Source organism: Nonomuraea sp. NPDC004354, from assembly GCF_053602555.1.
In genome coordinates this window covers 1-56901 of sequence record NZ_JBSGDV010000028.1, presented here as the reverse complement: position 1 = coordinate 56901, position 56901 = coordinate 1, and the positions used below count along the sequence as shown (strand labels likewise).

Below are 56901 nucleotides of genomic sequence, written 5' to 3'. Positions count from 1 at the left end.
AGCCTCACCGTCGATCTCCACCCTCACACCAGTGTGCGAGGTCTCCTTCCCGAGTTGGATCGAGGGACATGACGAAAGTAGGGGGTCGTGCGTACCGATCGTCCGATGTGGGCGGACCTGATCGATCCCTAGGTTCGAGGAGGTAGATCCCTGAGATTTCCAGGGGACGGCCGGGGTCCGGCCGGGGGCCGTTCCCCGATGTCGCCAGGGTGATCCGCCGCCACTCTGAGAGAACTCCCTCCACAGACCGGAGCGCACACATGTCCCATGCCATTCTCGACCTGCTCAACCAGGTGATGACCTCGCCATGGTTGTACGTCGCGCTGTTCGCGCTGGCGATGCTCGACGGGTTCTTCCCCGTCGTGCCCGCCGAGACGGCTGTCATCACCGCGGGCGTGTTCGCGGCCTCCACGGGTGACCCGAACCTGTGGCTGGTGATGGTCGTGGCCGCGCTGGGCGCCTTCACCGGTGACCACATCTCCTACTTCATCGGCAGCAAGGCGGGCCGCCGGCTGCGGGGCAAGAAGGCCTTCACGTGGGCCCAGCAGGCACTCGCCGAGCGTGGCGGCCTGCTGCTCGTGGTGGCCCGCTACATCCCCGGCGGCAGGACCGCGGCCACGCTCACCATGGGCGGGGTCGGCTATCCGCGCGGCTCGTTCGCGTTCTTCGACGCGATCGCGGCCGGGTCGTGGGCGGTCTACTCGACGCTGATCGGCTTCTTCGGCGGCATGGCCTTCGAGAACGACCCGATCAAGGGCCTGCTGCTCGGCCTCGGCATCGCGGTGACGATCACCATGGTCGTCGAGCTGGTCCGCTGGCTGCGCAAGCGGCGTTCACCGGGTTCTCACCGGGCGCTCGTCCCTGCCGCGCAGGGCGCCGAAGGAGAGTCCTGACTGTTCGCCCCCCTGTCCCTGAGCGGAGACCTCACGGACACCTCCACATGTCTTCATCCAGGTGAAAGGAGTGCGCATGACTGTGCTGGCCGCGGCCGTGGCCCTGTTCGGCTCGTTGTTCTTCGCACTCGGCGCCGCTCTCCAGCAGTTCGAGGCGGTGGGCTCGGCCAAGCCGGGCCTGCTGGCCCTGCTCAGAAAGCCCCGCTGGCTCGCGGGCGGGGCGTCGATCCTCGTGGGCGGAGGGCTGCACATCGTGGCCCTCGGCCTCGGCCCGCTCACCGTCGTCCAGCCGATGGGCGTGGCCAGCCTCCTGTTCGCCCTGCCGATCGCGGCCGCCCTGCACGGGCGGCGGCCGTCCCGGGGGGAACTGGCCGCGGCGGCCACGGTCGCCATCGGCCTGATCGGGCTGGTCCTGCTGGTCCCCTCGCACGACGGCCCCACGTACCTGAGCCCGCACGGGGCCGCCACGCTGCTCGCGGTCGCGGGCGTCGCGGCGGTGCTGCTGTGGGCGGGCGCGAGGGCCGCCTCCCCTGCGGGACGGGCCGCGCTCCTGGCCACCAGCGCGGGCGTGCTGTACGGCGCGACCGCGACCCTCATGCGCGTCCTGGTCGACGGGGCGTGGAACTGGTGGTACCTGCTGGCGCTGCCGGTTCCCGCCCTGCTCGCCCTGGTGCTCCTGCAGCGGGCCTACGCCGTCGGCCACTTCGGCGTGTCCTTCGCCTCGCTGCAGATCGCCGACCCCCTGACCGCCGTCGCCTTCGGCGCCCTCCTGCTCGGCGAGCCCCTCCCCCAGGGTGTCGCCCCGATCGCGGCCGCCGCGCTCACGGCGGTGGGCACGATCGCGCTCGCTCGCACCACCCCCCTCGAATCACGTTCCTAACTCCCAGGAGTCCCCCACCATGGCCATGCCGCTCGTCTCCACCGAGACCACCCGCCCGGCGCTCGCCTCCGTGCCCGCCAGGCCGCGCCGCGTGCTGATCTCCACCGACACCTATCCGCCCGACGTCAACGGCGCCGCCGTCTTCACCCATCGCCTGGCCACCGGGCTGGCCGAGCGCGGCAACGACGTCCACGTGATCTGCCAGTCGGACGAGGGCCCCGCCAAGGCCTCGGTGGAGGACGGCGTGGTCGTGCACCGGCTGCGCTCGGCGCCGCTGCTGGTCCACCCGACGATGCGGGTGACGGTGCCGACCAGGCTCGACCGCCTGGTGAGGGCCATCGAGCCCGACGTGCTGCACGCCCAGGGGCACTTCGTGGTCGGCAGGGCGGCGATGGCCGCCGCGCGCAGGAACGGCGTGCCCGTCGTGGCGACCAACCACTTCATGCCCGACAACCTCTTCCAGTTCGCGCACATCCCGGCCCGGCTGCGGGAGTCGGCGGGCCGGCTGGCGTGGCGCGACTTCAGCCGGATCTTCTCCCGCGCCGACCACATCACCACCCCGACGCCGCTGGCCGCGGGGCTGCTGACCGACCAGGGCTTCTCGCGCGAGGTGGAGGCGGTCTCCTGCGGGATCGACCTGACCAGGTTCCACCCGCACGCCGAGCCCAAGGCGTGGGCGCGCAAGGCGTTCGGCCTGCCCGACCGCGAGACCGTGCTGTTCGTGGGACGGCTCGACGAGGAGAAGCGCCTGGACGAGCTGGTGCGGGCGCTGCCATACGTCCTGAACGAGACCGACGCGCAGGTGGCGCTGGTGGGCAAGGGCAACCAGCGGGCCGAGCTGGAGCGGCTGGCCGGCAGGATCGGGGTCGGCGACCGGGTGTTCTTCCTCGGGTTCGTGCCCGACGAGACGATGCCGCAGGTGTTCGCCGCCGCCGACGTCTTCGCCATGCCGGGCGTGGCCGAGCTGCAGAGCATCGCCACGCTGGAGGCCATGGCCAGCGGGCTGCCGGTGGTCGCCGCCAACGCGATGGCGCTGCCGCACCTGGTCGAGGACAACGGGTACCTGTTCGAGCCGGGCGACGTGATGGAGCTGGCGGGGCATCTGACCGCGCTGCTGGCCGACGCCGACCTGCGGGCCAGGGCGGGCCGGGCCAGCCGCGAGCTGGCGCTGACCCACGACCACCAGGCGTCGCTGGCCCGCTTCGAGCAGATCTACGCCGAGGTCGCCCGATGATCCTGGTGGCTCCCCTGGTCGCGGCGGTGGTGTGCCTGGCGGCGTTGGCCCACGCGCACCTGGCGCTGCCCGCGCAGCCGCTGGTCAGCGACTACGCGCTGGTGCCCGGCGGGATGCCGCTGGTCGTGGTCGGCATGACGGCCCTGGCCTCCGGCTGCCTGTTCCTCGCCTACGGCCTGGCCGTCAACGACCCCGCCCGCACGGCGGCGACCAGGCTGCTGATGATCGCCGCGGCGGCGGGCCTGATGCTGAGCGCGGTCTTCCCGACCGACCCCGGCGCCGCCAAGTCGCTGTCGGGCGAGCTGCACCGGTGGGCCTCGGCGGTGGTGTTCACCTCCCTGCCGGTCGCCGGCTGGAGCCTGGCCAGGGGGCGCGCCGCGCTCCCCCGGTGGAACCTGGTCAGGTCGCTGGCCGTGACCTCCGTGATCACGCTGGCGGTCTACCTCGCCGCGCACCCGGCGACGCTCACCTCGCCGCTCATCGGCGGCGCCGCGTACTACGGCCTCATGGAGCGCGCGCTGATCGTGGCCGAGATCGTCCTCGTGGTGGCGATGGGCCTGGCCGCCTACCTCGACTTCCGCCTTCCCGCCGCCGTGCCCGTGCCCGGCAGGAAGCCGGGCGCCGTGAAGGCCCCCGAGGCCGGGCCGGCCGCCGTCGACCGCGCCAGAGCCGCGTGAAGGTTCGGCACCCGCCGAACCTTCACCGGCCTACCGTAGAGGCATGTCAGCTCAGGGTCTCGCCGCGTTCGCGGCGCTCATCGCCGACCCGACCAGGGCGGCGTTCTGCCTGGCGCTGCTCGACGGGCGGGCGTGGACCGCGGGCGAGCTCGCCAGGACAGCCAAGGTCGCCCCTTCCACCGCCAGCGAGCATCTCAGCAAGATGGTGCAGGGCGGGCTGCTCGCCGAGGAACGGCAGGGCAGGCACCGCTACGTACGGCTGGCCGACGCCGCCACCGCGCAGCTCGTCGAGGACCTCGCCGCGCGCGTCTCCCCCGCGGCCTCCGGCCCCGCCCCCGCCACGCTCAGGGCGGCCAGCGCGTCGGCCGCGATGGCCAGGGCCCGCACCTGCTACGACCACCTCGCCGGACGGCTCGGCGTCGCCGTCACCGACGCGCTCCTGTCCCGTGGCCTGCTGGAACCCGGTTTCTCGCTGAGCCCGTCGGGGGCCGACTGGTTCGCCGGGCTCGGCATCGCGCTGGAGGCCAGCCGTACGCGGCCGATGGCCAGGCCGTGCCTCGACTGGACCGAGCGCCGCCCGCACCTGGCGGGCACCGCGGGGGCGGCGCTGTGCCACCACGCCTTCGCGGCGGGCTGGGTCACCAGGATCGGCGGCCAGCGGGCGCTCAAGATCACTGACGACGGCCTGGCGAGCCTGTCGGCGCTGCTGGAGATCCCCGCCGGCACGCTTCGGCCGGCGCCGAACTGACCGGGGTCTACGGTCGGTTCCATGTTCATCACCGGTCACGCGGAAGTCCGCGCCGTCCTGTCCGACCCGTCGTACGTGCCGCCACCGGTCGCGGCGGGGGCCGAGCCGGGCACGCTGGGCTGGCTGCGCGCGCGGGTCTCCCGCTTCGCCTCGGGCCCCGCACATGCCGAGCGCCGCGCCCTGGTGGAGGCCCGGCTGGCGGTCCTGGACCCCGCCGCCCTCCGCACCGCCGCCGCCGAGACCACCCGGACGCTGCTCACCGTCCCGGCCGCGGGCCAGGCCACGGATATGGCCGCCGACATGGCCACGTACCAGGCCACCGACATGACCACCGACATGGCCGATCGCGTCCTCGCCCACGGGGTGCCCACCCGGGTGCTCGGCCCCGCCCTGGGCGTCGCCTGCACGGACGCGCTCGTCTCCGATGTCGCCACCGTCGCCGGCGGCTACCTGGCCGGCGTGACGACGCCCGAGATCGACGCGGCCGTGGCCGCCCTCGTCGCCGTCGCCGGCATCCCGGAGATCACCATCCTGCTGCAGGCCCACGGCGCCACCACCGCCCTCCTGCGCAACGCCCTCGCCCGGCCGCCGGAGCCTCTCGCCGCCGACGACCTGCTGCGCGACACCCTCCGCCACGACCCTCCGGTCCGGGCCACCAAACGCGTCGACGCCACGGGCGCCCTCGTGGAGGTCGACCTGACCCCCGACCTCGCCTTCGGCCACGGCCCCCGCCGCTGCCCCGGATCCGGCCACGCCGTGGCCATCGCCACCGGCGTCCTCGAAACGATCATGGAGTTCCGATGACCTTCGCCGACCTGCACCAGCCCGGCAAGCCCCTGGTCCTGCCCAACGCCTGGGACTACGGCTCGGCCGCCTTCATGGCCGCCCGCGGCTTTCCCGCCATCGGCACCACGAGCCTCGGCGTCAGCGCGGTCCACGGCAGGCCAGACGCCGCCGCCGCCACCAAGGCGGAGACCCTCGACCTGGTCGACCTGCTGAAGGACCTGCCCGTCTTCCTCACCGTGGACATCGAGAACGGCTTCAGCGACGACCCCGCCGCCGTCGCCGACCTGGTCGACGTCCTGGCGAGCATGGGCGTGGCGGGCGTCAACCTGGAGGACGGCAGGGCCGACGGCACGCTGCGCCCGATCGGCGAGCAGACCCGCATCCTGGAGGCGGTGGCCGGCCGGGGCGTGTTCGTCAACGCCCGCACCGACACCCTGTGGCTGGCCACCGGCGACGACACCCTCGAGCGGGTGCGCGCCTACGGCGACACGGGTGCCGACGGGATCTTCGTGCCCGGCACGAACGACCTGAGCACCATCGCCGAGATCGTCGAGAGCACGCCGCTGCCGCTCAACGTGCTCCACGGACCGCCCGTCGAGCGGCTCGCCGACGTGGGCGTGGCCAGGATCAGCACGGGCTCCCTGCTCTACCGGGCCGCGCTCAGGGGCGCGCTGGCCGTCCTGGAGGACGACCCGGACCTGCCCACATATGCGGACATCGTGCGGCTGTTGCCCGAGCCGAGATAATCGGGGGCATGCGCTTCGAGATCCTCGGTCCGATCAAGGTGCGCGACGGCGACGGGCAGCCGGTCGCGCTCGGCGGGCCCAGGGTCAGGGCGCTGCTGGTGCTGCTGGCCGTGGAGGCCGGGCGCATCGTCACCCACGAGCAGCTAATCGACGGCCTCTACGGCGCCGAGCCGCCGGAGACGGCGGCCAACGCGCTGCAGTCCCAGATCTCCCGGCTGCGCAGGTCGCTCGGCAAGGATCTGATCGAGTTCTATCCCGCCGGCTACCGGCTCGCGGTCGATCCGGCCGACGTCGACGCGCACCGCTTCGAGCTGCTGGTCGCCGACGGGCGCGCGGCCGTGCGGGAGGGCGACCCCGCGAGAGCGGCCCGGGTGCTCAGGGAGGCGCTCGAGCTGTGGAAGGGCGCGCCGCTGGCCGACGCTCCGTTCGCGGGGACGACCGCCACGCGGCTGGCCGAGCTGCGCCTGTCGGCCGTCGAGGACAGGGTGCAGGCCGAGCTGGAGCTCGGATCGCATCGCGAGGTCGCGGCGGAGCTGGGCGAGCTGGTCGCCGCCCACCCGCTGCGCGAACGCCTGCGCGCCCAGCTGATGCGGGCCCTGTACGGCAGCGGCCGCCAGGCCGAGGCGCTGGCCGTCTACGAGGAGGGCCGCCGGATCCTCGACGACGAGCTCGGCGTCGCGCCGGGCAGCGAGCTGGCCGCCGCCCACCTCGCGGTGCTGCGCGCCGACCCCTCGCTCGGCCCGGCCCCCGGCGCGCCGGAGGCGGGCGTGTCGCGGCGGGGGCTGCGCGCCCAGCTGACCAGCTTCGTGGGCCGCGCCGAGGAGCTCGAGCGGCTTCAGGCGCTGCTGGAGGAGGCCAGGCTCGTCACGTTGATCGGGCCGGGCGGAGCGGGCAAGACCCGGCTGGCCACCGAGGCGGCCGCCACGGCCCCGCGCGACGTGTGCTTCGTGGAGCTGGCCCCGATCTCCGACGCGGCCGACCTGCCGCAAGCCGTCGTGAGCGCGCTCGACCTGCGCGACTCGCTGCACGCCGCCGGCCGCGTCCCCGCCGACGCGGCTACCCGGCTGGTCGCCGCCCTGGCCGAGCGCAGGCTGCTGCTCGTCCTCGACAACTGCGAGCACCTGGTCGGGGCCGCCGCCGCGCTGGCCGACCGGCTGCTGGCCGCCTGCCCCCACCTGCGGCTGCTGGTCACCAGCCGCGAGGCGCTCGGCATCACCGGCGAGTCGATCGTCCCGGTGTCGCCGCTGCCCCTGCCGCCGCCGGGCGCGCCGCGGGCGCTCGACTACCCGGCCGTCCGCCTGTTCACCGACCGGGCCGCCGCGGTCAGGCCGGGCTTCACCGTCGAGGACGAGGACCAGCTCGTCCGCATCTGCCGGGCGCTGGACGGGCTGGCGCTGGCGATCGAGCTGGCCGCCGCCCGGCTGCGGTCGCTGTCGGTGGCCGAGGTGGCCGCGCGGCTCGACGACAGGTTCAGGCTGCTGGCCCGCGGCAGCCGTACGGCGCTGCCCCGGCACCAGACGCTGCGCGCGGTGGTCGCCTGGAGCTGGGACCTCCTCGACGCCGACGAGCAGGCGATGGCCAGGCGGCTGACGGTGTTCGTCGGCGGCGCGACGCTGGAGGCGGCCGAGCGGGTGTGCGGGCTGCCCGAGGAGTTGCTGGCCTCCCTGGTGGAGAAGTCGCTGGTGCAGGTGGAGCACGGCCGCTACCGCATGCTGGAGACGATCAGGGCGTTCTGCGCCGAACGGCTGGCCGAGGCGGGCGAGGTCGAGGCGCTCAGGCGGGCGCACGCCGCCTACTACCTCGAACTGACCGTCACCGCCGACCCGCACCTGCGCAGGGCCGAGCAGCTGGAGTGGCTGGCCCTGCTGGACGAGGAGCGCGACGACCTCCATGCCGCGCTGCGCTGGTCGGTCGAGGTCCGCGACACCGGCACCGCGCTCCGCCTGGTGGGCGGCCTCGCCTGCTACTGGTGGTTCAGGGGCAGGAGGAGCGAGGGCGCGGCCATGGCCGCCGAGGTGCTGACCGTCGTCGACCCCTCCCCCAGCGAGGAGTACGCCATGAGCGTGCTGGTCGCGGCGTGGGATGCCAGGACCAAGGCGGACATCGGAACGCTGAGGTACGACGGGGCCGCGCCGTTCCAGCGGGAGTTCCTCAACGTGATGATGCCGATGCTGCAGGGACCGCCCGCCGACTACGACATGGCCGAGAGGATGACGGCCGAGTTCGTCGCGACGCTGTCTCCGTGGATGCGGGGCCTGAGCCACGCCGGGCTGGCCTACCTGCAGCAGAACCTCGGCCGCCCTGACGAGGCGTGGGCCTGCTTCCAGCGGTCGCTGCGGGCCTTCCGCGCGCTCGGCGAGCGGTGGGGCAGCACTCTGGCGCTGTCCGGCATGGCCGACCTGGCCTTCCAGCAGGGCGACCACGCCGCCTCGGCCGAGCTGGCGGCGCAGGCCGAGGCGCTGGCCGAGGAGCTCGGCGCCGTCGAGGACCTGGCCGACTACGGCTGCCGCAGGGCCGACGCCGTCGTCCACCTGGATCTCGGGGAAGCCGAGTGGCAGTACCTGCGGGTGGCTGAGCTGGCCACGCGCACCGGCGCCCGCGAGACGCTGGCGCGAGCGCATCTCGGCCTCGGCCGGGTGGCCATGATCCGCGGCGACCTGCGGGAGGCCAGGGCGCTGATGGAGCAGGCGCTGGAGGAGTGCCCCACCACCTGGTACAGCGCCGCGGACTCCAGGATGCAGATCATGCTGGGCCTGGGCGCGGTGGCCGCGGCGGCGGGCGAGACCGGCACCGCACGCGCCTGGTACACCCAGGTCCTCGACACCGTCCGCGACACCAACCTGCCGCTGGCCGCCATGGCCGAGGAGGCGCTGTCAGCGCTCGGTGCGTGAGCGGTCAGCGGGCGCGGCGACGCTGCCGCCATGAACACCAAATGGGGAAGCCTCGCCATCGTCTGCCTGGCCCAGCTGCTCCTGGCCATCGACCTCACCGTCCTGCACCTGGCCCTGCCAGGGCTGATCACCGACATGAGGCCGACCGCCGCCCAGCAGCTGTGGATCGGCGACATGTACGGCTTCGCGCTGGCCGGCCTGCTGATCACCATGGGCAACCTGGGCGACCGGATCGGCCGCAAGAAGCTGCTGCTGATCGGCTCCGTCGCCTTCGGCCTCGCCTCCGCGGTCACCGCCTACGCGCCCAACGCCGACCTGCTCATCGCGGCCAGGGCGCTGCTCGGCGTGGCGGGGGCCACCATCATGCCGTCCACGCTGTCGATCATCCGTAACGTGTTCACCGACCCCGCCGAGCGGACCATGGCGGTGGGCATCTGGGGCGGCATGGGCGCGGCGGGCTTCGCGCTCGGCCCGATCGTGGGCGGGCTGCTGCTGACCTCGTTCTGGTGGGGGTCGGTCTTCCTCATCAACCTGCCGGTCATGGCGCTGGTGCTGGTCGGCGGCCTCCTGGTGCTCCCCGAGTCGCGCAACCCCGGGGCCGCCGCGATCGATCCGGCCAGCGCCGTGCTGTCGATCGTGGGCGTGGTGGCGGCCGTGTACACGCTCAAGAGCTGGGTCATCGACGGTTTCGCGGCCAACGTCGCCCTCTCCGCCGCGCTGGCGGTGGCCGGGCTCGCGCTGTTCGGCCGGCGGCAGAGGCGGCTGGCCGTACCGCTGGTGGACCTGCGCCTGTTCCGACACCGGGCGTTCACCGGCGCGGTGGCCGCCAACCTGTTCGCGATCTTCGGAATGATCGCGCTCAACCTGATCTTCGCGCAGTACATGCAGCTCGTGCTGGGCTGGACGCCGCTGCAGGCCGGTCTCGCCTCCCTGCCCGGCGGCCTGTGCGGCGCGGTCGGCGGCGCGCTGGCCGCCAGGCTGGTCACCTGGTGGGGCCGCAACACCGTCGTCGCCGTCGGCCTGCTGTGCTCGGCCGCCTCCTTCGCCGTCTACGGCCAGGCGGACGCCAGCACCACCTTCGGCTACCTGCTGATCGGCATGGTGATCGGCGGCCTGGGCGTCGGGTTCACCTTCGCCGTCACCAACGACACGATCCTGGCCGCCGTGCCGAAGGAGCGGGCGGGCGCGGCGGCGGCGCTCTCGGAGACGGCCTTCGAGCTGGGCGGCTCGCTCGGTATCGCCGTGCTCGGCAGCATCCTGGCCGCCACCTACCGGGCCAACCTGGAGGTGCCCGCGGGACTGCCGCCCCAGGTCGGCGACAGCCTCGGCGGCGCGCTGAGCGTGGCGGGACAGGTGCCGCCCTCGGTCATCACGGCGGCGAAGCTCGCCTTCGTGGAGGCGCTGCAGCTCACCACGCTCGCCACGAGCGCCCTGCTGGTCGTGCTGGCCGTGGCCGCCTACCGCACGCTCCGGGGCATCCCCAAGGTCATCCCGGACGACGTCCTGTCCCACACGTGATCACCAGCAGAGCAACCCCAAGAAACCGTGGAGCGCCCTGTCGACCTCCTGGACCTCCTCTGGATCGAGCCGCCCGGCAAAATCGCCGAGACGGGCGATGTCCACGGATCTGATCTGGTCGATCAGCACCCGCGTGCTCTTGCCGTTCAGGTCGATCTCGGGCCGAAAGATCGCCCGGCCCGCGCTGGTGGATGTTGGGGCGACGAGCAGGGTGGACAACCGCGCAAAAGCATCGGACTGTACGACGACAGCAAATCGTTCACCTCGCTGCTCGTGGCCCACGGCGTCCCGTGGAGCGCGCACCCGGTAGACATCACCACGCATGCGCGTCGCCGAACTCGCGGCGGATGGCCTCGATCTCCGCGAGATCCTCAGGATCGTCCGCCAGCCGCTCGGCGTCGGCGCGGGCCTGTTCCAACCACTGCAGGTGACCGGCCAGCCGAATCGCCTCCCTCACCACGTCCGCCGTTGACCTCCCACCAGAGGTCAACCGTGTGAGGATCCGCTCGGTCTTGGAGTCGATCTCAACGGTCAGCACGCTCATATTGTCACTGTAGAACGCACCCATCCGCAGGAGTTCGACACATTCGCGTAGCTACTTGGGTGCGGAGTGTTATCGCAGGGGGTGGGCGGTGGTGGCCGTCGGGGTGGCGGGCCCGGGGACGGGGCGCAGGCTGGGCAGGCGGAGCAGGACGAGCACGGCGACGACGCCCACCATCAGGGGCGGCACGACGAAGGCCACCGGCGGCCCGAAGCGGTCGACGAGCTGTCCGGCGAGCGAGGCCCCGGTGGCGAGGCCGAGCCCGATCGCACCCGTCAGCCAGGTGAACGCCTCCGTCCGCACCTCGGCGGGAGTCAGCCGCTCGACGATGGTGTAGCCGGTGATGATGACCGGCGCGATCACCAGCCCCGCCAGGCCGGCCGCGGCGAACAGCAGGGGCACGGTGCCGGCGAGCAGGAGGGCGCTGGTCGCCACGGCGAGCAGGCCGAGCCCCCAGACCAGGCGGGCGGGGGCGGAGACGCGCCAGCGGATCGCGCCGTACAGCAGGCCGCCGACGACGCTGGCGCCGGAGAAGGCGGCGTAGACGGGGCCGGCGACGGCGGGCGCGCCCAGCTGGGCGGTGAAGGAGGTGATGCCGACCTGCATGCTGCCGAAGACCGACCCCATGGCCAGGAAGCCGAGCGCGAGCACGGCCACGCCGCGCAGCCTCAGCACGCCCCTGGTCGAGCGGACCCTCACCGGCATCGGCTCGGGGGCGCCGACGCGGGTGACGGCGAAGACGACGGTGCCGGCGAGGATGAGCGCGAGCGAGACCAGCAGCGCCACGGCGGGCGTGAAGCCGGTGGACAGCAGCACCAGGAGCACGGGCGCGAGCGTGAAGGTCAGCTCGTCGGTGATCGACTCGACGGCGAAGGCGGCGCCGAGCCGGCCGGAGCCGCCGAGCAGGTGCGACCAGCGGGCCCGCACCATGGCGCCGATCTGCGGCACGGTGGCGCCGGCGAGCGCGGCGGTGAGCACCAGGAGCGGCGCGCCCGCGCCGGTGGCGGCCAGCGCGACGAGCGCGCCGACGGCGAGGGCGTGCGCGGCCACCTGAGGGAGCAGCACGCGCGGCTGGCCGTACCGGTCGGCGAGGCGGCCCGTCTGCGGTCCGGCGAGGGCCTGCGCGATCGCGGCGGCGGCCGAGGCGGCGCCCGCCGCGCCGTACGAGCCGGTGGACCACCGCACCAGCAGCAGGATGCCGATCTGCAGCATCGCGTACGGCAGGCGAGCCACGAGCGCGGGCACGAGGAACCGCCATGCTCCCGGGGTGGCGAGCACGGTCAGGTAGGACTTCACAAGGTCTCCGTCCAGGTCATGACGGAGAACCCCCTGCGAGGCACACCGCCGTGGTGGGCTTCGACCGGGGTAGATACCGCTCGCTGCGGCCGCCGTGCGGTCTGCCAATGAACAACGCGACAAAGCGTCATTTTATGTCACATCATCGATACATGGTCCTCGAAGAGCGCCCCGGCGGCAGCCTGGGCTCACGGCTGGTGCCCTTCCTGGCACGCCTGTTCGTCTACCCGCTGCTGGCCTGGACCCCGTTCGCCCTGATGCGGTTCGCCGCGGTGATCGACCTGATGGCCGTGGTGCTCAGGCCGCCGCGCGGCACCAGGACGGCGAGGGTGCGCGGGCTGGGGTGCGCGGCGGAGTGGGTGCGGGCGAAGGGCGTCGACCACCGCTCCCGCCGCGTGATCCTCTACTTCCACGGCGGCGGCTTCGTGCTGTGCGGGCTGCGCACCCACCGGCGGCTGGTCGCCAGGCTCTCCCTGGCGGCGGGAGCACCCGTGCTGTCGGTCGCCTACCGCAAGCCGCCCGGCGTGCCGTTCACCGAGACGGTCGAGGACTGCGTGGCGGCCTACCGGTGGCTGCTGGCCAGGGGCTATGCCGCCGATGACATCGTGGTCGCGGGCGACTCGGCCGGAGGGTACCTCAGCTTCCTCACGCCGCTGCGCGCGGTGGCCGAGGGGCTGCCCCGTCCTGGCGGCATCGTGGCGCTGTCGCCGTTCATCGACCTCGACCACGCGGCCAGGCTCGGCACGGACCCCTACCTGCCGGTCTCCAGGCTGCCCGCGCTCAGCCACCTGCTGTGGCCGGGCATCGTGCCGACCGACCCGCTCTGGGGTCCGGCCCACGCCGACCTGTCGGTGCTGCCGCCCGTCCTCATCCAGGCCGGATCGAGGGAGGTGCTGCGCGCCGACGCCGAGCTGATGGCCGCCGCCCTGGACCGCGCGGGCGTGCCGTGCCGCCTGCAGATCTGGCAGGGCCAGGTGCACGCCTTCCAGGTCTTCGCCGACCTGGCGCGGGAGGGCGTGGCCGCGATCGCCGAGGCGGGCGCCTTCGTCCGGGCGGTCGGGCCGGATCACGGGATCAGAGGTGCTCGCGCATGAACTCCGCCGTCGCCTCGACGGCCTGGGTGACGTACGGCTCGCCGTCGTAGAGGTCGATGTGGCGCCTGGCGTCCAGCCAGACGATCCGCTTGGGCTGCCCCATCCGCTTGTAGGCCTCCTCGGCGCCCTCGGGCGAGCAGAACCTGTCGATGACACCGTGCACGATCAGGCCGGGCCGGGGCGACAGGAAGTCGGCGCCCATCATGTTGTCCATGGTGACCAGCTCGCGGATGCTGGCCGCGGTCACCCGGTTGCGCCAGGTCGGTGAGGCGGTGGCGCCGTAGTAGGCGTACGGCTCGTCGCCCGGCATGGCCGCCTCCCCCTCCTCGGCCACGGCGGGCAGGTACTCGGTCTCGCCGCCCCGGTCCTGCCGTTCGAGCACCTGGGTGAGGCCGGGAAGGACCGATTCGAAGTGCCTGCCGTAGGGGTTGTTGTAGGCGCCCGCGATGCCGGCGAACGCCTTCACCCTCGGGTCGAAGGCGGCGAACCTGAGGGCGTAGCCGCCGCCGAGGCAGATCCCGACCGCCCCGATCCGCTCGGGGTCGACCTCGGGCCTGCTCCGCAGCAGCGACACGGCGGCCCTGAGGTCGGCCAGCTTGCCCTGCCAGTCCTCGTGCTGCCGTGGCAGGCCGCCCGACTCGCCCCAGTTGCGGTGGTCGAAGGCCAGCGTGACGTGGCCGTGGGCGGCCAGCCGCTCCGCGTACCGGCCGGTGACCTGGTCGCGCACCCCGGTGAAGGGGCCGGTGAGGACGAGGGCGGGGTGCGGCCCCTCGCCCTCCGGGATGCGCATGTCGCCGACGAGCGTGATGCCGTCGACCTCGAACTCGACTCTCATGCGTTCAGTCTGGCCCGCCGGGGCGACCTCGCGGGCCGCACCGCCGGACTCGGCCGGGGCCTTCCGGACAGGCCCCGCCGAAGCCCGGGACCGGCGCGCCGTCACGGGGCGCCGGCCGGGGTCCACACGATCGCCGAGAGAGGGGCGTCCGGGGTCAGGAGTCGAAGCCGAGGCCCATCCTGTCGAGCGTCCGCAGCCACAGGTTGCGCCGCCCCTGGTGCAGGTCCGCCTGGGCGATCGACCACCGGGTGAACTGGATCACCCCCGACCGCACGGGCTCGGGAGGGAACGGGACCGGCTTCTCCCGCACCATCGCCAGCTCGGTCCGCTCGGTGCGCTCGCCTGACAGCAGGTCGAGCATCACGTTGGCGCCGAACCTGGTCGCGCCCACGCCCATGCCGGTGTAGCCGACCGCGTAGGCGAGACGGCCGCCGTGCGCCTGGCCGTAGAAGGCGCTGAAGCGGCTGCAGGTGTCGATCACGCCGCCCCACCGGTGGGTGAAGCGGAGCTCCGACAGCTGCGGGAAGGTCGCGTAGAAGTGCCCTGCCAGCTTGACGAAGGTCTCGTCGCGCTGCTCGTACTCGGGCTTGATCTGGCCGCCGTTGTAGTAGACGGCGTCGTAGCCGCCCCACAGGATCCGGTTGTCGTCGGTGAGCCGGTAGTAGTGGAACTGGTTGGCCGAGTCGCCGACGCCCTGCCGGTTGTGCCATCCGACGGAGGCGAGCTGGGCCTCCGACATGGGCTCGGTCATGAGGGCGTAGTCGTAGACCGGTACGAGGAAGTGCTTGAGCCGCTTCAGCAGGGGCGGGAAGACGCCCGTGCCGAGCGCGACCCTGCCGGCCTTCGCGGTGCCGTACGGCGTGCGCAGCTCCATCGTGACGCCGTCGTCGGCGAGCGACCTGACGGGGGTGCGCTCGTAGATGCGCACGCCCGCCTCCAGGCAGGCCTTGCGCAGGCCCCAGGCCAGCCGGGCGGGGTCGACCATGGCGCAGCCCTGGCGCTCCCACAGCCCTCCCAGGTAGGTGGGGGAGTTCACCTCCGCCCTGATCTGCTGCTGGTCCATCAGGACGTAGTCGAGCCCGAGCTCCTCGATGAGGTCGAGGTGTCCTGCCAGGTCGTCGAGCTGCCACGGTTCGGTGGCGACGTGCAGCTCGCCGGTGCGCTCGAAGGAGCAGTCGATGTCGTAGCGCTCGAGCGTGCGCTCGATCTCGTCGAGGTTCTCGACGCCCATGCGCTCGAGGCGGTCGATGTCCTGCGGCCACCGGTCGAGGCCGTTGGGCAGTCCGTGCGTCAGCGTCGCCATGCAGAACCCACCGTTGCGGCCGCTGGCCGCCCAGCCGATCCTGCGGCCCTCCAGCAGGACCACGTCCTGGCCCGGGTCCCTCTCCTTGGCCATCAGGGCGGTCCACAGCCCCGAGAAGCCGCCGCCGACCACGACGAGGTCGGCCTTGGTGGTGCCGATGAGCCGTTTCAGCGGCTCGGGTCTGGCCGGGGTGTCCAGCCAGTACGGCTTGCGCTCCGCGTCAGCAAGAGCCTTCAGCGGATCCACAAATCTCACATCCCTACGTGAGTGTTACTACAGCACATGAATTGATTGCCCGATCAGTCAGTTGATCGCGCGCGGGTTCCCCCCGCCTGAATCCGATCTCGCCTCCCTGTTCCTTGCCAAGGTCTCGCCCGCGTGCCACCGTACGGCGCGCACGGGCAGGTCCGCCCGCGACCCGCGAAAGCGGGCGCGGTCCCGCAGGACGGCGGGGGCCGATCCCCCACCGCCTGAGGCGCATTATGCCGAAACCCCCGCCACAGCGGGGGTTCACGGACTTCCTAGACGCGGCGGCGCGCGGTCACCGAGTTGACGACGGCGATCACGACGCCCACCGCGAAGATGAGCGTACCCAGGATATTCACCTGGGGCGGGACACCGATGCGGGTGGCCCCCCAGATCCACAGCGGGAAGGTCTGCATGGCGCCGCTGGTGAACTGGGTGATGACGAAGTCGTCGATGGACAGCGCGAAGGCCAGCAGCGCGCCGGCGACCACACCGGGCAGGATCATCGGGAAGGTGATCCGCCAGAACGTGGTCCACGACGAGGCGCCCAGGTCCCTGGCGGCCTCCTCGATGGACGGGTCGAGCCCGACCACGCGGGCGCGCACGGTGATGGCCACGAACGACACCGAGAACAGCACGTGGGCGATGAGCGCGGTGGTGAAGCCCATGTCCACGCCGGTGCTGACGAACAGCGACAGCAGCGCGGCGCCCATGACCAGCTCGGGCGAGGAGATCGCGGCGAACATCACCAGGTTCATCGGGCCCTGCCCCTTGAACCGGTAGCGGCCCAGCGCGAGCCCGATCATCGTGCCGAGCACCGTGGTGATCAGCACCGAGAGCACCGCGAGCTGGAGCGAGTTGAACACCGCGTCGGTCAGGTCGGGATACTCGTCGAGCCGTCCCCACCACTTGAGCGTGAAGCCCTGCCAGGAGACGTTCGACTTGCTCTGCGTGTCGTTGAAGCCGAAGGCGATCATGACGGCGATCGGCAGGAACAGCCACGCGATGATGACCCACACGTAGCCGAACAGCAGCCGGTCGGCGAGTTTGCGCGTTCTCATCGTGCCGCCGCCTCCAGCACGTTCTCGGTGCCCAGCGCCTTGGCGTAGGCGAAGATGCCCACGAGCATGGCCGCCATCAGCGTGAACGACAGCGCCGAGGCGGTCGGGTAGTTGTTGTTGACCAGGTACTGGGTCTGGATGATGTTGCCGATCATCGTGTTGGCCGGGCCGCCCAGGATGCCCGCGTTCACGTAGTCGGCCGTCATCGGGACGAAGGTCATCAGCACGCCCGCGAACACCCCTGGCAGCGACAGCGGCAGCACGATCTTGCGGAACGCGGCGGTCCTGGTCGCGTAGAGGTCCTGGGCCGCTTCCACGACCCGGGGGTCCACCCGCTCCAGCGCCACGTAGATCGGAAGGATCATGAAGGGCAGGTAGTTGTAGACCAGTCCGCCGATCACCGCGGCCGACGTCTGCAGCACGTGGAAGTCCTGGGGCAACCAGCCCAGGGCCTTCAGCGGCTGCAGCACGATGCCCTCGTCGGCCAGCAGGAACTTCCACGACACCGTCCGCAGCACGAACGAGACGAAGAACGGCAGCAGCACCAGCAGCAGGTACGTCGACTTCCTGGACCCGCCCTTGAAGGCGATCCAGTAGGCGACGGGATAGGCCATGGCGATGGCGATCGCCGTCCCGGCCAGGCCGTAGCCGACCGAGCGCAGGAACTGTGTCTTGAACTGCACCAGGCTGTCGACGTAGGTGGCGAAGTGGAAGGTCTGTGCGAACCCGTCGACCACGTTGCCCTCCTGGGTGGACACCGAGGCCATGAAGACCATCGGCACCACCAGGAAGATCGCCAGCCACAGCCCGCCCGGCAGGATCAGCAGGTAGGGGGTGAGCCGCCTCATCGTGCTAGCCCTGGGTGATGGGCTGGAAGATGCTCTCGAAGAGCTGCTCGGTCTTGCTGTCCAGCAGCAGGTAGGAGCGCATCTTGGCCAGATCCGCCTCCGACGGGTAGATCAGCGGGCTCTCCGCGACCTGCTGGAGCGCCTGCTTGTCCTCGCCCGTGGCCTTGGCGGCGTCGGCGAGCACGATGTCCTTGGTCGCGGGCACCGGCGTGATGTAGTTGATGTACTCCACGAGCATCGCGGCGATCTTGGGCTGGTAGACGTAGTCCATCAGCGTGAGCGCGTCGACCGGGTTCTGGGCGGTCTTCGGGATGCACATGTTGTCGGTCCAGATCGTGGCGCCCTCCTGCGGCACCACGAACTTGAGGTTCTTGCCCTCGGCGACCTGCTGGAAGATGTCGCCCGACCAGGCCATCGTGATCCAGATGTCACCGCGGACGAGCGCCTCGATGTAGTCGTTCTCGTAGTACTTGCGCACCAGGCCCTGGTCGCGCTGCTCCTGGAGCTTGGCCGCGGCCTTGCGCCAGTCGGCCTCCTTCGACTTGTCAGGGTCGATGCCGAGCGCGAACATCCCGAAGTTGGCGATCTCCTGCGAGTCGAGCATCATGCCGACCTTGCCCTTGTACTTCGGGTTCCAGAGGTCGTTCATGCTGGTGACCTCGTCGACGTACTCGGGGTTGTAGGCGATGCCCGTGACGCCGACCGTCCACGGGATCGTGTAGGTGTTGTTCGGGTCCCAGAGCGGGTTCTTCACCTTCTGCGCCGCGTTGGCGGCGAAGTTGGGAAGCTTGGAGTGGTCCAGTGGAGCCAGGTAGCCCAGGTTCATCGCCTTGGCCAGCTGGTTGCCGTTGGTCATGACCATCAGGTCGAAACCGATGTCGGTGTTCGCGGCGAGCTGCGGCTGGATCTTGCCGAACCACGTGCCGTTGTCCTGGATGGCCTCGGTGTAGGTGACCTTGATGCCCTTGTCCTTCTCGAACATCTGCAGGGACGGGTAGTTCTTGCCGTCCTTGTCGATGTAGAGCGGCCAGTTGGCGAAGCGGAGCACGCCGTTCTGCTTCTTGCCGGCCCAGAAGTCGGCGGCGGCGTTCTGCGTCGGTGCGGCGGCTGACTTCTTGCCCTCGACGCCACAGGCGGCGAGGGCCATGGCGGCGGCCGTCATCCCGGCGAGCTTGAGTGCGTCGCGGCGACTCGTGGTCATGCCGCGTAGGAAGGCGGGGTTCGTGCGGACGTCCATGAGACGGATATCAACTTCCAATCGCGTATGAGTGCTGCGGCTGCCATGAGAGCCAGACGGCATCGCCACGTTCGGCCGTGGTCGAGGCGTCGTGCGCGTTCTGCTGGAAGACGGTCACCTCGGCGCCGTCGGCCAGCCGTACCGCATAGCTGTTGTAGGTGCCCAGGTAGACGACCTCGGAGACGGTGCCGGGGACGGCGCTGAGGCCGCCGTTGGGCTCGTCGACGTCGATCGTGATCTTCTCAGGGCGGACGGTCACCGTGACCTCCCCGTCCTGCCCCCCTGGGACCAGCACGCGCCCTCCCGCGACCTTCAGCACGCCCCCCGTGAGGGCGCCGGTCAGCAGGTTGGATGTGCCGATGAAGCCCGCGACGAATGCGGTGGCGGGCTGCTCGTAGATCTCGCGGGGCCCGGCGAGCTGCTCGACCAGACCGTCGTTCATGACGGCGATGCGGTCGCTCATCGTGAGGGCCTCGCTCTGGTCGTGCGTCACGTAGACGAACGTGATGCCGACCTCACGCTGGATGCGCTTCAGCTCGATCTGCATGGCCTGGCGCAGCTTCAGGTCGAGCGCGCCCAGCGGCTCGTCCAGCAGCAGGGCCCTGGGGTTGTTCACCAGAGCCCTGGCCAGCGCGACGCGCTGCTGCTGGCCGCCGGACATCTCGCGTGGCCTGCGCTTCTCGCGACCGGTCAGGTCGACGATGTCCAGGATCTCCCCGACGCGGCGCTTGATCTCCGCGTCGGGGGTCTTCTTCTGCTTGAGTCCGAAGGCCACGTTGTCCCACACGTTCATGTGCGGGAACAGGGCGTAGGACTGGAACACCATGTTGACGTCGCGCTTGTTGGGCGGAACGTCGGTGACGTTCTGGCCGTGGAGCTTGACCGTGCCGCGCGTAGGCTCCTCGAAGCCGGCGATCATCCGCATGGTGGTCGTCTTGCCGCACCCGGAGGGGCCGAGGAGGGAGAAGAACTCCCCCTCGGCGATGGAGAGCGAGACGCCCTTCACCGCCTGGACGACCTCGCCATGCGAGAGGTACTCCTTGATCACGTCCTCAAGGTCGATAGCGCTGGTCATACCAGGATTTATCCCACTCTGTGTCGGAGCTATTCGCCGATGTAGTGCATGACGTGCTTGACCCGGGTGTAGTCGTGGAGGCCGAAGACCGACAGGTCCTTGCCGTAACCCGAGTGCTTGAAGCCGCCGTGCGGCATTTCGGAGACGAACGGGATGTGGGTGTTGACCCACACCACGCCGAAGTCGAGCCTGTTGGACATCCGCATGGCGCGGCCGTGGTCGGACGTCCACACCGAGCCCGACAGGCCGTACTGCACGCCGTTGGCCTTGGCCAGGGCGTCGGCCTCGTCGGTGAAGGTCTGGACGGTGATCACGGGTCCGAAGACCTCGTTCTGGACCATCTCGTCGTCCTGCTGGAGGCCGTCGACGACGGTCGGCGCGAAGAAGTAGCCCTTGTCGCCGACCCGGTGGCCGCCGGTCAGGACCTTGGCGTGCGCGGGCAGCCGCTCGAAGAACCCGGAGACCTTGGTCAGCTGGTTCTCGTTGTTGAGCGGGCCGTACAGCGCCTCCTCGTCGGACAGGTCGCCGGTGACGGTCCCGGCCGCGGCCTCGGTGAGGGCGGCGACGAACTCGTCGTGCACGCTCTCGTGGACCAGCACGCGGCAGGCCGCGGTGCAGTCCTGGCCCGCGTTGTAGAAACCGGCGGTGGCGATCGACTCGGCGGCCGCCTTGAGGTCCTTGACGTCCTCGAACACCACGACGGGCGCCTTGCCGCCCAGCTCGAGGTGCACGCGCTTGAGGTCCTCGGCCGCGCTCTTGGCGACGGCCATGCCCGCGCCGACCGAGCCGGTGATGGCGACCATCGCGGCCGTCGGGTGGCCGACGACCAGGGCGCCGGTCTCGCGGTCGCCGGTGACGACGTTGAAGACGCCGGGAGGCAGCACGCTGCCGATGATCTCGGCGAGCTTGAGCGTCGAGGCGGGCGTGGTGTCCGACGGCTTGAGCACGATCGTGTTGCCCGCGGCGAGCGCGGGGGCGATCTTCCAGACCGCCATCATCATCGGGTAGTTCCAGGGCGTGACCTGGCCGACGACACCGATCGGCTCGTGCCGGATGACACTGGTGTGGTCGGCGAGGAACTCACCGGCCGTGGGGCCCTCCAGCGTGCGCGCCGCTCCCGCGAAGAAGCGGAAGTGGTCGGCGGCGACCGGAGTCTCGTCCTCGGCCATGCGAGCTCGGGGCTTGCCGGTGTTGAGGCACTCGGCCTCGTTGATCTCGTCGGCCCGCGCCTCGATCGCGTCGGCGACCTTCAGCAGCAGCCCGGCGCGCTCGCCCGGCGTCGTCCGCCCCCACGATTCGAACGCGGCGGCCGCGGCGGCGTAGGCAGCGTCGACGTCCTCCTGCCCGGAGACGGGCGCCTGTGCGTAGGTTTCTCCGGTGCACGGGTCGATGACGTCCGAGAATCGGCCGCTCTTGGCATCCACGAACTCACCGTTGATGAAGTTCTGCAGACGGGTGGTCAACGTTGACCTCCTGGTGAGGTGGCTGAGTTGTCGCGACTCTGACAGAGCGTCAGCATCAGGACAAGGGATTTCGTCGCGAAGATATCAAATTGCTACGAATTCGCTTGACAGTGCGCCCAGAACTGACAACATGTCGCACCAGGACCCCACGAGGGCTGTGCGGCACAGGAGGGATTGCCACATGACGACCCCGCCCAAGGCGCGCAGAGACGGCGACGGCAGGCCCGCCCAGGTCGTGCTCGACGACCTGTCCAAGCGCATCATCGAAGAGTTGCAGGAGGACGGGCGCAAGCCGTACGCGGCGATCGGCAAGGCGGTCGGGCTGTCGGAAGCCGCGGTACGCCAGCGGGTGCAGCGCCTGCAGACCGACGGGGTCATGCAGATCGTCGCCGTCACCGACCCGCTGACGCTCGGCTTCCCCCGCCAGGCGATGATCGGCATCAACTGCGAGGGCGACCTCGACAGCGTCGCCGACGAGCTCGCCTCGATCGAGGAGATCGACTACGTGGTGCTGACCGCGGGCTCCTTCGACGTGATCGTCGAGGTGGTGTGCGAGGGCGACCGTCACCTGTTGGAGATTCTCGGCAAAATCCGCGCGATCCCGGCAGTCCGCGCCACGGAGTCGTTCGTGTACCTCAAACTGCGCAAGCAGACCTACTCGTGGGGCACTCGGTAAATCTTTTCCCCTTTTTCCGGCACGCAGCGTCAACGCGCCGTGTCGGTTTCCGCACGATCACGACGGTGCCGACCCCTCCAGAGCCGACCGCGAAGGACGCCGGTAGGCCCGGCTGTGGTCCGCGCACAGGTACAGCGTGAGCCCTTCGGGCGTGGTCATGCGGGACAGGCCGCCCCAGACCCGCTCGGGATCGAGCCGGACGAGAAGAGCCTCCAGCGCCCGGACCACGGCCGCCCGGCCGGTCCGTCCGGAGTGACGGGCCGGCCGGGCGACCGCCGGGCTCACCGCACCTGGATGGTGGCGATCTCCCAGGCGCGCAGCGGCAGGCGGGCGGCGTCGACCGGCTCGCCCGGCCGGCCGCGCAGGTCGGCGCGGCGGGCCTCGGTGAAGTCGCCCTCGATCGTCGCCACCGTGTCCGCGCCCGACAGGGCGACCAGCCGCAGTTCCTTCCACTCGTCGCGGCGGCGCAGCGAGGTCATGACGACGCCCTCGCCCTTCACGGTGAGGCCCGTGCCCGGGGCGGGCAGGGACAGGTCCGCGGCACCGGTGCCGGGCACGGCCAGCACGTCGTGCCGGAACACCTCCGCCGCCCCCGGCACCGCCGCCCACGTCCCCGTGTACGGCATGAGCGCCAGCCTGACCGAGCGCGGCCCCCTCGACTGGGCGGCCGGGGTCGGCAGCTGCGGACCGGCGGGCTCCGGCCGCAGGGCGTTGCGGTTGCGGGACAGGTACCCGACCGAGCGCAGCAGCGTCAGAGCCAGCTCGTCGTCCACCAGCTCGTACTCGGTGACGTGCTCGAGGAGGGCGGCCACCCCGCCGGCGGCCACCCACGAGGAGGCGGGGAAGGTCGGCAGCGGGGTCTCGCCGCAGCCTCCCTCGGCCGTCGGAGCGCGTTCGACGACGGCGAACTGCCCCTCGGCGAAGGAGGCGGCGGCCGGCTCGGCCAGCGGCACATGCAGGCGGACCCGGTGGTCGGCGCAGCGGTTGTCGAACTCCACGTGCAGCCGGACGAACGGCTCGCCCGCCCGCAGCTCGACCCGGGTGGCGACGGTGACGTGCTCGACGGCCGCCGTGCGGGCGGCGGCGGGGAGCGGGTCGGCGGGCCCGTCGGCCTCGGTGACGTCGGTGCCTCTCGGCCAGGCGTAGCCGCGGTGGACGTCGAGGGCGGCGACCAGCGGGCCCGAGCAGACCAGGCTCACCTCCACCGACTCCGGCGCCAGGACCAGCAGGTCGGCGGCTGGCGGGGCGTGGTTGTAGGTGTCGCCCACGTCCCCGCCTTCGACGATCCGCGCGGCGCCGGCGATCGTCACGCCGTCGCGGCCGGTGAGGGTGAGCGTGCCGTCGGCGGCGACCTCCACGCGGAGCAGGCCGTTGTCCAGCACCTGACCCTCGGCCCGCACCCCGCGCGGTCCGGCGCCGGGGGCCTGGCTCCGCGGCCCGGACGGGCGGCCGGGGCGGACGCTCGTGTGGCCGAGGGCGGGCGTGTCCACCAGCGCGGCGACGGTCCTGCGGGCCTCGGCGACGATGCGGACGCGGGTGACGGCGCCCTCCGCCTCCGCCAGCGCCGCGGCCACCTCCGCCACGTCGAAGGCCGCCGCCGGCTCGCGCGCGACCCTGAAGACCAGCACCCCGTCGGCGATCGACCAGCCGGTGATGTGCTGGCCGTACAGCTCGGTGCCGTGGATGAAGGTGAACGCCAGGCGCGGGTCCATCTCCTCGTCGAGCAGCAGCGTCGGGGCGTACTCCAGGGTCTGGGCGGGCACCGCCCTGCCCGCGGCGTCCACCAGCGGGTCGAGGCCCGCCACGTCCATCAGCACCACCCCGGTGCGCGGGAACGGCGAGGGGTTGACCACCAGGACCGCGCCCGAGGGCACGGCGGCGGCCAGGCGGGAGGTCACCATGTCGCGGACGGCCTGGCCGAGGTGCTCGGCCTCGGCGATGCGGGCCGCGACCTGCTGGGCGGTCTCGTCGACGCCGCACCCGGTGACCGAGTCGTGGCCGCTGGCGTCGATCAGCCGCCACCACGCCATGTCGAGGAAGCGCTCGGGCCACGACTCGCCCCAGAGCGCGGCCAGCGGCTCGGCGTAGCGCTCGACCATCCGCTCGGCCCTGCCCATCGCCTGCTTGACGTGGGCGCGCACCGAGATGACGCCGGGCAGGATGTTGGCGCGGGCGTGCGAGCGCAGCTCGCCGTGGACGCGGGGCAGCCCCTCGGTCCCCTGCGCGCCGATGTAGCCCGACAGCGTGCCCATGCGGGCGCCGAGCGAGGCCACCATCTCCGGCAGCCCGCGCACGGGGGCCGAGTGGTCGGTGCCGTACATCGCCAGCAACGGCTTGTCCTCGCCCTGCCATCGCCGCATGGTGGTGACGAACGTCTCGGCCCGCGCGAGCACCTGTCCCGGCGCCTCGAACAGGTGGGCCCCGTTGCCGTAGCCTCCGGCGGGCAGGTACTGGGCGCGGACCGCGGTGCCGTCGGGCGCGACCCACGCGAAGGCGTCGGTGACCACCGAGGCGGGCACCCCCCGGTAGACGCACGCCTGCGCCAGCCCGGCGAGGGCGAGGATCTGCGGCATCTGGGCGGTGTGGCCGAACATGTCGGGCAGGTAGCCGACCGGCATGGCGCCGCCGAGCTTGTCGGCCCGGTCCATGCCCAGTTCGAGGTTGCGGACGATGGTCTCGCCCGAGCACAGGAACTCGTCCAGCAGGATCTGCCACGGCCCGATCGCCAGCCGTCCCGCCTCGACCAGCGCGGCGATCCGGTCGCGGTTCTCCGGGCGCACCTCGAGGTAGTCGTCCACGCAGGCCAGCTGCCCGTCGAGGGTGAAGTGGTAGTCGGGCTCGCGTTCCATGGTGTCGAGCACCTCGTCCATGAGCGCGACCAGGCGCAACCTGAAGCGCTGGAACGGCTCGTACCACTCCCTGTCCCAGTGCGTGTGCGGGACGACGACGATCTCCTGGGTCACGCGCACAGCGCCATCACCTCGTTCTCGTGGGTTTCCAACCTGAACGGTCCGTCGCCCGCGGGCAGCACGACGCGGTCACCGCGGATGACCTGCCGCTCCCCCGAACGGCGCACCAGGACCAGCCCGTCGGCGTCGAGGGCCAGCAGCTCGTCGCCGAGCCTGAGCAGCAGCGGCCCGTCGGGCCCCGCCGAGACCGCGGTACGGCCCGCCCGCACGCCGTCGAGGACCGCGCCGGGCTCCTCGGCCAGCACCCACGTGGTGGGCGCGCCGGGCAGCCCGTCGGCGCCGTGGCGGTGGAAGTCGCTGCCGCCGATGACGATGACGTCGTCGCGCCAGGCCTGCGCCCACGCCAGCGGCGCGCCCCAGCGCCGGTCCCACCAGCCGGAGTGCCAGACCTCGACCACGCGCGGCCGCCGCGGCAGCGGGTGCAGCCACGCGCAGTCGCCGCCGAGCGGATGGTTGATCGACAGCAGCCCGCGCTCGCCCCAGGTGCCGGGCGGCCGGCGGAAGTCGACCCAGCCCACGTCGCCGAACACGTTGGCGTGGCCCCGGTCGGTGGTCACCTCCTGCCCGGGAATCAGCGTGATCTCCCGGACCTTGGCCAGGTGAGGGTGATGGCTGACGGTGTTGTGGTCGGTGACCGCCAGGAAGTCGAGCCCTCTGCCGGTGGCCAGCGCGGCCAGCTCCGCGACCGTCAGCGCGCCGTCGCTGTGCACGGTGTGGGCGTGGAAGTCGCCGGCGTACCACCGCAGGCCATCCACGTCGGGGATGTCGCGGCGCGGCGGCCGGACCGCGGGCGGCGGCTCCTCCTCCACCGGCCGCTGGGGCGCCCGCCGGTGGACCGTCACCTCCAGCGTGTACTCCAGCCCCTCCGGCGGGACCCGGTGCAGCCGCAGCCACACCTGCCACGGGCCGGGCTCGAGCTCGCCCGGCAGGTAGCCGGGCGTGGCCCAGTCACGGGTGATCGTGTACTCGTCGCGCGCGCCGCCCGACCAGCCGCGGAAGCCGTACGGCCCGGCGGCGCCCAGATCGAGCACCCCCTTGGACCGGTCGTAGCGCAACCCGACGGTCACCCCCTCGGCCCCCGCGGGCAGCTCGAAGGGCACCTCCCTCAGCATCCGCTCCAGCCGGTCGTCCAGGCTCCAGCGGCCGTGGATCAGCGTCATACCACGTTCCCATCGCGATAGATCAGCGCCCGGTCGCCCCTGGGCACCGCGAATCCTTCCGCACCGGGCGCCGGCTCGCTGCCTTCCGGCACGACGACCTGCACGAGCACGCCGCCGACCTCGAGCGTCACCAGGTGGACGGCGCCCAGGTTCTCCACGATCGCCACCTTTCCCCCGAAGGCGCCCTCGACGGGCTCGGCCGCGTAGGTCATGTACTCCGGCCGCACGCCGTAGACGATCTGCTCGCCGTCGGACAGCCGGCCCTCCGCCGAGGCGGGCACCGGCAGCTTGCACCCCGCGACCTCCAGCCGCTCTCCCCTGACGACGCCCTCCAGCAGGTTCATCGGGGTCGAGCCGATGAAAGCGGCGACGAAGGTGTTGGCCGGACGCTGGAACACCTCGGCCGGGGTGCCGATCTGCCTGATGTGCCCGTTCTCCATGACCGCCATCCGGTCGGCCATGGCCAGCGCCTCCGCTTGGTCGTGGGTGACGAAGACGGTGGTGACGCCGAGCTCGCGCTGCAGCTTCTTCAGGAACGTGCGGGCCTCGAGGCGGAGCCTGGCGTCCAGGTTGGACAGCGGCTCGTCGAACAGGAACGCCTGCGCCTGGGTGGCCATGACGCGGGCGAGGGCGACGCGCTGCTGCTGGCCGCCGGACAGCTGCCCGGGGCGGCGGTCCATGAGGTGGGCCAGGCCGAGCCGCTCGCCGACCTCGCGGGCCCGGCCGGCCCGGGTCGCCTTGGCGACCTTCTTGATGCGCAGCGGGTAGGCGATGTTGTCGGTGACGTCCATGTGGGGGAAGAGCGCGTAGTCCTGGAAGACCATCGCCACGTCGCGCCCGCCCGGCTGGACCCCGGTGACGTCGCGCTCGCCGATGACGACCGAGCCGTCCGTGGCGGTCTCCAGGCCCGCGATCGTCCGCAGGAGCGTCGTCTTGCCGCAGCCCGACGGGCCGAGCAGGGCGAAGAACTCGCCGTCGGGAATCACCAGGTCGAGCGAGTCGAGCGCCTTCACGCCGCCTGGGTAGACCTTGGTCAGGCCTCTGAGTTCGATCGCGGCCATCAGCGCTTGATCCCTCCGTGGAAGCGGAAGCCGTACTTCTTGCTGACGAACAGGTACATGAGCACCACCGGCACCGAGTAGAGCAGGCCGAAGGTGGACAGCAGCGGCAGGTTGGCCTGACCGCCCTCGGTGTAGAGGGTGAACATGATCACCGCGCCCGGCTGCTTCTCGATGTCGCTGAGCAGCAGGTAGGGCATCAGGAAGTTGCCCCACACGTTGGCGATGGACCAGACGGCGATCGTGGCCAGGCCCGGCCGTACCAGGGGGACGACCACGTGGCCGACGATCTGCAGCGGTGAGGCGCCGAAGACCCGCGCCGACTCCTCGTAGGACTTCGGGGTGGAGTCCATGAAGTCCTTGAGCATGAAGACGGCCGCCGGCAGCAGGCCGCCGGTGAGGATGAGGATGAGGCCGAGCTGCGAGTCGATGAGATCGAGCTCGACGGCCAACTGGAACAGCGGCACCATCGCGGCCGTCCCCGTGATGATCGAGGACAGCAGCAGCAGCGCGTAGAGCAGCGCGTCGCGTCCCGGCAGGCGCACGCGGCTGAGCGCGTAGGCCGCCAGCGCGGCCAGCAGCACGACCAGGACGGCGGTGCCCACCGCCAGCAGCAGCGAGTTGTAGAGGGAGCCGAGCGCGTACGGGTGCTCCAGGATCGCCGCGAAGTTGGCCACCGTGAAGTCGGGCAGCGAGACCTCGTAGGTCGGGTTCGAGGTGAACGGCGCGGCGGCCAGCCACAGCAGCGGCACGGTGAAGAAGGCCAGGAGCACGGCGATCAGCGTGTAGAAGCCGATCCGGCCGAGGACGAAGCGGGTCATGACCTCCTCCTGAGCAGCCGCAGGTAGAACACCGCCACGACCAGGTTGATCAGCAGGATGATCGTGGAGACGGCGGCGCCGAACCCGAGCTCGCCGCCCTTCAGCGCCACGTTGTAGACGTGGACGGCCAGCACCTCCGACCTGTGGTCGGGCCCTCCGGCGGTCAGCAGGAAGGGGGTGAAGTCGTTGAACGTCCAGAGGCTGATGAGCAGCAGGTTGGTCAGGATGTGGCCCCTGATGTGCGGGAAGACCACGTCGCGCAGCTGCTGCCAGCCAGAGGCGCCGGCCAGCCTGGCGCTCTCCAGGTGCGAGGGCGGCACGTTGCCGAGCGCCGCGCCGTACAGCATCATCGAGAAGGCGGTGCCGCGCCAGGTGTTGAAGACGACGATGGACAGCATCGGGTGGTCGAGCAGCCAGGCGAAGCCTGGGATGCCGAGCAGCGCGTTGAGGGAGCCGCTGTCGCGGTCGAGCAGCGCGATCCACAGGAACGACACGACCGCGCCCGGCAGGATCCAGGCGAGGATGACCAGGCCCTCGACCACGCGCTTGAGCGGGCCGCGCCGGTCGCGCAGCAGCCAGGCGATGGTGAAGCCGAGCACGACCTGGCCGATGACCGCCGAACCGAGCACGAACTGCACCGTCAGCCAGGTGGAGTTCCAGAACCCGCCGTCGGAGACGGCCTTGACGAAGTTGTCGAGGCCGACGAACCGCGGCTCCGCGGCCGCCAGGCCGGTCAGGCGGTAGTTCGTCAGCCCCAGGTAGATGACCCACAGCGCGGGAAACACCAGGAACACCGCGATGAGCGCCATCGCGGGGGCGACGAACGCGACGGCCCTGGGCGTGCCCAGACCCGCCGCGTCCGCGCTGTACCGGGCCTTCTCAGGAAGAGACGTTGCCCGCGCCACCGACGAGTCCTTCGAGCTTCGACTGGTAGTCCGCGGCGGCCTGGTCGGGCGCCTTGCCGCCGACCACCTGCGCGGTGGCCTCCTGCAGCGCCGCCGACACCTGCGGGTAGACGGCCATGGGCGGCCGGTAGGCCGTCAGCGGGAGCACCTTCTCCGAGATGAACATCAGCAGGGGGTCGCTGGTGAGGATCTCCTTGTTGACGTCCGAACGCGGCGTGATGCGCACGTTCGCCTTGGTCTCCTCCTTCAGCGCCTCGGGCGACAGGGTGAAGGCGGCCAGCTCGAAAGCCTCCTTCGGATGGGCGCTGTTGGGGTTGACGGTCCGCAGCGCGCCGCCCGACATGCTGACGAAGTCCTGGCCGCGGATGCCCTTGCCCGGCTCCAGCGCCGGGATCATCGCGTAGCCGACCACCTGGTCGCGGTCGGCCATCTTGGCGACGCCGTCCTTGGGGTTGACCACGCCGCGCCAGAAGTAGTCGCCCTCCATCAGGATGCCGATCTTGCCGGCGGCGAACTCGGCGAACGACTTGTCCCTGCCCTTGGCCTCCTGCTGCAGCTTGGGATCGCCCAGTCCGCTACCGCCGTAGATCTTCTGGTAGAGGCCGAGGGCGTCCTTGAGCGGCTGGGAGGCGCCCGACCACTTGCCGTCCTTGTAGATCTCGCCGCCCGCTCCCGCCAGCAGTGGTAAGACGCCCTGCATGGAGGTCGCCTCCCCCATGGCGGTGCCCGCGTTGATCTGGAGGGGGGTGGGGACGCCCGCCGACTTCAGCTTGGCGCCCGCGTCGAGCACCTCCTGCCAGCTCTTGGGCTGCCAGTCCGCCGGCAGGCCCGCCTTCTGGAAGAGCGTCTTGTTGAAGTAGAGGACGCGGCCGTCGGTGCCGATCGGCAGCGCGTACTTCTTGGCGTTGTAGGTCGTCAGACCCTGCACCGCCTCGGGGATCTGCGACCAGCCGTCCCAGGCGTCGGCCTCGGGGCCGACGACCTCCGACAGCGGCTTGATGTACCCGGCCTCGGCGAACTCCCCCGCCCAGATGCCGTCGATGTCGATGACATCGGCGCCCTTCCTGGACTTCAGGTCGAGGGCCAGCTTGGTCTTGTACTGCTCGTCGTCGACACCGCTGGGCACGAACGTGACCTTGACGTTCTTGCCCTTCGCCTTCTGCGCCGCCTCGAACTTGGGGATGACCCAGTTGGCGATGTGTTCGGCGGTCACGGCGTTCTTGCCGCCCGCGATGGAGTTCTGGGTGATCGTCAGCTCGATGGCGTCAGAGCCGGAGGACGACTGGCCGCACGCGGTGAGCGCCATCCCGGTCACGGTGAGCACCGCGACAGCGCCAATGGATCTTTTCACGCAACCCTCCGAGAGTGTCCGAAAAGCCTGGGCCAATATGTCATGACAACATCACGACGTAAAGACCTGGCAACATTCCGGCAACCTCTCGGTTTTGGACAGGCCCTTGGGGTGGGCAGGCGGTGCCGTTGGGTCGTTCCGGGACAGGAGAGACGCACGCCGATCCCGGTCCGGCGGGGCCTCCAGCGGCGGGGATGCTCATTGGGGGGGCGGCCGGCGGTCATGGGCGGGCGTGGGGCTCGCGTGGCGACAGGGGCCGGAGCACGGCCGAGGAGCACAGGCGTCGACGGGGCACTCGGGCGGGGGCGCGGAGGCCCGATCACCGGCGGGGGGTGTCTCGCGCCGGTGGCCTTCGCGCCCGGGGTGCCGATCGGTGCTCGTCAGGGTGTGAGCGCCAGCTCCAGTTCGTGCGCGATCGGGATGCCGTCCGACACGGCAGGGATGGACGGCTTCAGCGCGCGGGCCCGCTCGACCGCGTTCCGGTGCAGGGCGACCAGGTCGAAGCCGCGACGCTGGTAGAAGCGCAGCGCGTGGGTGTTGTCGTTGGTGGTGACCAGCCACAACCTGGTCGCACCGGCCGCGCGGGCCGCCTGCCTGAGGGCGTCGAGGAGGGCAGTCGCCGCGCCCCTGCCGGGAATGACGGCGTCGAGCGTGACGACCTCCCACTCCCGGCCGCGCACCGCGTAGGTGACCAGCCCCGCCAGGGCGCCGTCGAGGTGGGCCAGCAGGCCGGGCAGTGAGCCGGCGTCCATGGCCTCGCCGTGGCCGACCACGATCGGGCCGCCCCAGCTGTCGGTGAGAACCCGCAGGACGACCTCGCGGTCGGCCGGACCGATCGGCCGGATCTCGAACGGCATGCCCGACACGCTAGCCGATCAGCGGCGCCTCCGGCTCGAGCACGCGGGCGTCGGCGGCGACGATCGGCGGGACGGGCGTGCCGCTGGAACCGACCAGGCGCGGCCCCGCGGGGCCGTACACCTCGCGCGGCTCGGGGAAGGCGAACAGCAGGGCCAGGTACAGCACGGCGGCCGCCGCCAGGCCGAGCGGCAGCGAGACGTCCACGCCCCCGGCCAGGTCGCCGAGCGGGCCGACGAACTGTCCCGGCAGGTTGACGAACAGGATGGCCAGCGCCGCGGAGACGAGCCACGCGGTCATGCCGCGCCAGTTCCAGCCGTGGGTGAACCAGTAGCGGCCGCCGCGCTGGCGACGGTTGAAGACCTGCAGCGCCTCGGCGTCGTACCAGCCGCGGCGGGTGACGTAGCCGAGCATCATGATGACCATCCACGGCGCCGTGCAGGTGATGATCAGCGTGGCGAAGGTCGAGATGCTCTGGGTGAGGTTGGCGGCGAAACGGCCGACGAAGATGAAGCCGATCGACAGCGTGCCGATGAAGACCGTGGCCTGCACGCGGGAGAAGCGCGGGAAGACGCTGGAGAAGTCGAGGCCGGTGCCGTACAGGGCGGTGGTGCCCGTGGACATGCCGCCGATCAGCGCGATGAGGCAGACCGGCACGAAGTACCACGCGGGCGAGATGGCCAGCAGGCCGCCGACGTAGTTGGGCGCGGCCGGGTCGACGTACTGCGCGGCCTTGACCGCGATGACCGAGGCGGTGGCGAGGCCGAAGAAGAACGGCAGGATGGTGGCGATCTGCGACAGGAAGGCGGCGGCCATCACCCGCGAGCGGGGCGTCCCGGCGGGGATGTAGCGCGACCAGTCGCCGAGGAAGGCGCCGAACGAGACGGGGTTGGACAGCACGATCAGCGCCGCGCCGATGAACGAGGGCCAGAACAGCGGGTCGCCAGGGGCGATCGTGCCCGCGTAGGAGGGGTCGAAGTCGCCGGCGAAGGCGAAGGCGCCCAGCACGAACAGCAGCGACGCGGCCACCACGGCGATCTTGTTGACGAAGAGCATGAAGCGGAAGCCGTACACGCAGACGATCAGCACCAGGCTCGCGAACAGCGCGTAGGCGACGGCGTAGGCCGGTCCGCTCTCCGGCAGGCCCACCAGCCGGTGCGCGCCGCCGACCAGCGCGTCGCCCGAGGACCACACCGAGATGGAGAAGAAGGCGATCGCCGTCAGCAGCGACAGGAACGAGCCGACGACTCGGCCGTGGACGCCCAGGTGCGCCGAGGAGGAGACCGCGTTGTTGGTGCCGTTGATCGGGCCGAACAGCGACAGCGGGGCCAGGATCAGCGCGCCCACCACCAGGCCGAGCCCGGTGGCCGCCAGCCCCTGCCAGAACGACAGGCCGAACAGGATGGGGAAGGCGCCCAGCACGCAGGTGGCGAAGGTGTTGGCGCCGCCGAAGGCCAGCCTGAACAGGTCGACGGGACGGGCGGTGCGGTCGGCGTCGGGGATGCGGTCGACGCCGTGGGTCTCGATCTCGGTGATGCTTTCCCGGCGGCTCATGGCTTCTCCTTCATGGCCAGCAGGCTGATCAGGTCGTAGGCCACGTGGGAGGCGGCGACGGAGGTGATCTCGGCGTGGTCGTAGGCGGGGGCGACCTCGACCACGTCGGCCCCGATGAGGTTCGTGCCGGCCAGGCCGCGCAGGATCTCCAGCAGCTCGCGGCTGGTCAGGCCGCCCGCCTCCGGGGTGCCGGTGCCGGGCGCGTGCGCGGGGTCGAGCACGTCGATGTCGACGGAGACGTAGAGCGGGCGGTCGCCGATGCGCTGGCGGAGGGCGTCGATGACCTCGTCGAGGCCGCGGCGCAGCACGTCGGCGGCGGTGACGATGCCGAAGCCGAGCCTGCGGTCCTCCTCGAGGTCGCGCTTGCCGTACAGGGGGCCGCGGATGCCGACGTGGCTGAGCGCCTCGGTGTCGAGGATCCCCTCCTCGACCGCCCTGCGGAACGGGGTGCCGTGGGTGTACTCCACGCCGAAGTAGGTGTCCCAGGTGTCCAGGTGCGCGTCGAAGTGCAGCAGCGCCACCGGGCCGTGCTTGGCGGCGGCGGCGCGCAGCAGCGGCAGCGCGATCGTGTGGTCGCCGCCGATCGTGACCAGCCGGCTGTCGAAGGCCGAGGCGGCCTCCTGGATCGCCTCGACCGCCTCGCCGATGTTGAAGGGGTTGCAGGCGATGTCGCCCGCGTCGGCGACCTGCACCCGCTCGAAGGGCGAGACGTCGAGGCCAGGGTGGTACGGCCGCAGCAGCCGCGAGGCCTCCCTGACGGCGGCGGGACCGAAGCGGGCGCCCGGCCGGTAGGAGACGCCGCTGTCGAACGGCACGCCCACGACCGCGACGTCCGCGTGCTCGACCTCGTCGAGGCGGGGGAGGCGGGCGAAGGTGGCGAACCCGGCGAAGCGCGGGATCCTGGAGGAGTCGACGGGCCCCCTGGGCATGGCCTGTCCCCTTTCTCGTGGCGAATGATCTCGTGGTGACTGTTCGCAGCCCTCGTGGCTGTTTGCACGAGTGTGCGCAACGCCCCCAGGAGGGGACAATTGTGCAGGTCACAAAAGTGCGCATACGCTTCGTGGGTGACCACAAAGGTCTCCGTCGAGGATCTTCTCCGCTCCCCCGCGCTGCAGCTGCGCCTGCTGGCCGGGGCGGCCGGCCTGTCGCGGTCGGTCTCGTGGGCGCACGTCAGCGAACTCGACGATCCGACGCCGTGGCTGCTCGGCGCCGAGGTGATCATGACCACGGGCCTGGGCGTGCCCCGCACCGCCGCCAAGCAGCGGGCCTACCTCGAACGGCTCGACGACGCCGGGGTGTCTGCACTGGCCCTGTCGGCGCAGCTGCACATGCCGCCGCTGCACGAAGCCTTCTTCGAGGCGGCGGAGCAACGCGGCATGCCCGTCCTCGAGGTGCCGCTGGCCGTGCCGTTCATCGCGATCGCGCAGGAGGTGGCGGCGGCCGTCCAGGAGGACGCGCGCCAGCGGCTCGGCGCGCAACTCCAGGTGTTCGGCGCGCTGCGCTGGCTGGCCGCCGAGGACCTCGACCACGCCACGCTGTTCCGGCGGCTCGAACGGCTCAGCGGCTACGAGGTCTTCCTGTGCACCCCGCAGGGGCGCCCGCTGCTGCCCGGGGTGCCGGTTCCCGCACTCGACGTGCTGCCCTCGACGCCCGACGCGCCGCCCACCATCCCGGGCGGCTTCGTGCTGCCGGTGCCCTCCCCCGGCGGGCCGGCCGGATTCCTGGTCGCCTTCGAGCGGGAAGGCGCACGGCCCGCCGGGCTGGCCGTCGTCCAGCACATCGCCACCGTGGCCGCGCTCCAGGTGGCCATGGTCAGGCACGAACGGGAGACGCTGCGGCGCGAGGGCGCCGAGACGCTGTCGGAACTGCTGCAGGACGTGCTCGACCCGGCCACGGCGCGGCGCCGGCTGGCCAGGATGGGACTCGAGGCGCCCATCGCCCTGCTCGCGGTCCGCCAGGTGACCGACGAGGCGCTGCGCCGCGCCCTCGACGACGCGCCGCATCTCATGCTGCGCCGCGGCGACGACCGTTACGTGCTCGGCTCCCCCGCTCTCGGCACGCCCGTCGCGGAGATCCCCGGGGTGGCGGCGGGCGTCTCCAGGCCGTTCACGCCGGGCGAGCCGATGCGGGTGGCGCAGCGGGAAGCGGTGTGGGCGGCGGCCAGAGCCGCCGAGTCGGGCAGGGCCCTGGTCCACTACGGCGACGACACGACCGGAAGGTGGCTGCAGGACGACCCGTGGGTGCTGACCGCCCTGGTCGACCACGTGCTGGGAAAGGTGATCGCCTACGACTCCGCGCACGGCTCGCAACTGCTGACCTCCGCGCGCACGTGGATGGAGCGTGACCGACGCACCGAGGACGCGGCGGCGGCGCTGCACGTCCACCCCAACACGCTCGCCTACCGGCTGCGCCGCTTCGCGGAGCTGACCGGCCGCGACCTGTCGTCCAGCGCGGCCTTCGCGGAGGTCTGGCTGGCCATCCGGGCAGCCAGACAACTCGGCCTCCAGGACTGACCCCGAGCGTCTCCCTACCGCGGGCCCTTCCTGAGCTTCTCCCTACCTCGGGCCCTTCCTGGGCTTCTCCGCGCCTCGGACCCCCCTCGGGCTTTCCGCTCAGGCTTTCCCCTCCAGGCTTCCCCCTCGGGCCCTCCCTCGGCCGCCCTCGGGCTTTCCGCTCAGGCTTTCCCCTCGGGCCCTTCCTCGGCCGCCCTCGGGCTTTCCCTGGCTTCTCCGTAGCTCGGGACTTCCCCTGGGCTCCCGCCTCCAGCCGGGTCGCCGAGGTCGCGGCGCTCCCGGCCCAGTCGCCCAGTCGCCTTGGGAGTTGTCGGGGTTGGGGGTCTTCGGGTTGGCAGGGCGACGTAACGGCGGCGCGCCGAAGTCCCGCTGGAGTGGCGTGATGGACAGGCGGTCAGTCGTGACCGCGGGAGCGCCGGCCCGGCTTGCCGTACGGGGGGATCACGAACGGGCGCCGGCCCGGCTTGCCGTACGGGGGATCACTCTGCGGCCGCGAGCTGGCCGCAGGCGCCGTCGATCTCGCGTCCGCGGGTGTCGCGGACGGTCACCGGCACCCCGTGGAACTCCAGGCGGCGTACGAACGCCCGCTCGTCCTCCGGGCGGGAGGCCGTCCACTTCGAACCGGGAGTGGGGTTGAGCGGGATCAGGTTGACGTGCACCAGCTTGTTCTTCACCAGCTTGCCGAGCAGGTCGGCACGCCACTCCTGGTCGTTGATGTCCTTGATCAGCGCGTACTCGATGGACACCCGCCGCTTGGTCTTGGCGGCGTAGGCCCACGCGGCGTCGAGCACCTCGTGCACCTTCCACCGGGTGTTGATCGGCACGAGGGTGTCGCGCAGCTCGTCGTCGGGGGCGTGCAGCGACAGCGCCAGCGTGACGGGCAGCCCCTCGTCGGCGAGCTTGGCGATCGCCGGCACGAGGCCCACGGTGGAGACCGTGATGCCGCGCGCGGACATGCCGAGCCCGTCGGGCGCGGGCTCGACCATGCGGCGGACCGCGCCGATCACCGCCTTGTAGTTGGCCAGCGGCTCACCCATGCCCATGAACACCACGTTGCTGACCCGGCCGGGGCCGCCGGGGACCTCGCCCGCGGCCAGCGCCCTGGCTCCCGAGACCACCTGCTCGACGATCTCGGCCGTGGACATGTTGCGGGTCAGCCCCGCCTGGCCGGTGGCGCAGAACGGGCAGTTCATGCCGCAGCCCGCCTGCGAGGACACGCACATGGTGACCCGGTCCGGGTAGCGCATCAGCACCGACTCGACCAGCGCGCCGTCGAACAGTCGCCAGAGCGTCTTGCGGGTGGTGCCCGCGTCGGTGGCCAGCTCGCGCACGGAGGTCAGCAGCGGGGGCAGCAGCACCGACAGCTTCTCGCGGGCGGCGGCCGGCAGGTCGGTCATCGCCGCGACGTCGGTGGTGAGGTGCGTGAAGTAGTGGCGCGAGAGCTGGTCGGCGCGGAAGGGCTTCTCGCCGAGCTCGGCGACCGCCGTGCGGCGCTCGGCCATCGTCAGATCCGCCAGATGTCTCGCGGGCTTGGCCCGGCGCGGCGCCGTGAACTGCAGCAACGGGCGCTCGGTCTTCTCGGCGGTCATGAGCCCTCTCTTTAATCTAGAGTCCAGATGTATGGCGATATACCGATCGTCTGGCGAGGGGCAAACCGAGGTCGTCCTCACCGATGGCAACCCTTACGGGAGCCGCACTCTGGTGGTCGAACGCGACGACGCCGCGTCGGTAGCTTACCTGTGCTCCCCGGGCGGCGAGGTGCACGGAGCCGTCTGGCTGGCCAACCACGTGCCCGCCCCCGAGGTCGTCGATCTGGCCAGGCTGAACGCGGGTGCGCCGCCCCTCATGCCACGGCCGAACACCCGCCATCCCGCGGGACGGCACGCGCTCGGCCAGCTGACCACCTTATGGTTCGAGGAGGGCGACGGGGTCGCCCTGTATGAGAACGACGAGCTTCTCGCGGTCATTCCGGGCTGGGCGGACATGAGCAGGAGCATGCCGGGCTACGCGCGCGAGGCCGTCGGCGAGACGCCGTTCGCCTGGGCGCTGTCCGAGGCGCTCGACGGGCTCCAGCCGCGGCTCGACCACGCCGGTTCCTACTGGCAGTGGCGCCACAGCGAGGGCTCGTGGGCCTCCTTCCAGCAGTTCGTCATGGGGCATCTCGACCGGACCGTCGGACCGTCGGGGCGCTACTGGGACGCCAGCGGCGAGCGGCTGCCGACGGTGGGGATCAGCGAGCGCCCGCCGTACCGGGGCAGGGACTTCACCGTGCTGTCGACGGTCGGTATGAGCTGCCAGCGCATGCCCACGGTCGAGCAGTGGATCGACCGGCCGCGCGCCTACGCCAGGATCGAGCTGGCCGTCGCCACCCACGGCGACCCGCGCGAGGCGGCGCTGCTTCTGGTGTGGCTGGCGCAGTACCCGTGGCATTCGGTGACGTGGCTGGGCCACGGGCACACCGCCACGTGGTACCACGAGCCGTCGACGTTCCCTCTCGGCGCGCGGTACGACGGGGTGATCATGCTCGCCGACGCCCCCGACATGCCGGACCTGTCGGGGTTCGGGTTCGGCGGCGAGGCCGTCCGCTGGCTCTGGCTGGAGGCGTGGGCCGGGGACTCGTGAACCCCGACCCGCGGGCGGCATGAAGCGTACAGGGCGAAGACCCGTGAACCACGGCCCGCGGGCGGCATCAAGCGCACGGGGCGAAGACCCGTGAAACGCACGGGGCGAAGACCCGTGAAACGCACGGCCCGCAGGCGTCTGAGGAGCGCCGTTCCTCAGAAGAACAGCGACAGCAGCAGCCACACCGGGATCAGCGTCGCCACCAGGGAGTCGAGCCGGTCCATCAGGCCGCCGTGTCCCGGCAGCACCGACCCCATGTCCTTGATGCCGAGATCCCGCTTGATCATCGACTCGACCAGATCGCCGAGGGTCGCCATGACGGCCCCCAGCAGGCCGATCAGCGCGCCCTGCCACAGCTGGCCGCCCATCAGCCAGGTCACCAGCCAGGCGCCGACCACCATGCAGGCCAGCACCGATCCGGCGAAACCCTCCCAGGTCTTCTTCGGGCTGATGATCGACATCTTGTGCCTGCCGAACAGCACGCCGGCGAAGTAGCCGCCGATGTCGCTGCTCACCGTGACCGCGATGAAGATCAGCACCCGGTAGTGGCCGTTCTCCGGCGTGGCGAGCATCAGCGCGACGAAACCGGCCAGCAGCGGCGGGTAGGCCAGGGCGAACACCGATGCCGTCGCGTCGCGGACGTAGCCGTCCTGCGGGCCGTCGAACATCCGCCAGAGCAGCAGCGCGAACACCGCCACGACGTAGGTGCCGAGCAGCCACGAGGCCCCGCCCCAGTAGGCGCCCGCCTGCATCGCGGCCGTCGCCACGAGCACCGGGATCAGCGGCACCTTGATGTCGCGCGTGCCGAGCGCGTGAACCACCTCTGCCGCGCCCACGCCCACGGCCGCCACGACCAGCAGGAGGAAGAGCTCCTTGATCGTCAGCAGGGAGGCCAGGACCAGCGCGCCCAGCACGACGCCGACCGCGATGGCGGCCGGCAGGTTCCTGCCGGTACGGCTGCCCGGTGTGCGTTCTTCCACAGACTCTCCAACTCGGCGGTCAGACCGCACCGAGCCGTCTGATGCGCACACTTCGTGACAAAGCCACGGCCCCCGCGTCCACGCGAGGGCCGTGCGGATGCGACCGCTCAGACCTCGAGCAGTTCCGCTTCCTTCTGCTTGAGCAGCTCGTCGATCTTGGCGACGTGCTTGTGGGTCAGGTCGTCGAGCTCCTTCTCGGCGCGGCGGACCTCGTCCTCGCCGGCCTCGCCATCCTTGATCATCTTGTCGAGCGTCTCCTTGGCGGAGCGCCGGATGTTGCGGATCGAGACCTTGGCGTGCTCGCCCTTGTTGCGCGCGACCTTGACGTACTCCTTGCGGCGCTCCTCCGACAGCTCGGGGAAGGCCACCCTGATCACCTGGCCGTCGTTGCTGGGGTTGACCCCGAGGTCGGAGTCACGGATCGCCTTCTCGATCGCGCCCATCGAGCCCTTGTCGTAGGGCTGGATGATGACCATGCGGGCCTCGGGGACATGGAACGAGGCCAGCTGCTGGATCGGGGTCGGCGAACCGTAGTACTCGGCGTTGATCTTGTTGAACATCGACGGGGTGACACGGCCGGTCCTGATGCCCGCGAAGTCCTCCTTCGCGACCGAAACGGCCTTGTCCATCTTTTCCTCGGCTTCGAGGAGAGTTTCGTCGATCACAGCGGCTCCCTGTCTATTGGTCGCTCACCTTCCTGGCTCGCGCCACGGCCCCATCCCTCTGCGCCAGGCACCGCGTCGCTCGCGTCGTCAGGCTCGCTCCCTATTTCCCTGCCGGACTCACCAGCGTGCCGATCTTCTCACCGCGCACCGCGCGCAGGATGTTGCCCTCGCCCATCAGGTCGAAGACGACGATGGGCAGGTCGTTCTCCTTGCACAGACTGATCGCGGTCTGGTCCATGACGGCGAGGTCGCGTACGAGGACCTCCGCGTAGTCGAGGTGGTCGAACCGGACCGCGTCGGGGTTCTTCCGCGGGTCGGAGTCGTAGACCCCGTCCACCTGCGTGCCCTTGAGCAGCGCCTCGGCGCCGACCTCCAGCGCTCGCTGCGCGGCGCAGGTGTCGGTGGAGAAGTAGGGGATCCCGAGCCCCGCGCCGAAGATGACCACGCGGCCCTTCTCCAGGTGCCGGATGGCGCGGCGGGGCAGGAACGGCTCGGCCACCTGCTGCATGGAGATGGCGGTCTGGACGCGGGTCTCGATGCCGCGCTTCTCAAGGAAGTCCTGGAGCGCCAGGCAGTTGATGACCGTGCCCAGCATGCCCATGTAGTCGCCCCTGGCGCGGTCGAGACCGCCCGCGGACAGGGCGGCGCCGCGGAACATGTTGCCGCCGCCGACCACGACGGCGACCTGGACGCCCTCGCGCACCGCCTCGGCGATCGAGTCGGCCACGTGACCGACCACCTCCGGATCGATGCCCATGGGCTCGCCGCCGGCGAACGCCTCGCCGGACAACTTCAGCATGACCCTCTTGTACGACGAAGCCGCCGGCGCGACGGGCTCCTGGTTCTCCTGCACGGCGGCGGCCTCCTCGGGTGGTGGTTCTGGTAGAGCGGTTGGGAGACGGTACGCGCCTCCCACCTCGAGACTAAGCCTGGCCGACCTTGAAGCGGACGAAGGCGAGCACCTCGACGCCGTTCTCCTCGGCGTACTTGGCGATCGTCTTCTTGTTGTCCTTGACGAAGGCCTGCTGCAGCAGCGTGAAGTCCTTGTACCAGCCGTTGACGCGACCCTCGACGATCTTGGCGATGGCGGCCTCGGGCTTGCCCTCCTCGCGGGTCATCTCCTCGAAGAGCGCGCGCTCCTTCTCGATGACCTCGGCGGGAACGGCCTCGGCGTCGAGGTACTTCGGCGCCATGGCGGCGGCGTGCTGCGCGACGTCCTTGACGACGTCGGCGTTGGGCTTGTCGAGCTGCACGAGCACACCGACGGCCGGCGGGAGCTGCGGGTCGGTCTTGTGCATGTAGGCGCCGATGTAGCCACCCTCGAGCACGGCGAAGCGGCGGATCTCGATCTTCTCGCCCAGCGCGGCGTTGGCCTCGTCGAGCAGCTCCTTGACGGACTTGCCGTCGAGGGTGGAGGCGAGCAGGGTGTCGACGTCGGCGGGCTTGGTGGCCAGGATGTGCGCGACGACCTGGGCCGCCAGCTCCTGGAAGCGCTCGCCCTTGGCGACGAAGTCAGTCTCGCAGTTGAGCTCGAGCAGCGCGGCGGCGGAGTCACCCTCCTGCTTGAGCGCGACCAGGCCGTTGGAGGCGGTGCGCGCCTCGCGCTTGCCGACGTCCTTGGCGCCCTTGAGGCGCAGGAGCTCGACGGCGCGGTCGAAGTCGCCCTCGGACTCCTCCAGCGCCTTCTTGCAGTCCATCATGCCGGCGGCGGTCAGCTCGCGAAGCCGCTTGACGTCGGCCATGTTCACGGAAGCCATGTGCTTTTCCTCGTGGGATGTCGTCGTGGATCGGGTTGGACCCGGAAAGCCTCGGTGCCGGTGCGACCACCGGCGGGGGGTACGGCTCGCGCGGCCGGCGCGAGCCGTACCCTCGCAAGCCCTTAGGCCTGCTCGGTCTCGCCCTCGGCGGCGGCCTGAGCCTCGGCGGGGGCGGCGGCCTCCTCGACGGGGGCGGCAGCCTCGTCAGCGGGAGCGGCAACCTCGTCGGCAGGGGCGGCGACCTCGTCGACCTTCTGCTCGCCCGAGCCCTGCTCGATGAGCTCGCGCTCCCACTCGGCCAGCGGCTCGGCGGCGGCGGGCTTCTCGTCACCGCGGGCGGCGCCGGAGCGAGCCATGAGACCGGCGGCGACACCGTCGGCGACGACCCTGGTCAGCAGGCCGACGGCGCGGATGGCGTCGTCGTTGCCGGGGATCGGGTAGTCGACCTCGTCAGGGTCGCAGTTGGTGTCGAGGATCGCGACGACCGGGATGCCGAGCTTCTTGGCCTCGGAGATCGCGATGTGCTCCTTCTTGGTGTCGACGACCCACACCGCGCTGGGCACGCGGCCCATGTCACGGATACCGCCGAGCGTGCGCTCGAGCTTCTCCTTCTCGCGGCGGCGCATGAGGAGCTCCTTCTTGGTGAGCCCCGAGCCGGCCACGTTGTCGAAGTCGAGCTCCTCGAGCTCCTTCAGACGCTGGAGCCTCTTGTGCACGGTGGAGAAGTTGGTGAGCATGCCACCCAGCCAGCGCTGGTTGACGTACGGCATGCCAACGCGGCCGGCCTGCTCGGCGATGGCCTCCTGGGCCTGCTTCTTCGTGCCGATGAACAGGATCGTGCCGCCGTGGGCGACGGTCTCCTTGACGAAGTCGTAGGCGCGGTCGATGAACGACAGCGACTTCTGCAGGTCGATGATGTAGATGCCGTTGCGCTCGGTGAAGATGAAGCGCTTCATCTTCGGGTTCCACCGGCGGGTCTGGTGGCCGAAGTGAACGCCGCTCTCGAGGAGCTGTCGCATGGTGACGACGGGGGCCATCTGCTGGTCCTCCAGTTTCTCGGTTGTGCGCGGCAGCCGTGTGGCCTGCCGCCCTGATGCCCCGCTCTCGCTCCTGCCGGACTCTCGTCCGGACCGAAGGAACGGTTCGCGACGGGGCATGCGAAGTCGGCCTGTCGCTGACAGGCCACCGAAAATCATACCTTGCGGGGAGCCCCGGCCTGACCGCTCCGGCCGTCGGCGCACGTCACTTCACGTCGTCGTCCACGGCCGGCCGACCGGCGACGGGCATGACGGAGCCTGTCAGCCCCCACCATGATCCCCGGCCCGACCGGCGTGTCAGTCCGCGTCGTGGTCCTCGGCCGGCAGGCCGGGGACGGACCTGGCGGCCCGGGGGAAGAGCGACAGGTGCATCTCGCCGTGGCGAGCCTCCTCCGGCGCGCCGGTCCGAGCGGTGGTGTAGGGGCGCACGAGCTCCTCGATCCGCTCGCCCAGCTCCTTCATCTCGGCCGCGGTGATCAGCAGGTGCGAGCGCTGGAACAACGTCGCGTCGCGCCACTCCTCCGGCTCGGTGGGCGCCGCGTCCATCGCCCGCCTGGCCTCGCGCTCCTTGTCGGCCGCGATCGCGTCGGCGAGCAGCCGCTTGGCCTCACGGACGCCGTGCTGGTCGTCGTCCTCGTACCCGAAGGAGAAGCCGCCCGGCTCGACGGCCCACAGGCGCTCCCTGCCGTCCTCGCTGGCGGGCGCGTCGCGCACGAAGCCGTACTTCTCCAGCATGCGCAGGTGGTAGCTGGCGGCGCTCGGGGAGACGCCGACGACCTCGGCGAGGGTGGTCGCGGTGGCCGTCCTGCGCCACATCAGCTCGGTGAGCATCGTCAGGCGAGCCGGATGCGCGAGCGCGCGCATCGCCTTGGGGTCGCTCAGCAGCGGGCGCGCTTCCTTGGTCACGTCACGACGATACCTGAAGGCTTGCCTTCACACTTATGAAGGATTACTTTCACAGTTGTGAAGCAAACCCTTCAGGATTTACCGCCGCTCCACCGGCAGCGCGACTACCGCCTGCTCTGGTCGGCCAGGACCGCCTCCGTCACCGGATCGGAGGTCTCCAAGCTCGCCGTCCCGCTCACCGCGGTCACCCTGCTGGCCGCCTCACCCGCCCAGATGGGGCTCCTGGCCGCGACGGCCTCCGTGCCCACGCTGCTGTTCGGCCTGCACGCGGGCGCGCTGGCCGACCGGCTCAGGCGGCACCGGCCACTGATGATCGCCTGCGAGCTGGTCGCCGCCGCGGCGGCGCTCCTGGTCCCCCTCGCGTGGATCACCGGCACGCTCAGCGTCCCGCTGCTGATCGCCGTCTCTCTCGTCATCGGTACGGCAAGCGTCGTGTTCAGGGCGGCGAACTTCCCCCACCTGGCCGTCGTCGTCCCCGCCTCGCAGCGGACCGAGGCGATGGCCGGCTTCCACGCCTCCTACTCCGTCGCCTCCATCGCCGGACCCGGGCTCGCCGGACTGCTGGTCCAGGTGCTCACGGCGCCGCTCGCCGTCCTGGCCGAAGGGGTGTCGTTCCTGGCCTCCGCGCTGATGCTGCGCTCGATCCGCACCCCCGAGGACCACGAGCCGAGCGCGTCGCGCGGCATGTGGCGCGACGCGGTCGAGGGCCTGCGCCTCAGCGTCGGCCATCCCGTGCTGCGCGCGATCCTGGCCACCGGCGTCACGCTGAACTTCTTCGCCATGGCCTACATCGCCGTCGTGATCCTCTACATGCTCCAGGTCCTGCGGATCCCCCAAGGCATGATCGGCGCCCTCACCGCGGTCTCCGGCATCGGCGGCCTGATCGGCGCCTGGGCGACCGCCAGGCTCGCCCGGCGCTTCGGCGAGAACAGGGTGATGCTCTACGCGGTCCTGCTCTTCCCCTTCGACATGCTGACGGTCGGGCTGGTCGGCGGCCCGCCGCAGGTCACGATCCCCGTCATGGCCACGACGGGACTGCTCATCGGGGCCATCGTCGTCTCCCTCGGCACCTGCACGAACGTCATCACCATGCGCGAGGCGCCCGCCGACATGATGGGGCGCGTCAACGCGACCATGACCTTCGCCATCCACGGCGTGCTCGCGTTCGGCGGCATCACGGGCGGCCTGCTGGCCGAGGTGGTCGGCCTGCGGGCGGTCATCCTGATCTGCGCCGGCGGCACCGCTCTGGCGGGGCTGTGGATCTGGCGGTCCCCGCTGCGCCCCCACCGTCCGCGTCCTGGCGCCCTGCCGGCGCCCGAACCCGACCCGGTGCTGAGCGCCGCCCTGCGAGAGAGCGCGATCACCAAGATCAGGACGGGCGGATGAGCCACTCGGCGCCGTGCTCACCCGGCCGCGGCGGCGGCGTCGCCCAACCGGGCCGGCGACCGCCGACACGGCCCGGCGGGAGCACGTACCCGAGCCTGCCGAAGGAGCTGTCCATCTCCGCCATGAGGTCGCCGACCTCGATCTCGCCGGTGCCGGTCGGCCGGTCTCCCGCGCGGCCGGGCGCCGCTTCCCACCATCCGGGGAACGACCCGGCCGCCGCCATGCGGCGCAGCTCGTCCAGCCACTGGGCGGTCCTGGCCAGGCTCAGCTCCACCCGCCACGAGCCGCCCTCGACCCGCCTTCTCAGCAGCGCCGCCATCGCCCCGAACGCGGCCAGATACCCGGTCGCGTGATCGAGCACCTGCGCGGGCAGCGGACGCGGCGGATCCCCCCACGCGATCCCGGTGGCCATCTGCACCAGGCTGTCGAACCCCCGACCGCCCGTGCGCCCGTAGGCGGTGATGTCCACGGTGATCAGGCCGGGCGTGCGCCGCGCCAGCTCGTCGACCACGCCGAGCGCGCCGGGCCGTACCGACCTCACCACCACGTCGGCCGCGCCCGCCAACCGTGCGAACGCCTCCGTGGCCGGATCGAGGTGGCACCAGCGCTTGCCGAACGCCGTACTGATCACCAGCCCGTCGACCTCGGGCAGCCGGGGCGTGCTCACCTTGAGGACGTCCGCACCGTGGGCGGCGAGTGTCCTGGTCGCCACCGGTCCCGCGATGACCCTGGTGAGGTCGAGCACCCTGGGCGCGTCCCCGCCACGGGCCGGGCCGTCCCCCACCCTGGTGAGCCGGACCAGCGGCAGCTCCGCCACGGCGCGCGCCCTCGGGTCCCGCCGCCACTCCTCCGGCGTCCTCAGCGCCGCCGCGCACCCGCCCGCCCCGGTCACTGCCCGTTCGACCTCCCGCGAGGTACGGCCCGCGCAGGCCCGCCGGACGTCCTGCGTGCCCAGCGCCCGGAAGACGGCATCGCGGTGATGGTCGAAATTGCAGTGCAGCCTGACCCAGCCGTCGGCCGTCCGGTAGTCACCCGACAGCGGTGACCACAGCTCCTTCGTCGCGCCGTCGATCGTGAACAGCCGCTCGTCCAGGAACGCGGCCAGCGACTCCCGCACATCGACCTCGGCCCCCACCCCGCGCATGGCGGCGGCAGCGGCGGTGGCCGCCCCCACCGACACGGCGGCCGCCACCTCCACCGGATAGCGGGACGGCAGCCGCGAACCGTCATCGGTGACACGAACGCCCGGCAGGCCGACACCCAGCCGCGCGCCCAGATCGGCGATCAGCGCCGCCGCCGTCACGTCAGCTCCCCGGCCAGCAGATCCATCAGCAGACCGTCGTGGAAGACACCCGTGGCCGGATCGCGCTCGTAGGCCCGCATCACGCCCACCCGCCTGAACCCCACCTTCTCGTACGCCCTGATCGCGGCGGCGTTGTGCGCGGCGGGATCGATCGTGAGCCGGTGATGACCCCGCTCCCCTATCAACCACCTCGCCAGCGTCCGGACGGCCTCGCTCCCGTAGCCGCGACCGTGGTGCTCGGGGGCCAGGAAGATGTCGATGCCCGCGTGACGGTACTGCGGGTCGTCCTCCTCGTCGTACTGGACGGCGCCGATCACCTCGCCGTCCAGGGCGATGGCCAGCATGCCGTCGAAGTCGTCCACCTCCCCCCACCACCTGGCCACCTCCGGGGTGGCGACGATCGCCCGCAGCCTCGGCTCGTCAGCCGGGACGGCCTCGCGCAACGTCAGTCGAGGTCCTTCGAGCTTCATCCGGTGCTGTCCCTTCACTCGATCGACCGCCAGCATGACACCGGCGCGCCCGCCCGGGTCCCCACGGTGGTTCCCGGAACCGCCGCTCTGTGCGCTGCGCCTCATCGAGCGGTCTCCGGGCCGGCCTTCACATCAGTCAGAGGTCTCCTGAGTGACCCTCCTCAAGAATTCTCGACTGACGGACCAACCGTCTCGACGCTTGGTCACACGTCTGCACCGCGACGAGCAGCCAGGTCACTTCATTCGACCCGAGTAGGCCCGCGTCTCAGGTACGTCCGGCGTGCTCGGATACGCCCGCGACTCAGGTACGCCCGGCGTGCTCGGATAGGCCCGCAGCTCAGGTACGTCCGGCGTGCTCGGATACGTCCGGCGTGCTCGGATACGCCCGGCGTGCTCGGGTACGCCCGCGACTCAGGTACGCCCGGCGTGCTCGGGTACGCCCGCGACTCAGGTACGCCCGGCGTGCTCGGGTACGCCCGCGACTCAGGTAGGCCCGGCGTGGTCTCCACGCGGTAGGCGACGTGAGGCCCCTCACGGCCGGTTCGCATCGGGTGCCGCGTTCCGAGGGAGTAGTGGCACGAGCGTGAGCGCGCGAACCGTCCTACTTGTCGTGCTGTCGGCGCACCATCTCGGTGATCCAGATGGGCGCGAACGGAGACGTGCAGCCCGGGGAAGTCGGGTAGTCCTTGAGCACCTCCAGGCGCTCACCGATGTCCATCGCACGGGCGCGATGTTCGGCGTGCTCGATCCCGATCTGCGCCAGGCAGTGGTTCATCGCCCACTGCAGGCGATCCGGGGCGTCTTTCATCTCCGCCTCGATGACGTCGAGCAGCCCTGCGAGGTCGAGGCCCTCGGGCTTCTTCGTCACGCGTTCGGTGGTCAGCGCCCAGCCGGCACTCGCGACCACTGCATCCGGATCGGCGGACCAGGCAAGACGCAGCTCTTCGGAGTGCGGGTTCTTCTTCACCACGTAGTTCACGAGCCAGTCGTGCACCTTGGGTGTGCGCGCCTCGCGCACCATGGCGTCCAACTCGTCACGCTCGAACGCCTTCGGGCGGCAGATCAGGAGCGCCAGCAGTCTCGCCGCGGTGTCACCCGTCTCCCAGAGCTGGCGCGCGAGCTCCTGCTGCGTCTTCAACCGCTTCGCGAGCGCGCGCAGCTTGCCGAGGTTAACACCGTGATCGTCACCGTGTTTCTCGTTCACCTCGCGTGCCCTCGGGTCCTCGAGCTCGGCCAGCTCGGCCATCACCTCGGCCACCATCGGCTCGGTCAGCGTCGTCTCTGCCACCTCGACCTCCTGTCCGTCACGTGCGAGATTCAGCCTACGAGGGGAGTCGGCCTCCTGCCGTACACGCCGGTTCGGCGGCAGCCATCGACACGAAATCCCGCGCCTTCACAAATATGCAGCAGTTCTCAGCACTGGCCCTCAGCACTGGCCCTCAGCACTGGCCCTCAGCACTGGCCCTCAGCACTGAGCCTGGGCACTGACCCTCGGCCTCACTCCGAGCAGCCATCCGACTCCTGGCTCACCCAGTGAGGAGCGTGATTGGCTGCCCGGCAGCCATCCGACTGCTGGCTCACCCAGTGAGGAAAGTGATTGGCTGCCGGCCGGATGAGAGTAGCCAGCTCCAAGCTCCACCCGAGGCACGATCCACAGGTAGCCGAGTAGCCCCGCCGCTTTTCCACAGAATCTCACTCGCCCCCAACCGACCCCGGCACCACCGACGACGCTGAGCCGCATGCTGCCCATCACCCCGCGCAAGCTCCTCAGAGCTGCCCACCGTCAAGCCCCGGGTCTCACGTCACGGCGCGGCATCCGCCCGTCAGCGCGGGCCTTGAAGGCCATCCTCGCGGTCATCGTCGCCACCGCCCTCACGCTGGCCGCCCTCGCCCTCACCCCCTCTCGCGCGACTGCCGTCCTGGTCCTGACACACACCCTTCCGGCCGCCCCGTCTCCGTCTTCCGCACTACCGAACTGGCCGCCTCGACCCGCCCCACAACCCGGAACTAACACCCCAGCTCTGCGCGCAACCCCTGGTCACAAGATCGCTGACTTGATCGCCTGGCCTCCGATTCCGGACAAGGTCGAATATCCCTCACCCACCGCAAGCGCCCAGACGGCACGGCAACAACAACCCACCATCACCGACCCGCCTCCGCACCCGTCACTAACGCCAATCCACATGCCCTCGCCCGACTCGCTGACCGCCACCCACCCGCAGTCACCGATCTCGGTCACCGCCCCACACGGCCTCTCAGAGCATTCACTTTCCGCCACTCACCACCGCTCAGATGACTCACCCTTCGCCACCCACCGCCCCCCAGCTGACTCACCCTCCGCCACCCACCGCTCCCCAGCTGACTCACCTTCCGCCACCCACCCGTCTTCACCGGCCGCCTATCGCCCCCCGGACAATCCACTCGCAGCCGCTCGCCACCCGTCGAACGACTCACTCACGGCCACTGATCCGCTCGGGTCGCCGCCACTCACAGCGGCGGATCCGTCTCACTACCCCCCACCCGCGACAGCCGCCCCGGCCGCACAACCCCCCATCACGGCTGCCAACTCGCTCCCGCGACTTCCACCCGCAACAGCGAATCCGTTCCTGCCGCCCACACCCACCGCCGACCAACCACTCTGGCGCTGGCCCCTCGACGGTCGCCCTGTGGTCATCCGTCGCTTCAGCCCACCGCCCGAGCCCTGGCACGCCGGACATCGCGGCGTAGACCTCGCAGCCTCGCCTGGGGCACGGGTCCGTGCGGCAGGCCCGGGTACGGTCACCTACGCCGGTCCCCTCGCCGGCCGCGGCGTCGTCAGCATCCAGCACCCAGGCGGTCTGCGGACGACCTATCTCCCCGTGCGAGCGTCAGTGCGCCGCGGCCAGACCGTGTCCACGGGCGACGAACTCGGCGTCATCGAACCCACCTCGTGGCACTGCATCACAACCTGCCTCCACTGGGGACTCCGCCGCGAGTTCCGCTATCTCGACCCCCTGCTACTGCTCGGCTTGGGCCCCATCCGCCTGCTCCCCCACTGGCCGACCCCGCCCGCGAGTTCCTCAACCTCCTGAGCCGCCGCCACACCTCCACCGCCCGCCACCCACCGCCGACCACCCACAGACGAGTCCACCGGAGCCCAGCAAGTAACGACCCGAAATCACATGACCTAGCGCCCGTTCACCAGCCGGGGACGCCTCACTGACCAACCGTCGCCAGCCACCAGTCCTCGCACAGCCGAGCCCCCGCCAACCACCCATCCCCGGCTACCTACCGTCAGCCACGCACAGACGAGCTCACCAACGGACTGGCCTGATCCACCTGACCAAACACCGGTTTCACGCGCGCGGATGAGCCTGCCGGTAAGCCGCCCGCAGCCGCTCGATCGACACGTGCGTGTAGATCTGCGTCGTGTTCAACGAGGCGTGACCCAGCAACTCCTGCACGCTCCGCAGATCTGCCCCACCCTCCAGCAGGTGTGTGGCTGCCGTGTGCCGCAAGCCGTGCGGTCCCATGTCCGGCACCCCGTCGACGCTTCCCAGCCGGGCGTGGACGATCCGCCGTACGGTGCCCGCGTCCAGCCGTCCACCGCGCACTCCGAGGAACAGCGCCGGGCCGGTTCCCTCCCTGATCCAGAGCGGACGCCCGTGCACGCACCACCGGTCCACCGCCCGCAGCGCGGGCAGCCCGAACGGCACGGTCCGTTCCTTTCGTCCCTTGCCGAGAACCCGGATCACGTTCCGGTCCCTGTCGACGTCGTCAACGTCCAGCGCGCACAGCTCGCTCACCCTGACACCAGTCGCGTAAAGGAGCTCCAAGACGGCCTGGTCCCGTAGGTCTTTGGGCTCGCTCGACTGCGGCGGCACGTCCAGGACGGCCTGCGCCTGCTCTTGATCGAGTACGGCGGGCAGCGACCTCGCCGCCTTCGCACTGCCCAGGAGCAGGCCGGGATCGTCAGGCAACCATCCGCGCCTATGCGCGAAGGCCGTGAACGTGCGCACGCATGCCGTACGCCGCGCCAGAGTCGCCCGCGACAGACCTGCGGCGTGCTGCTCGGCCAGCCACTCGCGCAGCGCTGCCGTATCGAGCCCGGCCATCCCAAGGTCCAGGTGCGCGAGCAAGGAGGCTATGTCAGACAGATAGGCACGAACGGTGTGCGGCGAAAGATCCCGTTCGAAGCGCAGATGCTTCTCGAACTCGGCCAGTACCTCGTCGCCGTCTGTCATACCGCCGCTCCCTCACCGGGCTGGCCTGGAATGCCTCAACCCGTGTTTCTTGACCGGGCTGGCCTGCATGCCTCAGCCCGTGTTTCTTATGCCCTCGCCTGCCATCCATGATCCCCCTTCACCGCGGACATACCCGGCTGGCCCTCCGCTTGCCTTACGAGGGCCGTTCATCACCGGTGACTTGCCTTGCGAGGGCCGTTCATCACTGGCGACGGTGTCCGCGCGCCCTGAGCGCACCTCTCCGTCGGCACGGCCGCCACCGAACTCCGTCACACCAGCGAAGGCAATCCCAACGACCGTCACCGGCGGCCTGCAGCTCCAAGCTCCGCGTCCGTCACCGCCGCAGCCGTCATCACGGTTGGCCTCTGCGCAGTCTCCAGCCCTTGGGGACACGTTCCACGTAGCCGGCTGCGGCGAGGCCGCCCAGGCAGCTCAACGCCGTGGTCAGATCGACACCAGCCGAGACGGCGATCGAGGCGGGCCCCGCGCCCCCACGGCTCGGGACGGCGTCGAGGACGCGCCGGGTGGGCTCGTTCAGCGCGTCGCGGGGCAGCACGGGCCCGCGGGCCGGCACCGCGATGTCGTCGCCGATCAGACCGACCAGCTCGATCAGCTCTTCGGGCGTGGTGACGCAGACGGCGTTGCGGTCGCGGATCAGCTTGTGGCAGCCGATCGACATCTCGGAGGTGATCGGGCCTGGCACCGCGGCCAGATATCTACCGAGAGAGACCGCGTGTCCCGCCGTGTTGAGCGCGCCGCTGCGGATGGCGGCCTCGACGACGAGCGTTCCACGGGACAAAGCGGCGATCAACCGGTTGCGGATGAGGAAGCGCGCTCTTGTGGGATGCACGCCGGGAGGGCACTCGCTCACCACGGCGCCCTTTTCGCGTATTGCCGCGAACAGCTCGTGGTGGCCGCTCGGGTAGCAGATGTCGGTGCCGCAGGCGAGAACAGCGATGGTCGGAGCGTCGCCGACCAGGGCTCCGCGGTGCGCGGCCCCGTCGATGCCGTACGCGCCGCCTGAGACGACGGTCCATCCCGCCTCGCTGAGCGCGACACCGAACTCGGCCGCGACGTGTACGCCGTACGCGGTGGCGGCCCGCGCCCCGACCATGGCCACCGAACGCAGGCAGGAGAAGCGCAGGTCGGCCGAGCCGTGCACCCACAGGCCGAGTGGGCGGCTGTGCCCGAGCGCGTCGAGCTGGGTGGGCCACTCGGTCGAGCCTGGGATGACGAGTCGCGCTCCGGCACGATGCCCTGTTTCGAGGTCCACGGCTGGATCGGCGATCTCCAGGCGAGCACGCCAAGCCTGGAAGCGCCGGTGCAGTTCGGCGACACGGGTCGGCGCGTGGTCGTGGAGCCTTTCGCCGGCGACGAAGTCCTCGGGCAGGGCACCTTTGAGGATGGCCTCAACGGCTGCGCCGGCCCCCTGCGAGCGGACGAGACGGCCCATGATGGGATCGCCGATGTCCGCCGCGCGCATGAGCGCCGCCCTGGCCAGGGTCTCTTGGCGGTCAGCGTGCGCGATCGGGGGCTGCGGATGCGCGCATGTATGGGGTGAGGATGGGCCGGCGGCGGCCGGCAGTGGGCTGCCTTCTGACATGCCGTCCGGTGCGTGGTCGCCTAGCAGGGGTGTCACGAGTACGGCAGGCGTCGCGTCCGCTTCCTTGAGGCCAGGCGCTTCCTCGTGGCACGGCACTTCTTTCCAGCGTGGCCCTTCCTCGGAGTACGACACTTCGCCTTCGCGTGGCCATTCCTCAGAGCGCAACACTTCGCCTGTGCGTGGCCCCTCCTCGGGGTACGACACTTCCCCTTCGCGTGGCCATTCCTCAGAGCGCAACACTTCACCCACGCATGGCCCATCCCCGTGGCACGACACCTCACCTGCGCGTGGCCCATCCTTGGAGCACGGCCCTTCCCCACAAGGCAGCGCTTCCCCGGACTGCGGCCGTTCCCCAGAGCGTGGCATTCCGTCGAGGCTCGACGCTCCCCGGGAGCTCGACGTTTCCCCCGAGCTCGGGGCTTCTCCCGAGCACGGTGCTTCCCCGCAACAGGGCAGTCCCTGGGAGCGTGGTGTTTCCCGTGGGCGTGCCACGAGTTCGGCGTGACTCGCGGTGACGGAAGCGGCCATCGGTTGCGGAGACGCCTCATCCGTAGCGGGAGTCCTGGTGGACTCGGATTCGGGTGTTACCGGGACGGCGTGCTGGCCGGCGGTGGGTGGGGATGGGGGCGTGGCGTCCAGGCCGCCAGACGACGGCGGAGTCGCGGGAAGCGGGTCCGTCCCCGCAGGATGGGATGCCGGTGTGGGACACGACGAATCGTTCGGCAGCGCGGGGTCTGACAGCGTGCGCTCGGTCAGTGTGCGCTCGGTCGAGGGTGGGAGCGTCGAACCTCCAGGGGTGCGAGCAGGCAGGCCGAGGGGCGTGAGCTCTGGTGCTGTTCCGCCGGATGGCCGCGTGAGATTCGGCCGCGGTCCTCCGGATGGCCGCGTGGAATCTGACCACGTCCCCACGAATGGCTGCGTATGGTCGGGCTGCGTTCCCTCGGATGACAGCGTGAGATCTGGCCACGTTCCCTCAGATGGCTGCGCAAGGTCCGGACACGTTCCCTCAGATGGCCGCGTAAGGTCCGGCCACCTTGCCCCGGATGGCCGCGTGAGATCTGGCCATGGTTCCTCAGATGGCGCGGGGGCTGTCGGTGTGTGGGCACATGACGGTGATGTGGATGGCGCGGGGACTGTGGGCGTGTGGGCATGTGGCGCTGATGCGGTCGGGGTGGGGTTCGGTGGTGGTGAGGGCTTGGGCGGCTCACGCCACACCGGATCGGTCGAAAGTGGCCTGCCTGGCGCCTCTTCGTCGCGATGGGTCCGCGAGGGGTCCTCGCCGTCCGGGGTCGAGGGGGTGGGGCTGCTCATGTCGGCGTGCTCCCTGGTGGTGTGGGTGGAAGTGCCGGAGAGCGTCGCTGCTACCGGCAGAATGACGCTCCGGATGGCGTGTGGTGGGCTCAGTGAGCCCGTGTGACGAGGTGGCGGTGTTGCTGCAGTGGCGGCGGTGCCCGCTATCCGCAGCTGGCTCGGGGCGACTTCAGGACGGCGGCGGAAGGTGTCAGCCGACGCCGAGCCACATGGCCAGGGCGGCAGCCGTCTCGTCGGTTCCAGGACGGTCTTTGCCGGCGAGGTCCGTGATCGTCCAAGCCACCCGTACGACACGGTCGAGCCCCCGGGCACTGAGTGAGCCCGAGTCGAGGCAGGCCGTCATCGGGCGCATGGCATGGTCGGACGGACGGAAGTCGGAGTGGAGAGCCGCCGAGGGGATCTCGGCGTTCGTTCGCCAGGGGGTGTCGGCCAGGCGTTCGGCGGCACGTTCGCGGGCGAGTCTGACGCGTTCGGCGACGACCTTGCTGGTCTCGACGAACTGGCGGTCGGCCATGAGTTCACGCCGGCTGGAGCGGGCCACTGTGATCTTCATGTCGATGCGGTCGAGGAGCGGTCCGGACAGCCTGGCAAGGTAGCGACGCCGTACGGCGGGCGAGCAGCGGCAGGACTCGCCCGAGCCGGCTGGTTGGGCGCACGGGCACGGGTTGGCCGCCAGGACCAGCGTGAACTTCGCCGGGAAGGTGACGGTGCCCACCGATCGTGACACGGTCACTTTCCCTGCTTCCAACGGCTGGCGCAACGAATCCAGGACGTGTCTCGGGAATTCCGGCGCCTCGTCGAGGAAGAGGGTGCCGCGGTGGGCGAGGGAGACGGCGCCAGGGCGGACCACGCTGCTGCCGCCGCCGACGACCGAGGCGATGCTCGCCGTGTGGTGAGGGTTCACGAACGGCGGGCGGCTGATCATCGGGCTGTCGGGCGGCAGGACTCCGGCGATCGAGTGGATGGCGGTGACCTCCAGGGCGTGGTCGATCTCGAGGTCGGGCAGGAGCGTGGGCAGGCGTTCGGCCAGGAGCGTCTTGCCCGTGCCGGGCGGGCCGAGCATCCAGAGGTTGTGGCCTCCGGCGGCGGCCACTTCGAGGGCGCGGCGGCCCAACGGCTGCCCGACCACGTCGGACAGGTCGACACCGGGGTCCGGGCCGGTGAGCGGACCGCTTGAGGCGGTGCCCACGGCGTATCCGGACGAGGACGGCGTGCCGTCGTCTGAGGTGGCGTCCGGCGAGTGATCGGCGAGCGTTCGTGCGGAGCCGCCGGATGGACGGGACACGCCTGACGATGTGGGGCGGAGGCGGTGCTGCTCGTGTGCATGCCGTACGGGAGACGCGTCTGTTGCAGCTGAGGGGTCGGGGGTCGGGATGTAGCGCGGTGGCGCGTCGCCTCGGCGCAACCATTCCACGAGCTGGCGCAGGTCGGTGATGGGCACCACGGTGACGTCGGGGACGAGGGCGGCTTCGGCGGCGTTCGCGGCGGGGACGACCACGGTGGCGCCGCCGCTGCGCACCGCGCCGAGCACCGAGGGCAGCACGCCTCGAATGGCGCGGAGCCGTCCGTCGAGCCCCAGTTCGCCGAGGAAGAACGGCTCCGCGATCCGGTCGGCCGGTACGGCGCCCGCCGCGCCCAGGATCGCGATGGCGATGGCCAGGTCGAACTGGCTTCCACGCTTGGGGAGGCTGGCAGGGAAGAGGCTGACGGTGATGCGGGCGTCGGGCCAGGGGTAGTGGCTGTTGACCATCGCTGAGCGCACCCGGTCGCGGGCCTCGCTCAGCGCGGTGTCGGGCAGGCCGATGAGGTGGATGCCGGCCAGGCCACTGCCGACGTCGGCCTCGACCTCGACGCTGCGGCCGGCGACGCCGATGAGGGTGACGCTACGGGTGCGCGCGACCGCCATCTAGATCGCCCCCTGAACATGGCGCAGCGCGAAGTCGCCGCCGATCCGTTCCAGGGCGATGACGTCGACGCGGACGGAGTCGAAGCCGCGGGACTGGGCGGCCAGCCACGTGGCGGCGAGCATGCGCAGGCGGGCCAGTTTGGCGGGGCGTACGGCCTCCAGCGCGGTGCCGTGGGTGCGGCCCGACCTGGTTTTGACTTCGATGACCACGAGGTTCGTGCCGTCTACCGCGATGACGTCGATCTCGCCGTGGCGGCAGCGCCAGTTTCGGTCGAGGATCTGCATGCCCTTGGCGCGCAGGTAGTCGACGGCGATCTGCTCGCCTTGTTTGCCCAGCTCGTCTTTGGATGACATGGGATCACCTCCGGTGGTGACTCTTCCGGAGGGTGGGTGGGGTGGAAGGAGGCGAACGGGGTTCTGTGGATGGGGCGGCGGGGCGGTGACCGGGGTGTGGATAACGGAGGCTTGTCGGGGGGTGTCCGGGAGTTCTGGAGCCGGGGCGGAGTGAAGGGACGAGGGCGGAGATGGTCTGGTCGAGCGGCCCCTGCGCAAGGTGGGGACTGGCAGAGCGGCGCGGGCGGACAGTCCAATGGGGCGGGCGGACTGCTGGAAGTCCCGAAGCGCGGGTAGATGACGGGCACGTTGGCCGGCGGGACCAGCGGGTGGCCGGGAGGTCCCCGGGCCAGGGGCTCAGGGGTCGAAGCCAGCAGGCGACCGGTCGGTCAGGGCCTGTGAGCGGCCCGTTCCTCGGGCGTCGGCAGGTGACCGGCCGGTCCGAGTCAGCGGTGCGGGCGGGTGGGCAAGGGCTCCATCGTGGCGAGCGAGCGGTGGCCGAGGTGCCGGAAGAGGTGCCCGCCCAGCGCGTGTGATCCGGCATCCGGAGAGGAGTGCAGCCTTTCCGACATGCTGGAGCGCAGGCCGGTCCTGACGCTTCGGCGGGCGCGAGAGGCCGCTGGATCGATCGACAGGTGGCAGGAAAAGTTCCGGTATTCACGGGGTCTCGAGGGCCGCGAACGTCGGGAAGAGGCCACCATCCTGGGCCCGCATCCACCCGTAGAGCGCCACAGCCGTTTACCCGAGAGGGCCGCGGTCTCCCAGACCCTGGCCGCCCGCGAGGATCGGGCGCCATCTCTCAGACACGTGCCACCCACCAAGAGCGACACCTCAGAAACCCGCCGCCCACGGAAAGCGACCCTATCTCGCCCGCCCGGGAAAGACGACGCCTCTCAGACCTGGTCCCCCTGAAGACCCGCGCCATCGCTCAGAGATACCCGCCACCCACCAACAGCGACACCTCAGAGACCCGCCGCCCACGGGAAGCGACTCCATCTCGGCCGCCCGGGGAAGGCGACACCGCCTCTCGAACCTCCCCCGATCTGCGGCAGCGAGGAGGAGTCGGCCGCCTAGGAGCTGTTTCCTGGATCACGTGCGGAGCCAGATGACCAAGGCTGCGACCGTGACGGTTCCCAGGAAGATGTAGGCGCGTTTGTCGTAGCGG

49 protein-coding genes are annotated in these 56901 nt (G+C 71.1%); 15 read left to right on the top strand and 34 right to left on the bottom strand.

Annotated features, from left to right (window positions below):
* Nucleotides 1–260 precede the first annotated feature (260 nt).
* From ACWENQ_RS42330 to ACWENQ_RS42290, 9 genes are all read left to right on the top strand, one after another.
* On the top strand, nt 261–893 hold the full coding sequence (locus ACWENQ_RS42330) for a DedA family protein (protein ID WP_354920229.1): 633 nt from the start codon (nt 261–263) through the stop codon (nt 891–893).
* A 76-nt stretch (nt 894–969) separates the two neighbouring features.
* A complete protein-coding gene (locus ACWENQ_RS42325) occupies nt 970–1773 on the top strand; it encodes a DMT family transporter (protein ID WP_449929472.1) in 804 nt (267 codons plus the stop codon).
* A gap of 19 nt (nt 1774–1792) precedes the next feature.
* Nucleotides 1793–3007, top strand: a complete 1215-nt coding sequence (locus ACWENQ_RS42320) for a glycosyltransferase (protein WP_452419334.1) — start codon at nt 1793–1795, stop codon at nt 3005–3007.
* Entirely contained in the window at nt 3004–3684 is a 681-nt protein-coding gene (locus ACWENQ_RS42315; RefSeq protein WP_452419333.1) for a DUF998 domain-containing protein, read from the top strand. Before ACWENQ_RS42320 ends, ACWENQ_RS42315 begins: the two co-directional genes overlap by 4 nt.
* Nucleotides 3685–3727: 43 nt before the next feature.
* The gene (locus ACWENQ_RS42310; protein ID WP_452419332.1) at nt 3728–4432 is read left to right on the top strand and encodes an ArsR/SmtB family transcription factor; all 705 of its coding nucleotides are present in this window, start codon (nt 3728–3730) and stop codon (nt 4430–4432) included.
* Between the two features lie 21 nt (nt 4433–4453).
* Entirely contained in the window at nt 4454–5236 is a 783-nt protein-coding gene (locus ACWENQ_RS42305; protein ID WP_452419331.1) for a hypothetical protein, read from the top strand.
* Nucleotides 5233–5964: an isocitrate lyase/PEP mutase family protein gene (locus ACWENQ_RS42300; protein WP_449929480.1), complete on the top strand. Its 732-nt coding sequence runs from the start codon at nt 5233–5235 to the stop codon at nt 5962–5964. The genes ACWENQ_RS42305 and ACWENQ_RS42300 overlap by 4 nt, the downstream gene beginning before the upstream one ends.
* Nucleotides 5965–5972: 8 nt before the next feature.
* Nucleotides 5973–8855: a BTAD domain-containing putative transcriptional regulator gene (locus ACWENQ_RS42295; protein WP_452419330.1), complete on the top strand. Its 2883-nt coding sequence runs from the start codon at nt 5973–5975 to the stop codon at nt 8853–8855.
* A 30-nt stretch (nt 8856–8885) separates the two neighbouring features.
* A complete protein-coding gene (locus ACWENQ_RS42290) occupies nt 8886–10373 on the top strand; it encodes an MFS transporter (protein WP_452419329.1) in 1488 nt (495 codons plus the stop codon).
* On the opposite strand, the gene ACWENQ_RS42285 is transcribed toward ACWENQ_RS42290, so the two are convergent.
* The 3 genes from ACWENQ_RS42285 to ACWENQ_RS42275 form a co-directional block, all read right to left on the bottom strand.
* A complete protein-coding gene (locus ACWENQ_RS42285; protein WP_449929486.1) occupies nt 10374–10697 on the bottom strand; it encodes a type II toxin-antitoxin system PemK/MazF family toxin in 324 nt (107 codons plus the stop codon). It lies immediately after the preceding gene.
* Entirely contained in the window at nt 10687–10917 is a 231-nt protein-coding gene (locus ACWENQ_RS42280; protein WP_449929488.1) for a hypothetical protein, read from the bottom strand. Before ACWENQ_RS42280 ends, ACWENQ_RS42285 begins: the two co-directional genes overlap by 11 nt.
* 69 nt (nt 10918–10986) lie before the next feature.
* Nucleotides 10987–12210: an MFS transporter gene (locus tag ACWENQ_RS42275; RefSeq protein WP_452419328.1), complete on the bottom strand. Its 1224-nt coding sequence runs from the start codon at nt 12208–12210 to the stop codon at nt 10987–10989.
* A gap of 152 nt (nt 12211–12362) precedes the next feature.
* Between ACWENQ_RS42275 and ACWENQ_RS42270 the strand changes: the two genes are divergently transcribed.
* Nucleotides 12363–13304 carry an alpha/beta hydrolase gene (locus ACWENQ_RS42270; protein ID WP_354920200.1) on the top strand — a complete coding sequence of 314 codons (942 nt, stop codon included), beginning with the start codon at nt 12363–12365 and terminating at the stop codon, nt 13302–13304.
* Here ACWENQ_RS42270 and ACWENQ_RS42265 read toward each other — a convergent pair.
* From ACWENQ_RS42265 to ACWENQ_RS42235, 7 genes are all read right to left on the bottom strand, one after another.
* Nucleotides 13285–14139 (bottom strand): alpha/beta hydrolase, encoded by an 855-nt coding sequence (locus tag ACWENQ_RS42265; RefSeq protein ID WP_354920197.1) that lies wholly within the window; start codon nt 14137–14139, stop codon nt 13285–13287. The two genes, ACWENQ_RS42270 and ACWENQ_RS42265, sit on opposite strands and share 20 nt — an antisense overlap.
* A 154-nt stretch (nt 14140–14293) precedes the next feature.
* Nucleotides 14294–15688, bottom strand: a complete 1395-nt coding sequence (locus ACWENQ_RS42260; RefSeq protein WP_449929582.1) for an NAD(P)/FAD-dependent oxidoreductase — start codon at nt 15686–15688, stop codon at nt 14294–14296.
* A 275-nt stretch (nt 15689–15963) separates the two neighbouring features.
* Entirely contained in the window at nt 15964–16749 is a 786-nt protein-coding gene (locus tag ACWENQ_RS42255; protein WP_449929492.1) for an ABC transporter permease, read from the bottom strand.
* The gene (locus ACWENQ_RS42250) at nt 16746–17597 is read right to left on the bottom strand and encodes an ABC transporter permease (RefSeq protein WP_354920192.1); all 852 of its coding nucleotides are present in this window, start codon (nt 17595–17597) and stop codon (nt 16746–16748) included. Before ACWENQ_RS42250 ends, ACWENQ_RS42255 begins: the two co-directional genes overlap by 4 nt.
* A 4-nt stretch (nt 17598–17601) precedes the next feature.
* Entirely contained in the window at nt 17602–18834 is a 1233-nt protein-coding gene (locus ACWENQ_RS42245; RefSeq protein ID WP_449929494.1) for an ABC transporter substrate-binding protein, read from the bottom strand.
* Nucleotides 18835–18844: 10 nt separating this feature from the next.
* Nucleotides 18845–19909: an ABC transporter ATP-binding protein gene (locus ACWENQ_RS42240; RefSeq protein ID WP_354920186.1), complete on the bottom strand. Its 1065-nt coding sequence runs from the start codon at nt 19907–19909 to the stop codon at nt 18845–18847.
* 29 nt (nt 19910–19938) lie between these two features.
* Nucleotides 19939–21372, bottom strand: coding sequence for a gamma-aminobutyraldehyde dehydrogenase (locus ACWENQ_RS42235; RefSeq protein ID WP_449929496.1), 1434 nt, complete (start codon nt 21370–21372; stop codon nt 19939–19941).
* Nucleotides 21373–21553: 181 nt separating this feature from the next.
* On the opposite strand from ACWENQ_RS42235, the gene ACWENQ_RS42230 reads away from it, so the two are divergent.
* A complete protein-coding gene (locus ACWENQ_RS42230) occupies nt 21554–22048 on the top strand; it encodes an Lrp/AsnC family transcriptional regulator (RefSeq protein WP_354920180.1) in 495 nt (164 codons plus the stop codon).
* A gap of 57 nt (nt 22049–22105) precedes the next feature.
* On the opposite strand, the gene ACWENQ_RS42225 is transcribed toward ACWENQ_RS42230, so the two are convergent.
* The 10 genes from ACWENQ_RS42225 to speB form a co-directional block, all read right to left on the bottom strand.
* Entirely contained in the window at nt 22106–22333 is a 228-nt protein-coding gene (locus ACWENQ_RS42225) for a hypothetical protein (RefSeq protein ID WP_452419327.1), read from the bottom strand.
* The gene (locus ACWENQ_RS42220; RefSeq protein WP_452419326.1) at nt 22330–25017 is read right to left on the bottom strand and encodes a glycoside hydrolase family 38 N-terminal domain-containing protein; all 2688 of its coding nucleotides are present in this window, start codon (nt 25015–25017) and stop codon (nt 22330–22332) included. Before ACWENQ_RS42220 ends, ACWENQ_RS42225 begins: the two co-directional genes overlap by 4 nt.
* Complete coding sequence (locus ACWENQ_RS42215; protein WP_452419325.1) at nt 25008–26177, bottom strand: CehA/McbA family metallohydrolase; 1170 nt, start codon at nt 26175–26177, stop codon at nt 25008–25010. The genes ACWENQ_RS42220 and ACWENQ_RS42215 overlap by 10 nt, the downstream gene beginning before the upstream one ends.
* Nucleotides 26174–27238: an ABC transporter ATP-binding protein gene (locus tag ACWENQ_RS42210; RefSeq protein ID WP_449929505.1), complete on the bottom strand. Its 1065-nt coding sequence runs from the start codon at nt 27236–27238 to the stop codon at nt 26174–26176. Before ACWENQ_RS42210 ends, ACWENQ_RS42215 begins: the two co-directional genes overlap by 4 nt.
* Complete coding sequence (locus ACWENQ_RS42205) at nt 27238–28056, bottom strand: carbohydrate ABC transporter permease (RefSeq protein WP_354920168.1); 819 nt, start codon at nt 28054–28056, stop codon at nt 27238–27240. The genes ACWENQ_RS42210 and ACWENQ_RS42205 overlap by 1 nt, the downstream gene beginning before the upstream one ends.
* Nucleotides 28053–28961 (bottom strand): carbohydrate ABC transporter permease, encoded by a 909-nt coding sequence (locus ACWENQ_RS42200; RefSeq protein WP_452419324.1) that lies wholly within the window; start codon nt 28959–28961, stop codon nt 28053–28055. The genes ACWENQ_RS42205 and ACWENQ_RS42200 overlap by 4 nt, the downstream gene beginning before the upstream one ends.
* Nucleotides 28936–30312: an extracellular solute-binding protein gene (locus tag ACWENQ_RS42195; RefSeq protein WP_449929509.1), complete on the bottom strand. Its 1377-nt coding sequence runs from the start codon at nt 30310–30312 to the stop codon at nt 28936–28938. The genes ACWENQ_RS42200 and ACWENQ_RS42195 overlap by 26 nt, the downstream gene beginning before the upstream one ends.
* Nucleotides 30313–30692: 380 nt before the next feature.
* Complete coding sequence (locus tag ACWENQ_RS42190; RefSeq protein WP_449929511.1) at nt 30693–31169, bottom strand: GNAT family N-acetyltransferase; 477 nt, start codon at nt 31167–31169, stop codon at nt 30693–30695.
* Between the two features lie 10 nt (nt 31170–31179).
* Nucleotides 31180–32721 (bottom strand): purine-cytosine permease family protein, encoded by a 1542-nt coding sequence (locus ACWENQ_RS42185; RefSeq protein WP_449929513.1) that lies wholly within the window; start codon nt 32719–32721, stop codon nt 31180–31182.
* A complete protein-coding gene (gene speB, locus ACWENQ_RS42180) occupies nt 32718–33650 on the bottom strand; it encodes an agmatinase (protein WP_452419323.1) in 933 nt (310 codons plus the stop codon). Before speB ends, ACWENQ_RS42185 begins: the two co-directional genes overlap by 4 nt.
* Nucleotides 33651–33785: 135 nt before the next feature.
* Here speB and ACWENQ_RS42175 point away from each other — a divergent pair, with 135 nt between their 5' ends.
* Nucleotides 33786–35234 carry a PucR family transcriptional regulator gene (locus ACWENQ_RS42175; RefSeq protein WP_449929517.1) on the top strand — a complete coding sequence of 483 codons (1449 nt, stop codon included), beginning with the start codon at nt 33786–33788 and terminating at the stop codon, nt 35232–35234.
* Nucleotides 35235–35713: 479 nt separating this feature from the next.
* Here the strand turns inward: ACWENQ_RS42175 and rlmN are convergent, their stop codons facing one another.
* Nucleotides 35714–36823: a 23S rRNA (adenine(2503)-C(2))-methyltransferase RlmN gene (rlmN, locus tag ACWENQ_RS42170; RefSeq protein WP_449929519.1), complete on the bottom strand. Its 1110-nt coding sequence runs from the start codon at nt 36821–36823 to the stop codon at nt 35714–35716.
* 31 nt (nt 36824–36854) lie between these two features.
* On the opposite strand from rlmN, the gene ACWENQ_RS42165 reads away from it, so the two are divergent.
* Nucleotides 36855–37856, top strand: a complete 1002-nt coding sequence (locus tag ACWENQ_RS42165) for a suppressor of fused domain protein (RefSeq protein WP_452419322.1) — start codon at nt 36855–36857, stop codon at nt 37854–37856.
* A 155-nt stretch (nt 37857–38011) separates the two neighbouring features.
* Here the strand turns inward: ACWENQ_RS42165 and ACWENQ_RS42160 are convergent, their stop codons facing one another.
* The 6 genes from ACWENQ_RS42160 to ACWENQ_RS42135 all read right to left on the bottom strand — a co-directional run bounded on the left by ACWENQ_RS42160 (nt 38012) and on the right by ACWENQ_RS42135 (nt 43201).
* Entirely contained in the window at nt 38012–38836 is an 825-nt protein-coding gene (locus tag ACWENQ_RS42160) for a phosphatidate cytidylyltransferase (RefSeq protein ID WP_354920148.1), read from the bottom strand.
* 107 nt (nt 38837–38943) lie between these two features.
* The gene (gene frr / locus ACWENQ_RS42155) at nt 38944–39501 is read right to left on the bottom strand and encodes a ribosome recycling factor (protein WP_354920145.1); all 558 of its coding nucleotides are present in this window, start codon (nt 39499–39501) and stop codon (nt 38944–38946) included.
* Nucleotides 39502–39601: 100 nt separating this feature from the next.
* Nucleotides 39602–40300, bottom strand: a complete 699-nt coding sequence (pyrH, locus tag ACWENQ_RS42150; RefSeq protein WP_449929524.1) for a UMP kinase — start codon at nt 40298–40300, stop codon at nt 39602–39604.
* 124 nt (nt 40301–40424) lie between these two features.
* Nucleotides 40425–41258 carry a translation elongation factor Ts gene (gene tsf, locus ACWENQ_RS42145; RefSeq protein WP_449929526.1) on the bottom strand — a complete coding sequence of 278 codons (834 nt, stop codon included), beginning with the start codon at nt 41256–41258 and terminating at the stop codon, nt 40425–40427.
* A 122-nt stretch (nt 41259–41380) separates the two neighbouring features.
* Nucleotides 41381–42295, bottom strand: coding sequence for a 30S ribosomal protein S2 (rpsB, locus tag ACWENQ_RS42140; protein WP_449929528.1), 915 nt, complete (start codon nt 42293–42295; stop codon nt 41381–41383).
* Between the two features lie 297 nt (nt 42296–42592).
* Nucleotides 42593–43201, bottom strand: a complete 609-nt coding sequence (locus ACWENQ_RS42135) for an ArsR/SmtB family transcription factor (RefSeq protein WP_452419321.1) — start codon at nt 43199–43201, stop codon at nt 42593–42595.
* A 57-nt stretch (nt 43202–43258) separates the two neighbouring features.
* On the opposite strand from ACWENQ_RS42135, the gene ACWENQ_RS42130 reads away from it, so the two are divergent.
* Nucleotides 43259–44587, top strand: coding sequence for an MFS transporter (locus ACWENQ_RS42130; RefSeq protein WP_452419320.1), 1329 nt, complete (start codon nt 43259–43261; stop codon nt 44585–44587).
* Here the strand turns inward: ACWENQ_RS42130 and ACWENQ_RS42125 are convergent.
* The 3 genes from ACWENQ_RS42125 to ACWENQ_RS42115 all read right to left on the bottom strand — a co-directional run bounded on the left by ACWENQ_RS42125 (nt 44571) and on the right by ACWENQ_RS42115 (nt 47606).
* Nucleotides 44571–45890, bottom strand: coding sequence for a CoA transferase (locus ACWENQ_RS42125; RefSeq protein WP_452419319.1), 1320 nt, complete (start codon nt 45888–45890; stop codon nt 44571–44573). The genes ACWENQ_RS42130 and ACWENQ_RS42125 overlap by 17 nt on opposite strands.
* Nucleotides 45887–46360 carry a GNAT family N-acetyltransferase gene (locus ACWENQ_RS42120; protein ID WP_452419318.1) on the bottom strand — a complete coding sequence of 158 codons (474 nt, stop codon included), beginning with the start codon at nt 46358–46360 and terminating at the stop codon, nt 45887–45889. Before ACWENQ_RS42120 ends, ACWENQ_RS42125 begins: the two co-directional genes overlap by 4 nt.
* A 601-nt stretch (nt 46361–46961) precedes the next feature.
* Nucleotides 46962–47606 (bottom strand): DNA alkylation repair protein, encoded by a 645-nt coding sequence (locus tag ACWENQ_RS42115; RefSeq protein ID WP_449929586.1) that lies wholly within the window; start codon nt 47604–47606, stop codon nt 46962–46964.
* A gap of 493 nt (nt 47607–48099) precedes the next feature.
* Here ACWENQ_RS42115 and ACWENQ_RS42110 point away from each other — a divergent pair, with 493 nt between their 5' ends.
* Nucleotides 48100–49431 (top strand): peptidoglycan DD-metalloendopeptidase family protein, encoded by a 1332-nt coding sequence (locus ACWENQ_RS42110; RefSeq protein WP_452419317.1) that lies wholly within the window; start codon nt 48100–48102, stop codon nt 49429–49431.
* Nucleotides 49432–49695: 264 nt separating this feature from the next.
* Here the strand turns inward: ACWENQ_RS42110 and ACWENQ_RS42105 are convergent, their stop codons facing one another.
* The 4 genes from ACWENQ_RS42105 to ACWENQ_RS42090 form a co-directional block, all read right to left on the bottom strand.
* Nucleotides 49696–50583 (bottom strand): tyrosine recombinase XerC, encoded by an 888-nt coding sequence (locus ACWENQ_RS42105; protein ID WP_449929538.1) that lies wholly within the window; start codon nt 50581–50583, stop codon nt 49696–49698.
* Nucleotides 50584–50935: 352 nt separating this feature from the next.
* Nucleotides 50936–52066, bottom strand: a complete 1131-nt coding sequence (dprA, locus tag ACWENQ_RS42100) for a DNA-processing protein DprA (protein WP_449929540.1) — start codon at nt 52064–52066, stop codon at nt 50936–50938.
* A gap of 1621 nt (nt 52067–53687) precedes the next feature.
* Nucleotides 53688–55403 (bottom strand): YifB family Mg chelatase-like AAA ATPase, encoded by a 1716-nt coding sequence (locus tag ACWENQ_RS42095; protein WP_452419316.1) that lies wholly within the window; start codon nt 55401–55403, stop codon nt 53688–53690.
* Nucleotides 55404–55757: a YraN family protein gene (locus ACWENQ_RS42090; protein ID WP_452419315.1), complete on the bottom strand. Its 354-nt coding sequence runs from the start codon at nt 55755–55757 to the stop codon at nt 55404–55406.
* Nucleotides 55758–56901: the final 1144 nt, after the last annotated feature.

Excerpts from the sequence above, each read along its gene's own strand:
- ACWENQ_RS42110 (WP_452419317.1), top strand. The coding sequence starts at position 48,100 with ATGCTGCCCATCACCCCGCGCAAGCTCCTCAGAGCTGCCCACCGTCAA.
- ACWENQ_RS42255 (WP_449929492.1), bottom strand. The coding sequence starts at position 16,749 with ATGAGAACGCGCAAACTCGCCGACCGGCTGCTGTTCGGCTACGTGTGG.
- ACWENQ_RS42165 (WP_452419322.1), top strand. The coding sequence starts at position 36,855 with ATGGCGATATACCGATCGTCTGGCGAGGGGCAAACCGAGGTCGTCCTC.
- ACWENQ_RS42280 (WP_449929488.1), bottom strand. The coding sequence starts at position 10,917 with ATGAGCGTGCTGACCGTTGAGATCGACTCCAAGACCGAGCGGATCCTC.
- ACWENQ_RS42230 (WP_354920180.1), top strand. The coding sequence starts at position 21,554 with ATGACGACCCCGCCCAAGGCGCGCAGAGACGGCGACGGCAGGCCCGCC.
- tsf (WP_449929526.1), bottom strand. The coding sequence starts at position 41,258 with ATGGCTTCCGTGAACATGGCCGACGTCAAGCGGCTTCGCGAGCTGACC.
- speB (WP_452419323.1), bottom strand. The coding sequence starts at position 33,650 with ATGCCCAGGGGGCCCGTCGACTCCTCCAGGATCCCGCGCTTCGCCGGG.
- ACWENQ_RS42330 (WP_354920229.1), top strand. The coding sequence starts at position 261 with ATGTCCCATGCCATTCTCGACCTGCTCAACCAGGTGATGACCTCGCCA.
- ACWENQ_RS42105 (WP_449929538.1), bottom strand. The coding sequence starts at position 50,583 with ATGACAGACGGCGACGAGGTACTGGCCGAGTTCGAGAAGCATCTGCGC.
- ACWENQ_RS42090 (WP_452419315.1), bottom strand. The coding sequence starts at position 55,757 with ATGTCATCCAAAGACGAGCTGGGCAAACAAGGCGAGCAGATCGCCGTC.
- pyrH (WP_449929524.1), bottom strand. The coding sequence starts at position 40,300 with ATGCTGAAGTTGTCCGGCGAGGCGTTCGCCGGCGGCGAGCCCATGGGC.
- ACWENQ_RS42215 (WP_452419325.1), bottom strand. The coding sequence starts at position 26,177 with ATGACGCTGATCCACGGCCGCTGGAGCCTGGACGACCGGCTGGAGCGG.
- ACWENQ_RS42285 (WP_449929486.1), bottom strand. The coding sequence starts at position 10,697 with ATGCGTGGTGATGTCTACCGGGTGCGCGCTCCACGGGACGCCGTGGGC.
- ACWENQ_RS42290 (WP_452419329.1), top strand. The coding sequence starts at position 8,886 with ATGAACACCAAATGGGGAAGCCTCGCCATCGTCTGCCTGGCCCAGCTG.
- ACWENQ_RS42310 (WP_452419332.1), top strand. The coding sequence starts at position 3,728 with ATGTCAGCTCAGGGTCTCGCCGCGTTCGCGGCGCTCATCGCCGACCCG.
- dprA (WP_449929540.1), bottom strand. The coding sequence starts at position 52,066 with ATGCGCGCGGCGGACATCGGCGATCCCATCATGGGCCGTCTCGTCCGC.
- ACWENQ_RS42185 (WP_449929513.1), bottom strand. The coding sequence starts at position 32,721 with ATGAGCCGCCGGGAAAGCATCACCGAGATCGAGACCCACGGCGTCGAC.
- ACWENQ_RS42115 (WP_449929586.1), bottom strand. The coding sequence starts at position 47,606 with ATGGCCGAGCTGGCCGAGCTCGAGGACCCGAGGGCACGCGAGGTGAAC.
- ACWENQ_RS42320 (WP_452419334.1), top strand. The coding sequence starts at position 1,793 with ATGGCCATGCCGCTCGTCTCCACCGAGACCACCCGCCCGGCGCTCGCC.
- rpsB (WP_449929528.1), bottom strand. The coding sequence starts at position 42,295 with ATGGCCCCCGTCGTCACCATGCGACAGCTCCTCGAGAGCGGCGTTCAC.
- ACWENQ_RS42300 (WP_449929480.1), top strand. The coding sequence starts at position 5,233 with ATGACCTTCGCCGACCTGCACCAGCCCGGCAAGCCCCTGGTCCTGCCC.
- ACWENQ_RS42250 (WP_354920192.1), bottom strand. The coding sequence starts at position 17,597 with ATGAGGCGGCTCACCCCCTACCTGCTGATCCTGCCGGGCGGGCTGTGG.
- ACWENQ_RS42210 (WP_449929505.1), bottom strand. The coding sequence starts at position 27,238 with ATGGCCGCGATCGAACTCAGAGGCCTGACCAAGGTCTACCCAGGCGGC.
- ACWENQ_RS42295 (WP_452419330.1), top strand. The coding sequence starts at position 5,973 with ATGCGCTTCGAGATCCTCGGTCCGATCAAGGTGCGCGACGGCGACGGG.
- ACWENQ_RS42190 (WP_449929511.1), bottom strand. The coding sequence starts at position 31,169 with ATGCCGTTCGAGATCCGGCCGATCGGTCCGGCCGACCGCGAGGTCGTC.
- ACWENQ_RS42240 (WP_354920186.1), bottom strand. The coding sequence starts at position 19,909 with ATGACCAGCGCTATCGACCTTGAGGACGTGATCAAGGAGTACCTCTCG.
- ACWENQ_RS42315 (WP_452419333.1), top strand. The coding sequence starts at position 3,004 with ATGATCCTGGTGGCTCCCCTGGTCGCGGCGGTGGTGTGCCTGGCGGCG.
- ACWENQ_RS42270 (WP_354920200.1), top strand. The coding sequence starts at position 12,363 with ATGGTCCTCGAAGAGCGCCCCGGCGGCAGCCTGGGCTCACGGCTGGTG.
- ACWENQ_RS42120 (WP_452419318.1), bottom strand. The coding sequence starts at position 46,360 with ATGAAGCTCGAAGGACCTCGACTGACGTTGCGCGAGGCCGTCCCGGCT.
- ACWENQ_RS42095 (WP_452419316.1), bottom strand. The coding sequence starts at position 55,403 with ATGGCGGTCGCGCGCACCCGTAGCGTCACCCTCATCGGCGTCGCCGGC.
- ACWENQ_RS42305 (WP_452419331.1), top strand. The coding sequence starts at position 4,454 with ATGTTCATCACCGGTCACGCGGAAGTCCGCGCCGTCCTGTCCGACCCG.
- ACWENQ_RS42265 (WP_354920197.1), bottom strand. The coding sequence starts at position 14,139 with ATGAGAGTCGAGTTCGAGGTCGACGGCATCACGCTCGTCGGCGACATG.
- ACWENQ_RS42245 (WP_449929494.1), bottom strand. The coding sequence starts at position 18,834 with ATGGACGTCCGCACGAACCCCGCCTTCCTACGCGGCATGACCACGAGT.
- ACWENQ_RS42205 (WP_354920168.1), bottom strand. The coding sequence starts at position 28,056 with ATGACCCGCTTCGTCCTCGGCCGGATCGGCTTCTACACGCTGATCGCC.
- rlmN (WP_449929519.1), bottom strand. The coding sequence starts at position 36,823 with ATGACCGCCGAGAAGACCGAGCGCCCGTTGCTGCAGTTCACGGCGCCG.
- ACWENQ_RS42325 (WP_449929472.1), top strand. The coding sequence starts at position 970 with ATGACTGTGCTGGCCGCGGCCGTGGCCCTGTTCGGCTCGTTGTTCTTC.